This window comes from Nostoc sp. DedQUE07 (genome assembly GCF_034530975.2).
In the GTDB taxonomy this organism is placed as follows: Bacteria; Cyanobacteriota; Cyanobacteriia; order Cyanobacteriales; family Nostocaceae; genus Nostoc.
This window is the reverse complement of record NZ_JAVRCC020000061.1, coordinates 1-42,766: the sequence shown is the minus strand read 5'-3', so window position 1 is coordinate 42,766 and position 42,766 is coordinate 1. Positions and strand designations below refer to the sequence as shown.

At 41.5% G+C, this 42,766-nt stretch carries 44 protein-coding genes, 3 tRNA genes and 3 pseudogenes; 27 read left to right on the top strand and 23 right to left on the bottom strand.

Annotation, left to right across the window (positions count from 1 at the left end):
- A partial coding sequence (locus RMZ95_RS29655; RefSeq protein WP_409884099.1) for a hypothetical protein occupies positions 1 to 617 on the top strand: 617 nt, incomplete at its 5' end.
- A 44-nt stretch (positions 618 to 661) separates the two neighbouring features.
- On the opposite strand, the gene RMZ95_RS29650 is transcribed toward RMZ95_RS29655, so the two are convergent.
- On the bottom strand, positions 662 to 1,231 hold the full coding sequence (locus RMZ95_RS29650; RefSeq protein ID WP_322683239.1) for a Uma2 family endonuclease: 570 nt from the start codon (positions 1,229 to 1,231) through the stop codon (positions 662 to 664).
- A gap of 226 nt (positions 1,232 to 1,457) precedes the next feature.
- Here RMZ95_RS29650 and RMZ95_RS29645 point away from each other — a divergent pair, with 226 nt between their 5' ends.
- Both RMZ95_RS29645 and RMZ95_RS29640 read left to right on the top strand, forming a co-directional pair.
- Positions 1,458 to 1,874 carry a XisH family protein gene (locus RMZ95_RS29645; protein ID WP_322683240.1) on the top strand — a complete coding sequence of 139 codons (417 nt, stop codon included), beginning with the start codon at positions 1,458 to 1,460 and terminating at the stop codon, positions 1,872 to 1,874.
- Entirely contained in the window at positions 1,862 to 2,200 is a 339-nt protein-coding gene (locus RMZ95_RS29640; protein WP_322683241.1) for a XisI protein, read from the top strand. Before RMZ95_RS29645 ends, RMZ95_RS29640 begins: the two co-directional genes overlap by 13 nt.
- Positions 2,201 to 2,266: 66 nt before the next feature.
- Here RMZ95_RS29640 and RMZ95_RS29635 read toward each other — a convergent pair whose 3' ends face one another.
- A complete protein-coding gene (locus RMZ95_RS29635; RefSeq protein WP_322674569.1) occupies positions 2,267 to 2,806 on the bottom strand; it encodes a DUF2267 domain-containing protein in 540 nt (179 codons plus the stop codon).
- A 448-nt stretch (positions 2,807 to 3,254) separates the two neighbouring features.
- On the opposite strand from RMZ95_RS29635, the gene RMZ95_RS29630 reads away from it, so the two are divergent.
- Complete coding sequence (locus RMZ95_RS29630; RefSeq protein ID WP_322683242.1) at positions 3,255 to 4,052, top strand: dienelactone hydrolase family protein; 798 nt, start codon at positions 3,255 to 3,257, stop codon at positions 4,050 to 4,052.
- A gap of 54 nt (positions 4,053 to 4,106) precedes the next feature.
- Here the strand turns inward: RMZ95_RS29630 and RMZ95_RS29625 are convergent, their stop codons facing one another.
- Positions 4,107 to 4,754: a class I SAM-dependent methyltransferase gene (locus tag RMZ95_RS29625; RefSeq protein ID WP_322683243.1), complete on the bottom strand. Its 648-nt coding sequence runs from the start codon at positions 4,752 to 4,754 to the stop codon at positions 4,107 to 4,109.
- 173 nt (positions 4,755 to 4,927) lie between these two features.
- Here RMZ95_RS29625 and RMZ95_RS29620 point away from each other — a divergent pair, with 173 nt between their 5' ends.
- Entirely contained in the window at positions 4,928 to 5,140 is a 213-nt protein-coding gene (locus RMZ95_RS29620) for a hypothetical protein (RefSeq protein WP_322683244.1), read from the top strand.
- Here the strand turns inward: RMZ95_RS29620 and RMZ95_RS29615 are convergent.
- A complete protein-coding gene (locus tag RMZ95_RS29615; protein ID WP_322683245.1) occupies positions 5,126 to 7,312 on the bottom strand; it encodes an ATP-binding protein in 2,187 nt (728 codons plus the stop codon). The two genes, RMZ95_RS29620 and RMZ95_RS29615, sit on opposite strands and share 15 nt — an antisense overlap.
- 419 nt (positions 7,313 to 7,731) lie before the next feature.
- Here RMZ95_RS29615 and RMZ95_RS29610 point away from each other — a divergent pair, with 419 nt between their 5' ends.
- The 3 genes from RMZ95_RS29610 to RMZ95_RS29600 all read left to right on the top strand — a co-directional run bounded on the left by RMZ95_RS29610 (position 7,732) and on the right by RMZ95_RS29600 (position 11,411).
- On the top strand, positions 7,732 to 8,616 hold the full coding sequence (locus tag RMZ95_RS29610; protein WP_322683246.1) for a glycoside hydrolase family 75 protein: 885 nt from the start codon (positions 7,732 to 7,734) through the stop codon (positions 8,614 to 8,616).
- A gap of 268 nt (positions 8,617 to 8,884) precedes the next feature.
- Entirely contained in the window at positions 8,885 to 9,598 is a 714-nt protein-coding gene (locus RMZ95_RS29605) for a PEP-CTERM sorting domain-containing protein (protein ID WP_322683247.1), read from the top strand.
- Between the two features lie 223 nt (positions 9,599 to 9,821).
- Positions 9,822 to 11,411, top strand: a complete 1,590-nt coding sequence (locus tag RMZ95_RS29600; RefSeq protein WP_322683248.1) for an alkaline phosphatase — start codon at positions 9,822 to 9,824, stop codon at positions 11,409 to 11,411.
- Between the two features lie 234 nt (positions 11,412 to 11,645).
- Here the strand turns inward: RMZ95_RS29600 and RMZ95_RS29595 are convergent, their stop codons facing one another.
- Positions 11,646 to 12,068 carry a hypothetical protein gene (locus RMZ95_RS29595; RefSeq protein WP_322674561.1) on the bottom strand — a complete coding sequence of 141 codons (423 nt, stop codon included), beginning with the start codon at positions 12,066 to 12,068 and terminating at the stop codon, positions 11,646 to 11,648.
- A 559-nt stretch (positions 12,069 to 12,627) separates the two neighbouring features.
- On the opposite strand from RMZ95_RS29595, the gene RMZ95_RS29590 reads away from it, so the two are divergent.
- Both RMZ95_RS29590 and RMZ95_RS29585 read left to right on the top strand, forming a co-directional pair.
- Entirely contained in the window at positions 12,628 to 13,044 is a 417-nt protein-coding gene (locus tag RMZ95_RS29590) for a XisH family protein (RefSeq protein WP_322683249.1), read from the top strand.
- A complete protein-coding gene (locus tag RMZ95_RS29585; RefSeq protein WP_322674556.1) occupies positions 13,032 to 13,367 on the top strand; it encodes a XisI protein in 336 nt (111 codons plus the stop codon). Before RMZ95_RS29590 ends, RMZ95_RS29585 begins: the two co-directional genes overlap by 13 nt.
- A 470-nt stretch (positions 13,368 to 13,837) precedes the next feature.
- On the opposite strand, the gene RMZ95_RS29580 is transcribed toward RMZ95_RS29585, so the two are convergent.
- Entirely contained in the window at positions 13,838 to 14,488 is a 651-nt protein-coding gene (locus RMZ95_RS29580; RefSeq protein ID WP_322683250.1) for a TraX family protein, read from the bottom strand.
- A 253-nt stretch (positions 14,489 to 14,741) separates the two neighbouring features.
- On the opposite strand from RMZ95_RS29580, the gene RMZ95_RS29575 reads away from it, so the two are divergent.
- From RMZ95_RS29575 to RMZ95_RS29540, 8 genes are all read left to right on the top strand, one after another.
- Positions 14,742 to 15,320 carry a hypothetical protein gene (locus RMZ95_RS29575; RefSeq protein ID WP_322683251.1) on the top strand — a complete coding sequence of 193 codons (579 nt, stop codon included), beginning with the start codon at positions 14,742 to 14,744 and terminating at the stop codon, positions 15,318 to 15,320.
- Between the two features lie 266 nt (positions 15,321 to 15,586).
- Positions 15,587 to 15,662 (top strand) — tRNA-Met (locus RMZ95_RS29570).
- Positions 15,662 to 15,736: transfer RNA gene (locus RMZ95_RS29565), tRNA-Met, on the top strand. The genes RMZ95_RS29570 and RMZ95_RS29565 overlap by 1 nt, the downstream gene beginning before the upstream one ends.
- Before the next feature lie 395 nt (positions 15,737 to 16,131).
- Entirely contained in the window at positions 16,132 to 17,238 is a 1,107-nt protein-coding gene (locus RMZ95_RS29560) for a reverse transcriptase family protein (protein ID WP_322683252.1), read from the top strand.
- 215 nt (positions 17,239 to 17,453) lie between these two features.
- Positions 17,454 to 17,526: transfer RNA gene (locus RMZ95_RS29555), tRNA-Ile, on the top strand.
- 624 nt (positions 17,527 to 18,150) lie between these two features.
- Entirely contained in the window at positions 18,151 to 19,677 is a 1,527-nt protein-coding gene (locus RMZ95_RS29550) for a slipin family protein (RefSeq protein ID WP_322683305.1), read from the top strand.
- A gap of 393 nt (positions 19,678 to 20,070) precedes the next feature.
- The gene (locus tag RMZ95_RS29545) at positions 20,071 to 20,493 is read left to right on the top strand and encodes a hypothetical protein (RefSeq protein ID WP_322683253.1); all 423 of its coding nucleotides are present in this window, start codon (positions 20,071 to 20,073) and stop codon (positions 20,491 to 20,493) included.
- Positions 20,494 to 20,599: 106 nt separating this feature from the next.
- Positions 20,600 to 21,382 carry an Rpn family recombination-promoting nuclease/putative transposase gene (locus RMZ95_RS29540; protein WP_322683254.1) on the top strand — a complete coding sequence of 261 codons (783 nt, stop codon included), beginning with the start codon at positions 20,600 to 20,602 and terminating at the stop codon, positions 21,380 to 21,382.
- A 263-nt stretch (positions 21,383 to 21,645) separates the two neighbouring features.
- On the opposite strand, the gene RMZ95_RS29535 is transcribed toward RMZ95_RS29540, so the two are convergent.
- The 3 genes and pseudogenes from RMZ95_RS29535 to RMZ95_RS29525 form a co-directional block, all read right to left on the bottom strand.
- Positions 21,646 to 22,419: a hypothetical protein gene (locus tag RMZ95_RS29535; RefSeq protein ID WP_322683255.1), complete on the bottom strand. Its 774-nt coding sequence runs from the start codon at positions 22,417 to 22,419 to the stop codon at positions 21,646 to 21,648.
- A gap of 241 nt (positions 22,420 to 22,660) precedes the next feature.
- On the bottom strand, positions 22,661 to 23,044 hold the full coding sequence (locus tag RMZ95_RS29530; RefSeq protein WP_322683256.1) for a hypothetical protein: 384 nt from the start codon (positions 23,042 to 23,044) through the stop codon (positions 22,661 to 22,663).
- A gap of 404 nt (positions 23,045 to 23,448) precedes the next feature.
- Positions 23,449 to 23,949, bottom strand: a pseudogene (locus tag RMZ95_RS29525) (nitrogenase component 1); the annotation flags it as partial.
- A 330-nt stretch (positions 23,950 to 24,279) separates the two neighbouring features.
- Between RMZ95_RS29525 and RMZ95_RS29520 the strand changes: the two are divergent.
- Positions 24,280 to 24,501 (top strand): hypothetical protein, encoded by a 222-nt coding sequence (locus tag RMZ95_RS29520; RefSeq protein ID WP_322683257.1) that lies wholly within the window; start codon positions 24,280 to 24,282, stop codon positions 24,499 to 24,501.
- Between the two features lie 619 nt (positions 24,502 to 25,120).
- Positions 25,121 to 25,306 carry a hypothetical protein gene (locus RMZ95_RS29515; protein ID WP_322683258.1) on the top strand — a complete coding sequence of 62 codons (186 nt, stop codon included), beginning with the start codon at positions 25,121 to 25,123 and terminating at the stop codon, positions 25,304 to 25,306.
- Between the two features lie 725 nt (positions 25,307 to 26,031).
- Here the strand turns inward: RMZ95_RS29515 and RMZ95_RS29510 are convergent.
- From RMZ95_RS29510 to RMZ95_RS29500, 3 genes are all read right to left on the bottom strand, one after another.
- A complete protein-coding gene (locus RMZ95_RS29510) occupies positions 26,032 to 26,760 on the bottom strand; it encodes a KilA-N domain-containing protein (protein ID WP_322683259.1) in 729 nt (242 codons plus the stop codon).
- 59 nt (positions 26,761 to 26,819) lie between these two features.
- Positions 26,820 to 27,224, bottom strand: a complete 405-nt coding sequence (locus RMZ95_RS29505) for a KilA-N domain-containing protein (protein WP_322683260.1) — start codon at positions 27,222 to 27,224, stop codon at positions 26,820 to 26,822.
- Between the two features lie 93 nt (positions 27,225 to 27,317).
- Entirely contained in the window at positions 27,318 to 27,608 is a 291-nt protein-coding gene (locus RMZ95_RS29500; RefSeq protein WP_322683261.1) for a hypothetical protein, read from the bottom strand.
- 16 nt (positions 27,609 to 27,624) lie between these two features.
- Between RMZ95_RS29500 and RMZ95_RS29495 the strand changes: the two genes are divergently transcribed.
- The 4 genes from RMZ95_RS29495 to RMZ95_RS29480 all read left to right on the top strand — a co-directional run bounded on the left by RMZ95_RS29495 (position 27,625) and on the right by RMZ95_RS29480 (position 29,440).
- Positions 27,625 to 27,819: a hypothetical protein gene (locus RMZ95_RS29495; RefSeq protein WP_322683262.1), complete on the top strand. Its 195-nt coding sequence runs from the start codon at positions 27,625 to 27,627 to the stop codon at positions 27,817 to 27,819.
- Between the two features lie 202 nt (positions 27,820 to 28,021).
- Positions 28,022 to 28,279 (top strand): hypothetical protein, encoded by a 258-nt coding sequence (locus RMZ95_RS29490; RefSeq protein ID WP_322683263.1) that lies wholly within the window; start codon positions 28,022 to 28,024, stop codon positions 28,277 to 28,279.
- A 50-nt stretch (positions 28,280 to 28,329) separates the two neighbouring features.
- Positions 28,330 to 28,560, top strand: a complete 231-nt coding sequence (locus RMZ95_RS29485; RefSeq protein WP_322683264.1) for a hypothetical protein — start codon at positions 28,330 to 28,332, stop codon at positions 28,558 to 28,560.
- A 493-nt stretch (positions 28,561 to 29,053) separates the two neighbouring features.
- A complete protein-coding gene (locus RMZ95_RS29480) occupies positions 29,054 to 29,440 on the top strand; it encodes a hypothetical protein (protein ID WP_322683265.1) in 387 nt (128 codons plus the stop codon).
- A 111-nt stretch (positions 29,441 to 29,551) separates the two neighbouring features.
- Here the strand turns inward: RMZ95_RS29480 and RMZ95_RS29475 are convergent, their stop codons facing one another.
- The 8 genes and pseudogenes from RMZ95_RS29475 to nifB form a co-directional block, all read right to left on the bottom strand.
- A complete protein-coding gene (locus tag RMZ95_RS29475; protein ID WP_322683266.1) occupies positions 29,552 to 30,958 on the bottom strand; it encodes a site-specific integrase in 1,407 nt (468 codons plus the stop codon).
- Positions 30,959 to 31,056: 98 nt separating this feature from the next.
- Positions 31,057 to 31,971: pseudogene (locus RMZ95_RS29470) on the bottom strand (nitrogenase component 1); the annotation flags it as partial.
- A gap of 150 nt (positions 31,972 to 32,121) precedes the next feature.
- Complete coding sequence (gene nifH / locus RMZ95_RS29465; RefSeq protein ID WP_322674540.1) at positions 32,122 to 33,015, bottom strand: nitrogenase iron protein; 894 nt, start codon at positions 33,013 to 33,015, stop codon at positions 32,122 to 32,124.
- 348 nt (positions 33,016 to 33,363) lie between these two features.
- Complete coding sequence (locus RMZ95_RS29460; RefSeq protein WP_322683267.1) at positions 33,364 to 33,720, bottom strand: group 1 truncated hemoglobin; 357 nt, start codon at positions 33,718 to 33,720, stop codon at positions 33,364 to 33,366.
- A 222-nt stretch (positions 33,721 to 33,942) separates the two neighbouring features.
- Positions 33,943 to 34,842: a Fe-S cluster assembly protein NifU gene (gene nifU, locus RMZ95_RS29455; RefSeq protein ID WP_069073113.1), complete on the bottom strand. Its 900-nt coding sequence runs from the start codon at positions 34,840 to 34,842 to the stop codon at positions 33,943 to 33,945.
- Positions 34,843 to 34,990: 148 nt separating this feature from the next.
- On the bottom strand, positions 34,991 to 36,196 hold the full coding sequence (gene nifS, locus RMZ95_RS29450) for a cysteine desulfurase NifS (RefSeq protein WP_322683268.1): 1,206 nt from the start codon (positions 36,194 to 36,196) through the stop codon (positions 34,991 to 34,993).
- Between the two features lie 27 nt (positions 36,197 to 36,223).
- On the bottom strand, positions 36,224 to 36,577 hold the full coding sequence (locus RMZ95_RS29445) for a 4Fe-4S binding protein (RefSeq protein WP_322674536.1): 354 nt from the start codon (positions 36,575 to 36,577) through the stop codon (positions 36,224 to 36,226).
- A 119-nt stretch (positions 36,578 to 36,696) separates the two neighbouring features.
- Positions 36,697 to 38,148 carry a nitrogenase cofactor biosynthesis protein NifB gene (gene nifB, locus RMZ95_RS29440; RefSeq protein ID WP_322683306.1) on the bottom strand — a complete coding sequence of 484 codons (1,452 nt, stop codon included), beginning with the start codon at positions 38,146 to 38,148 and terminating at the stop codon, positions 36,697 to 36,699.
- Between the two features lie 1,128 nt (positions 38,149 to 39,276).
- Here nifB and RMZ95_RS29435 point away from each other — a divergent pair.
- Entirely contained in the window at positions 39,277 to 39,855 is a 579-nt protein-coding gene (locus RMZ95_RS29435; protein ID WP_322683269.1) for a Uma2 family endonuclease, read from the top strand.
- 68 nt (positions 39,856 to 39,923) lie between these two features.
- Here RMZ95_RS29435 and RMZ95_RS29430 read toward each other — a convergent pair whose 3' ends face one another.
- Positions 39,924 to 40,265, bottom strand: a complete 342-nt coding sequence (locus RMZ95_RS29430; protein WP_322683270.1) for a XisI protein — start codon at positions 40,263 to 40,265, stop codon at positions 39,924 to 39,926.
- On the bottom strand, positions 40,247 to 40,537 hold the full coding sequence (locus RMZ95_RS29425; protein WP_409884101.1) for an element excision factor XisH family protein: 291 nt from the start codon (positions 40,535 to 40,537) through the stop codon (positions 40,247 to 40,249). Before RMZ95_RS29425 ends, RMZ95_RS29430 begins: the two co-directional genes overlap by 19 nt.
- 9 nt (positions 40,538 to 40,546) lie before the next feature.
- Between RMZ95_RS29425 and RMZ95_RS29420 the strand changes: the two are divergent.
- Positions 40,547 to 40,879: pseudogene (locus RMZ95_RS29420) on the top strand (zinc-binding dehydrogenase); the annotation flags it as partial.
- A 90-nt stretch (positions 40,880 to 40,969) separates the two neighbouring features.
- On the opposite strand, the gene RMZ95_RS29415 reads toward RMZ95_RS29420, so the two are convergent.
- Complete coding sequence (locus RMZ95_RS29415) at positions 40,970 to 42,310, bottom strand: PQQ-dependent sugar dehydrogenase (RefSeq protein ID WP_322674533.1); 1,341 nt, start codon at positions 42,308 to 42,310, stop codon at positions 40,970 to 40,972.
- Between the two features lie 158 nt (positions 42,311 to 42,468).
- Here RMZ95_RS29415 and RMZ95_RS29410 point away from each other — a divergent pair, with 158 nt between their 5' ends.
- On the top strand, positions 42,469 to 42,642 hold the full coding sequence (locus RMZ95_RS29410) for a hypothetical protein (RefSeq protein ID WP_322683271.1): 174 nt from the start codon (positions 42,469 to 42,471) through the stop codon (positions 42,640 to 42,642).
- The last annotated feature ends 124 nt before the right edge of the window (positions 42,643 to 42,766 follow it).

Below are 42,766 nucleotides of genomic sequence, written 5' to 3'. Positions count from 1 at the left end.
CTTGCTACTATCCATATCTGGGTTCAAAGGATTTTATTAGTGGGATAGGTTCATATAAACCTCCAAGATTTCTAGGCCATGATAGTAAGAATCTATCGTTAAAAGCCGATGGAGCAGCATCTATCAAGGTTCTTAATTTGGTACGTTTTCTTCAAATAACGCGACAGATTAAAGCTGTTATCTTTATCCGTGATTTAGACAATCAACCAGAGCGTAGAGAAGGGCTTGAGCAAGCACGCTCAGAACATATTAATCGACAGCCCCAACTAAAAATTGTTATTGGTGCAGCTAACCCAAAGCGTGAAGCATGGGTTCTCAATGGGTTTATTCCGTCTAATCAAGAAGAACGAATTCTAGAACAAATCAAAGCTCGATTGAATTTCGACCCTTGCATAGAATCACACAGATTACGCTCTACCTCACATGAAGAACCCGATAGAATTAGAAATCCAAAAGTAGTAGTTGAGCGGCTAACAGGCAAAGATATGGAACGCGAACAACAGTGTTGGGAAGATACAAATTTGAACCTTCTACGTGAAAGAGGTGTTCATACAGGTTTGACAGCCTACATTCAAGAAATTGAGCAACACTTGATTCCAATTATTTTGTCTAAGTAAAAAATTCGCACCCCTGCCAAAGCATACATCGTCACAAACCTGATTTAGTCAAAAACAACGCCGCGATAAATTTCTGCCATCGGCAATTCAATATTAACTGAATCTAAAGAAATAGATAGCTCTAAGCCACTAAAATCACTGAGCAACCAACCTTTGGCTTGTTTACTATAGCGTTCAACAAAAGGTTCATTCTGTTCTAATAATAAATATTCGCTAAAACTCTCAATTGAGCGATACATCCGAAATTTACTGAGTCGATCGCAATCTGCGGTGGAAGGAGATAGAACTTCAACAATCAGTGTGGGATTCAAGACTTCATCTGAGCGATCGCCATTTAGTTGCGGTTCGCCGTCAAAAACCATTACATCTGGATATACTCCGCGTCGATGTTCGGGAATCCACAGCCGTAAATCGCTGTTAATTGGCTCGAATTGAGTATCGCGCAGCAAAAACTTGAAAAAGGCAAAAATATTGCCACCGATGCGGCTGTGTTTAAGGGTTCCTCCAGGCATGGGTACAATTTCTCCATCTCGATATTCGCTGCGTCCTTCGGCTTTTTCTTCGATCGCGCGATATTCATCCAAGCTGTAGCGGCGCGAGATGGTAGAAATCATAGGTCGTAAGCGATCGCATTAGCTATAAAACAACAATATTATTTTGTCACAGATTTACTAGTGAGGTGATATAGTCTTGCGGTCTATATATTCTTTTTTCTACAAAAGACTGTGCGATATTTTTCGGGTTATGCAAAGCCGAATGTATTTAGACCTGGTGCTGCTTTAGTGGGATGCACGATAGAATTTAGGCAAAAGACTTTATCTTTCTGGTTAGCTGTCTACGATGTCTGCAAGAGATAGGTTTCATGAACTGGTTAGAACTGCCCTTGAGAAGGAAGAGTGGATAATTACTCACGATCCTTACCACATTGATTTGGGGTTTGTTGATTTCTACATCGACTTGGGTGCAGAACTTTTGCTGGCAGCGACAAAGGATGAGGAAAAGATTGCAGTTGAAATCAAAACGTTTTTGGCACCCTCAACGATTTCTGAGTTCCATACTGCAATTGGACAATTTATTAACTACCGTATTGCTCTGGAAGATAACGATCCAGAGCGGAGGTTGTATTTGGCAGTTCCGCTCGACGTTTATAAGCGATTTTTCAGATATCCATTTATTCAAACGGTCATTGTCCGTAATAAAATTCCCCTTTTGGTGTACGACACAGAAAAACAGGAGATTGCAGAATGGATAAGCTAATTTTATATCGTGAACTAATTCAGAGATTATTGAGAGCGCGGGCAAACTTGCGTTCTAAGAGCGATCCAATAGAAAGTCAAACCATTTTTGATACTACAAAAGACCATTATCAGCTTGTGCATGTGGGATGGAAGGATAGTAGTACCCGGATTTATGGCTGTGTGCTGCATGTAGATATCAAGGATGAGAAGATTTGGGTGCAGCATGACGGAACGGAGGATGCCCTAGCAGATCAACTTGTGACCGAGGGAGTGCCTAAGCAAGATATTGTGATAGCATATCATGCACCTCATGTAAGGCAGTATACAGAGTTTGCTGTAGGCTAAACCTATTGAAAAAGCCTGTTTGCGATCGCTACTCACAAACAGACTTTACTTTTTTTATACTTCTAATTAAGCCTGTTCCCAAAGCTGACGTACATAATCAGGTAGCCAGCTAGCAATTTCCTGAATTCGTTCTTCGGAAAGTTCGTCTTTAGTAGCAGAAAATACTGCTTTAACCGCTTCTTCTCGGTCTACTGTTCCCGGTTTTCCACCTTCGTTAGCAACTCGGAACAGGAAGCGATCGGAATCGATCTTAAAGATACCAGGGCCTTGCCAAGGTGGACGAACCCGGCTTAAAAATCTCACAAGTGGATTGCTGTCTCTCCAGAGATCGGATACTTCAAACTGGAGTGCTTTTTCATCTGTAGGCACTGCCTCTGTATGCAGTTCTGCTTCGACGCGATCGCTAGCTTCTGTGGTCATTAAGTCGCGCATGACGCGAAACACAATTTCGGTAAAGTCTCTGGCATCATAGGGGTCTGCAAACCCGGCTCTGACCTGCACTTTTTCCAGGAACGAACGATGTTCGTCGGCGATCGCAGTTCGATTATCTTCAATCTCCGTTGGGTCAACTTCTGGAATATCTGTTCTAAAACTTTGATCTGGCATTGTTTTTTTCTTGTGGTTATTAATTTTGAGTCTTTATGCTTACTTTATGTAAGGTCGCACAAATCAAAAACCCTTGGAATCTTCCAGAAGTTTGAGATGCCATTTATTCAAAAGTTAGAAATTCATCTGATTTGCATGGATACAGGTAGCAGGACTACGCCCCTACAAAGGTTTTGGATCGCACATATTTAATTTCTGAAAATATCATATCTATTAGATATCTTGCAAAAGTAACTTTTGCCTTGACGTTGGGGTGCATGTGAAAGGTTACTGGGTTTGGGAAAATTTCATCCTTTCCCCTTTACCCCTTCTCCTTTACCCCACAAATGCCAAGAAGTCTATTGAGTAGAGCAATACTCTTAGTGTTTTTGCTCGTTGTAGACATCACTCATTGGTATCAAAAAACAGTCAAAATAGATGAGTTAGTATAAAAGCAGCCGAAACAAAGATGCTAGAAACAAAAAACATCGAAATTCACACTTCCTATGTCAAAGTACCCAACGATGACTTAGAAATTGATGCTTACTTAGCTCAACCAGCACAAAACGGAACCTTTGGTGCAGTTATAGTTTTTCCAGAAATTTTTGGAATCAATAGTAATATTAGGGATATTACGGAATTAATCGCTAAACAAGGTTATGTAGCGATCGCCCCAGCGATGTATCAACGTATTGCTCCCGGTTTTGAAGCTGATTTTAGCGCTGAAGATGTTGGGTTCAGTCCAGAAAGCTATAGGCTGGGGTTGGAATATTATCAACAAGTAAAATATCAAGAGATATTGAGCGATATTCAAGCTACCATTACTTATCTCAAAACTTTACCCAATGTCAAAGATGATGCAATCGGTGTGATTGGTTTTTGTTTTGGCGGTCATGTTGCTTATATGGCTGCAACTTTCTCTGATATCAAAGCAACAGCTTTGTTTTACGGTGGTGGAATTACCACTTCTAGTTATGGCGAAGAGACTCCAACTATTAATCGCACCTCGGAAATCAAAGGTACTATTTATGCATTTTATGGTACAAGAGATACATTAGTTTCACAGGAGGAAACCGAGCAAATTGAGGCAGAATTAAAGAAACATCAAATCAATCATCGTGTATTTCGATACGATGCAGGACATGGATTCTTTGCCGGATTTTTCAAAGACAAGTACCCATTTATGGAACAACACCCAAGTTATAATCCTGAAGCTGCTCCTGATGCTTGGCAACATGTTTTAGAACTGTTTCAAAATCACTTGTGATTCGACTTGTCGTAAATATCGCACTCATTGAACAAGAGTGCGATCCTATTGCCTTTAAGCTTTGGAATTTTTCAGCAGGAATTGACAACCACATAAAAACGGGTTTGGATTTTCTATGCGATCGTCTGCAAGCACTTCAATGGTCAGCTTACTGTTGTAAATCAATTCGTCATAATCCATCAATGCATCCCACTTGATCTTGTCAGTCGGGAAGCCTAGCTGTGAAGCTGCATCAGATATTAATTCTTGCCATTTCTGAATCTCTGGATCTTGCGATTTGCAGTAATCGAGAATGGCAATCAAGCCACCAGGCTTAGTAACTCGCAGGATCTCTGCAAGGGCGCGGACTGGATCGCTAACGACACAGAAGGTAAATCCCGATCCTGCTGCATCAAAAGTATTATCAGGAAAATCAAGATTGCAGAGATCCGATACTTTGAAGGTGATGTCTGCGGATACGTGTTTTTTACGTGCTTCATCCATCATCTTCTCAGAGAGATCGACACCGACCACACGTACACCTTCAGGATAGGCTGGAAGATTAAGACCAGTTCCTACCGCAGCATCCAATACGGTTTGTCCTGGTTTGAGCTGCAAGGAGGCAATTAAGGGTTCGCGCTCGATGTGCCAGTAACGCTTCATAATTGCGTCATAATCTACCGATCCCCGATCGTAGGTTTCAATCACCTGATGTATTTGCATAGATTTTTTAACAAACAGAACTACTGACTTTAACTATCTGTTCAACTGTATAATCTGTTTGCGCCCAAAACTTGTATATTCTCTAACCAACAAAAAAACTTCATTGTATACTCTTTTACCAACAAAATAACTTTATAATTGTCTTTTGACCGAACAATATCTATAACAGCGAAGTGACAAGAGCAGTTGGTGTATTATCAAAAATCGCGAGCGATCGCCATAAACGGCAAATCATTGTTCAAGCTTCGGAAATTAGCAAAGGTATTGTTACTAACAGCACTTTGCAAGTCAATGAAGTACACTCTTCCCCAACTTGCAATCTGCTGTATAATTCAAAACTCTCTACATCTTCCTGTTCCCCGATCGCAGCCTCAACCATTCCTTAACCGCAGAGGAATCTGAATGATAAACTCGGTTCCTTTTTCAGGAGTTGAGAAACACTCTAGTTTACCGCCATGTTTTTCTGTGATGATTTGGTAGCTGATGGACATACCCATTCCGGTTCCTTTGCCAACGGGTTTAGTGGTGAAAAAGGGATCGAATATTCGTTGCAGAAATTCTTGAGAAATACCAACTCCGTTATCAGCGATCGCCACTTCTAACCACGTTGAATTAACTACCGATGTACGAATCTTAATTTGACTGGGATTTTCCTTAATTTCCTGATATGTAAGCTTAGTATTATTTTCTTCTAACGCATCAATCGCATTTACTAAAATATTCATAAATACCTGATTGAGTTGTCCGGCATAGCATTCTACTAAGGGTACAGTGCCGTAGTCTTTAATCACCTCAATTTCAGGTTGTTCTGGTTTACCTTTGAGGCGATGCTGCAAAATCATCAAAGTGCTGTCGATGCCTTCATGAACATTGACCCGTTTGAATTCCGCTTCATCGATGCGAGAGAAATTTCGCAACGACAGTACAATTTGGCGAATGCGATCGGTGCCTACTCTCATCGAAGACAACATTTTTGGCAAGTCTTCCTGCAAAAACTCTAAATCGATGTCTTCAGAAACGGTTTGAATTTCAGCAGCAGGATAGGGATTATATTGCTGATACAACTGCATTAGTGCTAATAAATCCTGAGTATATTCTTGCACATGGGCAAGGTTGCCATGAATAAAGTTGACTGGATTATTAATTTCGTGTGCAACTCCAGCAACTAGTTGTCCCAAACTAGACATTTTTTCACTTTGAATAACTTGAGATTGAGTGCGCTGCAATTCTCCTAATGCATTTTTAAGTTCAGTAGTGCGTTCTTCTACTCGTTCTTCTAGTTCTTCTTTGCTTTTCTCTAAAGCACTAAAGGATTCGTGTAATTGCCCTGCCATCTGGTTGAAAGAGTTAGATAGGCTATTAAGTTCTTGAATGGGGCTAGTTTCTAATGTCTGATTGAAATTACCAGATGCCATTGCTTCACTTGCCCAATTCAAGCGCAAAATCGGGCGGACAATCCAATAAGAGGTAAACACGCCCATCACTGAGGCAATGACTAATGCGCCAAAACAAAGAGCGATGGTGATGCGCGTGTTGGCGTTAATTTGGGTCATGAATGTGTTTTCTGGCACACTCACCACCATCAGCCAATTCAAACCATATTTTTCACGCCAAGGTAAAACATGGACATAATGCCGTTTTCCTTCCATCTCAAGTTGAAAATCTGTGTCTTGGGTGATAGACCCAAACCCAGAGGTTTGGAAGTGTCTGCCAACATTCTGAATGATTGGATCGGAACTATCGATCGAGTGCAATCGCCGGATCTTTTGATTGACCACAACAAAAGGCTTCTCTGTACCGGAACTGGCAATTAATGTGCCATCCCGCTCCAAAAGGAACACTCGCCCAGACTGACTAATATTCAAATTGCGTAAAAAATCGCTGAGTTTTAATAGGTGAATGTCTGTTGCAATCATTCCTAGTAAGCGATTTTGCGAATCATAAATCGGACGACTAGCAGAGGCGCTGATGTAAGGCCCCGTTGGCAAATTTGCAGTCACAATCTTTGCCCAAATAGGTTTACCAGCAGCGATGGGCTGGGTATACCAAGATTCAGTAAAATTGTTCCAAGTCCATCGAGTATTTATTTGAGTTCGATTACCTCGATCGTCTGTGGCATAAGTGGAAGTATTATTGGAAAGCTTGGCAGTCCAATCATCAATGGTAATAGTTTTGCCATCATAACGAGCTACTCCTAGCCCTTCACCTGTTGTTAGTCCAATACCAATATAAGTTAGGTCATAAGCCTGCATCTGATCCCAGAAATACTTGCCAAGGGTTTTGCGATCGCCCACATCCAATAGTCCCCTGTGAATAGCATCTGCGTTGATCTGATTAAGGGTTTGTGGAATGGAAAGATAAGACTTTAGGTGTTCATCCACGACATCGCTAGTACGCTCTATCAACTGTTCGGCTAGGTCGTTAACTGCTCTTTGTCCATTTTTAAAAGACAAATAACCTACTAAGCTGACTGCTGCAAAAATTTGGATCAGGAAGGGAACAATAAGAACAATCTGTAATGGGAACGCCTTAGCTTTGCTGAGATAGGGAGTCTTCATTGCTGGAAGCTGAAAGTTGTGCTGATTTGATTTGCTTCTATAGTTCCCAAGATGTTCGCATACTCACATTTGTTGAAATTTTTTTCTCAAGTCAAAGGCGGCTTTAGGGTGGAATGGTACTTTCTTAGGCAAAAATTGCTGCCCAGATCCCCAACTTCCACCCTCTGGGTGTCTGCAAGCAGTTGGAGATCGAAATCCAGCGATTTAGTAAGTGACATTTAGATTTAGGCTGCGTTGCGGGGGTTCTTTCTCGTGTATTTGCCTTGCTTCAAAGCAGGAAAATCAGGTATTGCCACCCAGCTGGCGCGACACAAAAAATCAGAGTTTAAGACGTTCTAGATATTAGCGATCGCATCAGCACAAAATTTGGTTTTTTCAATGTATTTTGATGAGTTCAACTTTTAAATTTGGAGTAGGTTATGCAGCAATTTCAAGTAATCTCAGATAGTTTGAATATACGTTCAGCACCGATTGTTGAAGAAGCTAATCAATTAGCATCTCTTCCCAAAGGATATATTGTATCTAAAATTCAAAATTCGGATAATGAAAAGTGGTGGAAAGTTGCAACTATTATTGAAGGAAAAACTTTAGAAGGTTTTGTCGCTCAAAAATTCCTGAGTCCAGTCACAAAGTTTTCGCTTAAGACTGTGATTAAAATTGGTGAAATTCCCATTCTTCAGGCAAATGGAGAATCTGCATTTTTCTATGAAGCAGGGATGAGCATTAATGCTGATGGTGCACCTAATGCTTATCATCCCGCAGATAAAGGGATTGATTTTTTGGCAAATGCTGGGAATCCAGATAACTGGTGGGCACTAGCTGTAGATAAAAACGGCAATCCATTTATTCAAGGCAGTACCGATCCATATCCTGGATACTATATTTCTACAACTGCATTATGCGACTCTGGATTTGCTAAACAAGATCCACGCCGCTATGTTGATTCAACAAAGATTCCGTATATTGTTCTTCCAGGAAATGATGGTTTTAGAAAAGCTACAGGCGTTAAATTAGGAGATTTTGCAGTTGTTTATAACACTAGCAATGAAAAACTCGCTTTTGCAATTTATGCTGATGTTGGCCCTAAAAACCAGATTGGAGAGGGTTCAATCGCTTTGTCTCAGGCTGTTGGAAACGAGCCATTAGTACAATCAAGAGTCAAGCGAGGAATTCCCAAGGATATCGTTTATATTGTTTTTCCGGGTTCTGGAAATGGACAGCCAAGAACAATTTCAGAAATAGAAGCTGAAACTCAACGGTTTTTTGAAATATGGGGTGGCGTAGAACGGATCAAGTCTTTATAATCCACATTCTGCATTTCAATCAGTAGTATAATTACACAACATTTAGGGTGAGATATGAATATATACTCATCCTCCCAATTTCCAGTACAACCAGTCCCCATTACCCCTTATCCCCAGAGAACGCCACCTGTTCGCCAGTCTCCAGTTGAATATAAATGTTTTAGTTAACTGCTAACTCTTTTATTCGCTAACTTAAATTTTATTTTATTTTACCTTTAATTAAAGTCTGCTTAAACTCACAATTTTAAAATAGGGCGACTTCAATTATTTGAAGACTAGTTTCTTTTTCTCAAAAAGGGAAAAAGCATTGATTTTCATCACTGTTCTACTCAGTGATGAATACCCATTTGGGAAATCAGCAAGTTGTAAACAAACTGCTTTTATACCTTGCAGTGTGTATTGCTTACAGAAGTTTATGGTGAGGAAAACTGAAATGAAATTTGTTCCACAATTAGTGCTTGCTGCTACTTCGATTTTAGGTTTTGCTACTGTAGATGCCAAATCTGTATCTGCTGCAATTATTAATTACGCTTTCACAGTTGATAGTCCCGTAACTAAGGGAAATGGCTTTTTTAGCTTTGATGACTCAACTTTTAGTAATGAAGAGAATCCCGTAGCCGCCATTAAGTCACTTTCTTTCCAATTTGACGGTGACTCTACCGTTTACACTGAAAAAGATGATACCAAATATCCAGAATTTCCCCTAGTATTTCCAACTACGTTTTCAACTGGACAAACATCTTTAGCATTAGACTATCTGTTCAACGATAAATCTAATCCTTCCAGTTCTATAAGTTATGAAATCATTGGTGAAGATTTGACAATTTTCTCTAGAACTTATCCAGATGCTAAACCCATATTAGGTAGAGTTTCGTATACACAAGTACCTGAACCTACACCTTTAGTTGGCGCTCTTTTTGCTTGTAGTCTTGGCTGGATAATGAAGAAAAAAGTAGCATCAATGAAAAAGATTAAAATCTAATCTTGGTTAAGTTGATATTAACGCTTTCTTTGCCAAGGATTAATCTCTTAGTAATATGCTTTTATCTGGAAAAACAACATCTAATACATTGATGCCAGAAAAATTAGGAATTAAAACCTGATTTTGGTAAGGGAGTTAGTTACGAAGTTTGCCTAAGACCACCCTGCCTTCTTCGTGTTAGCTGTTGCTGCGTTTTAACTTACCTGTTAGTCAGGAGTAGAAAATGGTAGATTACCGGAATTTTGAGCAGTTCCTACACAGTCGAATCAAACGACGCAACTTAATTATCGGAGCAGGAGCATTGTCTGGTTTGGCGATCGCTAACCAATTTTCCGATCGACGAGCGATCGCTAGAAGCAGATTTTCTAATTATCCTTTCACTTTGGGTATAGCGTCAGGCGATCCCTATCCTACCAGCGTAGTGATTTGGACTCGTCTAGCTCCCGAACCCTTAAATGGAGGTGGAATGCCACCTGCTAATGTGCCAATTCGCTGGGAAATGGCTACCGATCCCGATATGAAACGTATTGTCTCCAGAGGTACGGTACTTGCAACTCCACAACTAGCTCACTCAGTTCGAGTTGTGGTAGAGGGACTGCAACCTGATAGTTGGTACTGGTATCGGTTTATTGTCGGTCAAGATGCTAGCCCCATTGGCCGCACTCGTACAGCTCCTCTAGCAGGTGGCTACTTAAATAAATTAAACTTTGCCCTTGTCTCTTGTCAAAACTATGAGCAAGGCTACTATACTGCTTACAAATATCTTGCCCAGGACGATCTCAGCTTAGTTGTGCATGTTGGCGACTACATCTATGAAGGAGGAATTTCAAAGAATCGCCCCAGACAGCATAACAGTGCAGAAATTGTGACTTTGGAAGATTACCGCAACCGTCACGCCCTTTATAAAACTGATTCCAATCTGCAAGCAGCTCATGCAGCGTTTCCCTGGATTGTTACCTGGGATGACCATGAAGTGGAAAACAACTATGCCAACGACATCTCGGAAGTCGATACTGAACCAGACCAGAATCCGGCAATCTTCCGCCAACGGCGGGCTGCTGCCTATCAGGCTTACTACGAACATATGCCACTGCGCCCCTTCTCGCGTCCTGTTGGCGCCGATATGCAACTTTTCCGTCGGCTTTCCTTTGGTAACTTAGCCACCTTCCATGTCTTAGATACCCGCCAATATCGCACCGATCAGCCATGTGGTGATGGTACTAAAGAACGCTGCCCAGAAAATTTAGATCCGAATGCAACGATTACTGGCAAGCGTCAGGAAAATTGGCTATATGATGGTTTGGCTCGCTCACAGGCTAAGTGGAACGTTTTAGCCCAGCAAGTTGTAGTTGCTCAGATAGACACAAAACCAGGGAAAGGCGGAACTTATAGCATGGATAAGTGGGATGGTTATATGGCTTCCCGCGATCGCCTCATGCGTTTTTTAGAACAGCGCAAACCATCTAATCCAATCGTCTTATCAGGCGATATTCATTCCAACTGGGCAATGAATTTAAAGGCTGACTTTAATAATCCAGAATCTGCTACAGTCGGGAGTGAATTCGTCTGTACTTCAATAACCTCTGGTGGAGATGGGGCAGATACCACCCCAAATGTTGAAGCTTACTTACCCGATAACCCACACATTAAGTTCTTCAACGGTCAACGCGGGTATGTTCGCTGTGCGCTGACTGCTACAACCTGCAAAACAGACTATCTAGTTTTATCAAACGTCACAACTCCATTTGGCACAATTAGTAAGCGGGCTTCATTTGTGGTTGAAGATGGTCGTCCAGAAATACAACAAGTCTAATCGTTTAATTCCCAGGTATCACAAGCAGACAATCATAGATGGATATAAATAAATCATCAGTGTTTATCTATATCCACCTCTGGTTTCATTTTCAGAAAATTGACTTTTGCAAGTCGATAGAGACGTAGCAGTGCTACGTCTCTTTCTTACGGAGAGCGATATCTACCAGACGCTTTGCGAATGCGTTTATGCAATTATTTTTGCTTGAAAAAATTTTGTGTAGAATAGCATATATTAAGTTGTCGCTACTGGTTTGTTTCCATTTTTGCTCTCCATACTGGCAACAAATGAGGGTTGCTCATCATTGATTGGCGACTTTTCTCGCTGTCCCTTACGACGCTGATTTTTAGGAACTCCTCCCGCCATACCGTACTCTATACTGCTTTTGCCATATCGAGTTCCAACTGCCATTAGCATTTGTTCTGTCATATCTCCCAACTCGCTTTCTGTTTCTAGCATTTCCCGATACAACTTATCCAAGCTGGAAAGGGCGCTATTGTAAGCATTTTCTTTAGATCGCATCGTCTCGATCAGAGTTGAGAAAGCAGGTAAGGTAAGTCCATTGCCTAAATCTAACCTGGGATCAATTGAGTTTATGCTAGCCGCACGGCGCACTGCTTTTTCTAATACTACAGAAGTTCTTTTTCTACGAGCCATAATCTACACCTAAGAATATAGTACGGTTAATATTCTTTACCTTAAAAAATTTCCGTATAGATCAGCTTGGGAGAATTCCGGCAAATCTGCAATAGTTTTTGCTACATAGCGATCGCTATCATGAATGCGCTAACTACTGAAATGAGAAAGCAAACTGGGGTTTGAGAAAGTCAAAGCTGATTTTACTTGCGGAAAACACCAAAATGAATAAGTCATAAGGCATTTTGAGAAAGTCAAAGCTGATTTTACTTGCGGAAAACACCAAAATGAATAAGTCATAAGGCATTTTGAGAAAGTCAAAGTTGATTTTACTTGCGGAAAACACCAAAATGAATAAGTCAAATGGCATTTTGAGTAAGTCAAAGCTCATTTTGTTAACTAAATTCGACTTGATGCATATTTTTGCGCTGCAATAGCTAGCTTTGATGGTTGTGATGGTGGTGCGATCGCTTAGTCTTTTGAGCAGACTGGCGAAAACTTATAGGTCAAAATAGTAGAGGCGTTTACTTTTTCAGCAAAAAGAGTACCATCATGAGTGTAGAAGTATCTAATTTTATCTGTGTCAGCAAAGGACGTTTTTCACGAAGCAGTTAAGCAAGCTCTACAAAAAGAGCAATGGATAATTACAGACGATCCACTCAAATTTAAATTTGGTAACGTCAACTTTCAGATTGATTTGGGTGCAGAAAGACTGGTTGCAGCCGAGAGAGCAGGTGAGAAAATAGCAGTCGAGATTAAAAGCTTTCTGAATCCTTCTGCAATTACAGATTTCTACGGGGCTTTAGGTCAATTCCTCAGTTATCGCTTGGCACTGAAAGCGACTGAGCCTGAGCGAGTATTATATTTGGCAGTTCCAGTAGATGCCTATCGAACTTTCTTTCAACTTGAGTTCACGCAAACAGCAGTACAAATATATCAAGTTTTGTTAGTTGTCTACGATCCAGTGAATGAGGTGATTGTGCAATGGATAAAATAGCTAAGTATCGAGAGTATATTCAGACTTTGCTTACTCGTTATGCCAGTGACGATGTTTCAGATGATGAGGTCGAGGCTCAACTCATCTTCGATACAGAGCGAGATCATTATCAGTGGATGAATGTGGGTTGGCAAGAATTCGATCGCATTTATCGATGTATCATCCATTTTGACATTAAAAATGGAAAAATATGGCTTCAGCAGAACTTAACAGATCAGAATCCTGCTGAGGAGTTAGTTAAGATGGGTGTTCTCAAAGATGACATCGTTTTGGGATTGCAGCCTCCCTATAAAAGGCAGTACACAGATTACGGCATTGCTTAAGAGTTAGCCATATATGCAGTGGTGCATTGCGCGATCGCTGATAATAATCTGGGCGATGTCAACAACAGGCTACGCCCACGTACTCTTGGGCAGAGAAAGCAAAAACACTATAGCAAAGTCTAAAAAAACAATCTAGCAAAATTATTGTCTGCCTCACTGCCAGCCCTTATTGATTTTAAAGGATTGGATACCAGCTTTCTTATGCGATCGCTGTTTAGTTATATCATGTCCGGTTAATTAGTTATAATTCCCGTAATCTATGCAGAAACCAGAAAACCCTCTTTCCCTCTGCCTCCTGCCCCTCGGTCACTGAGCGTAGCCGTTGGCGCAGCCTCTCGTAGAGAAGTGCTGCTCCCCTGCGGTCTTAATGATAAGTCTTTAATTGGACACGATATTAGAGGATTACTTTGCCTCAATCCGTGAAGCCAATTGTATTAAGGTTATCTGTAGAGCAATACAGATAGTTAATCCTATCTAGACTGGATTAAATAATTGATTATACCTAAAATAATTAAATGAGTTGGGTAAAACACATAAAACCATCTAGCTCGTGAACCTTGTTTTCCATTGAATTGAAAAACAATGAATCCTGCAATAATTGCCCAATATTGCACTATATCACTTATAAATAGAGTTACTAAAATAAAGTGAAAGAAGCACCAGTAGAGCAACCATACATTAGGCTTTAGTTTGTCTATTAGGGACATCAATAAAATTACTGCAATCCCATATACTCTATATTCAACGCCCAAGCCCTCAGCAACTACCGCACACAAGCCGATAATTATTAATTGCTGCCATAATTGCGAATAACGCTTTATTAAGCGCAACATCACAAGTCCAAGAAAAAGCGTAAACAGAATATTAAGTGCTAAACTCTGGAAAACAATACTATAAATAGGCTGAGATATTATTGCTGTAATTAATAGTCTCCTCCCATAGCGGTATACATTTTGGGTGTGTTTTTCGCCTTCAGCCAAAAGCCATGCAAACAGGGGAAAACTGAATCGCCCAACTAAGTGCAAGATTCTTAACTCTGGAATTAGCAAATAGCACACATGATCCATAACCATGAACACTGCGGCTAAGATTTTAATGTTAAAAGCTGAAACTTTAATCACAACGTTACAGTTACCTTGGATTCTTTGATATAGAATCCTAAAAATTTTATTTAATTTTATTTATTTAATATAAGAGTTATTCAAAATACTAGCAATTTGATAACATTAACAAAAAGGGCAATGTCTACAATGGGCTGTTACCCTCCTGTGTCGCTCTAAGCATTAGCGATAGCGTCTCGTAGAGAAGCTATGCCAAACGGCTTTACGCTACGCTATCGGTGACACCCTCTTCAGCAGAAAATGCAGAAACACTATGGCAAAGCGTAAAAAAAGCAATCTCCAGTGGATAAAAGAAACGCTTGAACTCAAACCCGATCATCGTTGGGAATCTCCATCAGGTTACAAAATTTTTGTAGCAGATCGAGGCGCTGTTCGTTTCAATGTTCCTCAAAATTGGGTGTTTGAGCCACAAGAGAAATCCTTCAAGTTCATGGATAAAAAACCGCCCAACGATGATTGCTGTCTAGAAGTATCTTTTAATCGCCTCCCACCCAACGACTGGAGCCAGTTTCCGCTAAAATCCACGTTGAAGAAAGTCCTGGAAGACGACAGCCGCAACATCATTGAGAGGGGAGAAATTATTACCGTCAAGCGTCAAACTGCCAAAATTGTCTGGACAGAGATGAAGTTCATTGACACTCAAGAAGAACCACGGGAAGCTTTTTCGCGGACTTGCATTGGTTTGGGGTCGAATGTTCAATGCTTGATTACATTCGATTATTGGGCAGATCAAGCAGAGCAACTAATACCCGTTTGGGATGAAGCAATCCGTAGTCTCACGCTAGGGTTGTATATTCGTGACCCCATGACTGGTCTAGCTTTCCCAGACTAAAGCTCAAGAATAATTGCTCAAACTTCTTTGGAAGATAGAAAACACTATGCTTTTTTGGAGCGGACTGTCGAGATATCTTGGTGTGTATGCACAGGTTGTTTGGGCGTTGCATATTTGGGGCAGCCCTCCCAATGCCCAATTCTTTTATGCTAAATTTGGAGCGGGATAGTAACAAAGTTACAAAGCTATAGTTTAGGTTCTATATGCCTAACTGGTGCGCCAAGCTTTTGCATAAGCGTATACCGCCGAGTACTTTAAACTATATTGCTTGATTAGCTCAGTTGGCAGAGCGATCGACTCATAATCGATTGGTCACAGGTTCGAGTCCTGTATCAAACCCCAGGAAGTTAGCTCACTGGTAGAGCAATCGACTCATAATCGATGTGTTGTAGGTTCGATTCCTATACTTTCACCCAACCCTGTCCGGGTCAAAAGACAATACCCTTCCAAGGTAGCCAATATGGTACGGATCTTAACAGATTCGAGACCCCTCATTTTCTCAACTCTGCGGTGTAAGTGTTTTGCTGTCGGTCATCACTCGTAAGAGTAATGTTCGGTAGCCACAGTCAAGGAGTAAGCGCAACTGCATTTTTCCCTAACTTGAGTATGTCCCTTCGTTTTCTACATCTAGTTTTCCTTTAGGATTCTAGATTAGTAAATTGAACGGTATATTTGAGCGCGGTTCTTTTTCTAGATTGTCATTGAGCAGTCTGGTAAAAGTAACAGCAATCTTAATCCAGTTTTGGAGAAGCTTTTGCCCACCCTAAACTGTAAACACTTGCACTTGCAGAGTAAAAAAATCTTTTGTATTATGTACAGCAAAAATCTAACCACTAACCCATTAGCGGCTGAAAGTAATCTAGAAAAGTTGCAAACAGATAATTTAGCACTTTTGCGATGGCTACGCCCGCCGCAGGCATCGCATGGTTTAGCTAAATATAATACTGCCGAAGAAATAGCCTTTGCAATGGGAATAAGCTTAGAAAAACTGCGCTTCTTAACGACTAGTACATCCCTAACTAGACATTACCTCCCTTTCAAAATTTCAAAAAAGACAGGTGGAGAAAGAATTATTTCTGCACCAAAGCCCGATCTGAAAGCTGCTCAAAGGTGGATTCTAGAGAATATTTTAGAGAAATTAGAAATTCACAATGCAGCGCACGGTTTTTGTAAAAATCGTTCGATAGTCACCAATGCTAAACCCCATGTTGGTGCAAATGTAATAGTCAATCTTGATTTACAGAATTTTTTTCAGTCAATTTCTTACAAACGTGTCAAAGAATTATTTTCTGGGTTTGGTTATTCGGAATCTACGGCGAAAATTTTCAGTTTGATTTGTACAACTGCTGAAATAGCAATAGATGGACGAATTAACTATATAGCTTCAGAAAACCGCCACTTACCACAAGGTTCGCCTGCAAGTCCTGCTATTTCTAATCTAGTTTGCCGTAATCTCGATAGTCGTCTTGCTGCGATCGCTGAAAATCTTGGGTTTTGCTATACGCGGTACGCTGACGATTTAACATTTTCTGCTTCTAGGAATGCATCGCCCAAAACATCTGATTTGATTAAAAACATTAGATATATTATTTCTAGTGAAAATTTTACTGTTAATGAGAATAAAACCAAGATTTCTGGCAAAGCAGTGCAGCAAGAAGTAACAGGTCTAATTGTAAATACGCAATTAAATATATCTAAAAAGACATTAAAAGCTTTTCGCGCAACTCTATATCAAATAGAACAAGAAGGTTTATCAGGAAAAACTTGGGGAAAATCAACTAATTTAATTGCCGCAATTACCGGGTTTGCAAATTATGTAGCAATGATTAACCCGACCAAAGGCGCAGAATTTAAATCAAGTATAGAACGCATCAAGCAGAAATATGGTGACTCTCAAACTGATGAAGTACGTTTTTAAAGCTGCTTATTTTGCTAGAAAAGGTTTATTTAGGTGTACCTGAGCAAAGAAAAGCCAGAGCGGATATAATTCGCCTTTTTACTTTTTTCCTGTGCTAAATTTGAACCGGGATAGTAACAAAGTCACAAAGCTGTAGTTTGGGTTCTGTATACCCGACTGGTACGCTAACCTCTGGTAATAGCGTATACCGCCCAGTACTTTCAACTATTTCACCATGAAAGTTAGCTCATTTGGTAGAGCGATCGGTGTATCGCCGATTAGTTGTAGGTTCGATTCCTATACTTTCGGGCAAAAACCCTCGCCCTGGGTACGGGCACCTTGTTAGGGACAAGGCCGCAGAATTATTGGGTATTCAAAAAGACCCAATCAAAAAAACTTTTTGTTTTTTCTACTCTGTCATGCAGGTATTTATAACAGTAAAAGAGCTAGCGCAACTGTATCTCTCCCTAACTTGAGTATGTCCCTTCCTTTTCTTACATCTGGTTTCCTTTAGGATTCTGGATTGGCAAAGCGAACGGCATATTTGAGCGCGGTTCTCTTTTTTTAGATTGCCATTGAGCAATTTGGGAAAAGTTACAGCAATCTTAATCCAGCTTAGGAGAAGCTTTTGCCCGCACCGTAACTGTAAAAACCTGCACTGGCAGAGTAAACATTTTTTTTGTAGTATAGAGTAGTACAAGCTGCTAAAACTAATCTTTTAGCCTTTGTTTAAAGGGTTGTAAAGCCTAAATAACCTCCTGATAAATTCTGTATACTCCAGTAGTTAAGCCGTGAGACATCGGTGGTATTTGAGTTCAAGCAAGGTTATAAATGTGTTGTTCTAATCTTCTTAGCTAGTTGCGATGGCTACGCCCGCCGCAGGCATCGTCTAGTTTACTTCAGCTATCACACAAATTATTTATGCAAATCACTATGTGGGAAACGTTTTATATTAAACCTAACGAAATCGGCATCTTATATCACCGCAGTGACTTTAAGAAAATTTTGCAACCCGGTACACATACATATTTTGGTCGGCATTGGCAAGTAAAAATTTATGACCTCAATCAGCCATTAGCTCAAATTGAAAACCTAGAACTGTTGTTGCGAAATCACGAAGCCGAACTACAAGAACACTTATTGATTATCAGAACCGCATTCAATCAAGTTGCATTAGTCCGCTACGGTCAGAATTGGGTAAGCGTTGCACCAAATAAATTGATTGCTTTTTGGCGTGGTTTTATTGAAGTAGAGTCTCATATATTCAACTTGGAAGAAAGCTTAGAATTACCTAGTTCTTTTGTGCAGCAATTGCGCTCAGTTACCTTGAATGGAGTGAAGAAGTTCCAAATCTCAGAGTCAGAGATTGGTCTACTATATCTGCAAAATAATTTTGTGCGACCTCTAGAACCAGGAGAGTATGCTTTTTGGTCGGTAGATAGAGATGTTACCGTCAGGACTCTCAGCCGAATTATCCCTAACCCAGACTTTCCCCTCGAAGATGTACTCATTGAAAAACATCCCGACTTTATAACTGCTTACTGTGAAGTCGTGCAATTACAGACTTCGCAAGTTGCAATTGTGCGATATAGAGGGAAAGTGATTTCTATTTTGCCACCCACCAGCCGCAAGCTATTTTGGCAGGGTGTTACAGTGGAAATTATCGATATTAGCGTTGATGCTCAGTTACAGCCTAACTTAGTGGCTGAGTTGGTTGAGGGTTCAACAGAAGTGAAATTGCTCAGTCGTAACTGTTTGCATATTTGCCAAGTTCCCGCGCAGCACGTTGGATTAGTATACATTAATCAAGAGTTTCAAGGACTGCGATCGCCAGGAGTACACGCTTGGTGGTTATTTGGCCGCTCTTTTCAAACCGAAACGATTGACTTGCGACTCCAAAATATGGAAGTATCCGGTCAAGACATCCTCTCTAAAGATAAAGTACCTCTGCGGTTGAACTTGACGGCTGGCTTCCGCATACTCGACCCATTGAGGTCAAAAAACGGGTTATCAGATATTTCTGGTTATTTGTACAAAGAATTACAGTTTGCTTTGCGTGGTGCAGTCGGCGAACGCAACTTAGATGCTTTATTAGAGGATAAAGGTGCAATAGATAGAAGCATCTCTGAATATATTCGTCAAAAAGCCGCAGACTATGGAATTGAAGTAGATTCTGTCGGTGTCAAAGATATTATTTTACCTGGTGAAATTAAGACTATCTTAAGCAAGGTAGTTGAGGCAGAAAAAGCTGCTCAAGCCAACGTAGTCAGACGTAGAGAAGAAACTGCTGCTACCCGTAGTATGTTAAACACTGCCAAAGTGATGGAGGATAACCCCGTTGCGTTGCGTTTAAAGGAACTCGAAGTGTTAGAGCGGATTGCAGAAAAGATCGATCGCATCCAAGTTAACGGCAGTTTGGATAGTATTTTAACAGACTTGATTCGGATGAATACGCAATGATTTAGTTATTAAAAATTAAGAGTTGGGTTAGGTCGCGTATTAATAAATTTAATTATAAAAAATGTTTGCGATCGCGCCTAATCTAACCTGTAAAAATTGCTTGTCTCTGGTTAGCTGAAACTTGCGAAACTTTAAGTACATCGCTAGAACGTATTACTTCATAAGCATTTCAAACAAAAATCTTAGACAACTCTACAACAGAGGTAAATGGGATAATGTCGGCGCTATTTTGGCAATTGTACAGACAATTATTCAGCAATTCAGTAGTTAAATTGTGTAATCCTTGGAAGGAATAATGCAAAGCTTAAACCTAGATAAAACCATCATTGAAAATTCCATGATTCATAATGTATTTTTTGGAACAATGATAACCACAATTTAACGTACTGAAAGATGAGCCATTTTTTAACACTTGTGATTGTTGATCGCACAGAACCAAACCCAAGCAAAAAAGCTAAAGAATTGATGCTGCTATATTTTGAAGCAGATGAAGATAATCCATCTTTGCAAGCAAAATGTGACGGATTTGCTATTGGTGGTCAGTATGATGGCATAATTTGGGGTAAGGAACAGCATTACAATCTCAACCCAGAAGAATTTCAACGTCGATACGGGCTAGATATTGTGCAATCAGAAGACAATATTCGTCCTATCTCTGCCCTAATGTCTGACTTAGTTTCATACGCTATCGTTACGCCTGATGGAAAGTGGCACGATCGTGAAGGAAAATCCAATGAAGAATGGCTAGAAAAGTTCCGAAGTCTTTTACGCCAATATCAAGACAATGTAGTGGTTGCGATTGATTGTCATTGTTGATTAAAGAGATTTTGGCAAAGTACCCGGATTGTTAATAGAAGATTGGACGATTTAATGCGATGGCATCCCCCATCCCATGTTCGCATAGCTGTCGTACAATCTATCCATGTATGACGATACCTGTCGATTTCTTGCTGAAAACTTCTCAGCCGACTTTGCCAGTTGGTTGCTGGGAGAGTCGATAACACTGACGGAGTTAAAACCCTCCGAACTCTCCCTCGAACCCATTCGAGCAGATGCTCTTATTCTGCTTCAGTCCGATGATTCTGTCTTGCACTTAGAGTTTCAAACTCGCCCCAAGTCAGACATTCCTTTTCGGATGTTGGATTATCGTGTGCGAGTGTATCGACGCTACCCCGATAAAACGATGCGGCAAGTTGTGATATACCTTCAGCCAACTCGCTCCGATGTTGTTCGGCAAACGAGCTTTTCAATGGAACGCACTCGCCATGAATTCGACACCCTTTGTCTGTGGGAGCAACCCGCAGCAATTTTCTTGCAATATCCCGGACTCCTCCCCTTTGCTGTCCTGAGTCAAACCGATGATTCAGAAGCAACTTTGCGCCAAGTTGCCCAAATTGTCAACGAAATTCCAGACCCAATAACTCAAGCCAATTTGACTGCTGCCTTAGCGATTTTAGCTGGGATAAGATTAGAGGAAGAGATTATTTATTGTCTATTGCGGAGGGACATTATGCAGGAATCTGTGATTTATCGTTCTATCCAAGAAGAGGCAGAAACTAAGGCAAAGGCGAGTATGCAACGAGAGATCGCTGTCAATCTTTTACATGCAGGTGTGGCAATTAATATTATTGCTTCTACAACAGGATTAGCCATTGAGGACGTACAACAACTTCAGCAGCAGATTACTGAACCTCCACAAGCTTAAGCTAATAATTGAAATATTAGAGGCGATCGCACTATCTCGTAAATTAGTTTTATTAACGCACAATCATCGGGATTTGGGCAAAGTAACCGGATTGTTAATAGAGGATTGGATAGTTTAATGCGATCGCCTAGTTTCTTGTCGAGTGGGGGCGATCACTACAACACTCTACTTCTTGTGCATTTCACACAAAATATCTAAATATGCAGTGGTGTGTTGTTGAGTTGGAGCTTTGGAGATGTGCGTCTCTTAAAGTTAGCACCAGCTTATTCACTCCTAATAATCCTTTTGCAACTTCCACATAAATCTAGATTTTCTGCTTTGGCTTCTTCAATAGTTTTGAAAAATAGAATTGTTTTTTGATGTTCAGGCTTTTCTACACGAGGGTAATGACTGCAACCATTAGGTAGATGATAACAGTATCTTCCCCGTTTAGCTCTAACTGGATAATCTCTGTAAATGGGGTCTTCGTTAATATTCGTATTCAAGTTTCCAATATATGAGTAAATCCAATTGAGTAGACGTGATGTTTGGTATAAAGTTTTCAGCCTTGGATTTTTTGCAATTTTTTCGTCCAAGACTTCCAGCATTTCCTGTATATTTTCCTTGGAAGATTCTTGATTTATATAAGAAATGATCAAATTTGTTAAAATTTTCTCAATTTTTTTGAAACTCTTTTCTCGTCTAATTGCTTCAAAAGTAAAAATTGCATAACATGACTGCCAAGTATCTTGAATTTTACTTAACAAGCCATAATATTTTCTCTTAAGAGGATCTAACCTATCAAGAATAAAATCTTTTTGTTCATCTAATTCACTTAATTTCCAATCAATTAAATCCCTGTCAGAGCTATTAACGCCTATTGTAAGTAACTCAATAGCTCTCAGTAGTAGCCAATACTCTGAGTCAAGTCTGTTTAGTTTATTAGCTTCTCTCTTATCTGCTGTAGCAATTACTGACTCAGGAGTAGCAATATGATGAAGTTTTGCTCTAACTTCCTGCCATATTGAGTTAAGAGACTGATCTACTGCCTTATTCAACTGCCATTTATATGTCTTAAACCCACTAAATAGGTAGTTAGTGAGAGATTGAACAAGGTTTATAGGAAAAGCATAGCTTGCAGTGAGTCCAAGAAAAAACCATGCAAAAAATACTACAAAAAAGAATAATAAAGTTGTTATATAGTTACAGAGCCTCCTCCAAAATGACTTTAATCTTAAGTGTTTAGGAAGCTCTGTTGCTAATGATTCAGAATTTGAAGATAAATGTAAGTGAAGTTCTTCAGCCCCGAAAGTACTGATTTCCTCCTGCTATATTTCCTGTATTTTGTGGAGCATTAATATTTGATCCAGAACCAGTAGAAACCTGATTCACAGTTCCACTATTTTCATTTCCCTCAATCTCGATCAGCTTGCTAACTACACTTTCCAGTTCCTCACGAAAAGCGACATTGTTCGGAGCCTCTTTAAGGATTGCTGCTTTCAAAGCTGCTGGATTTTGTGTAGCTTCCTGAATTTCTTGTCTACCAGCGAAGTGAGTATATATTACACCGACTAACTTTTGAAGGTAGTCTTTTGCATCCGCTCCCAACTTTTGCAAAGCACCACCTGAAACTTGCAGTGCAAAATACTCTACAGCCTTGGTTGCTAAAGTCTCTAAAAGCATAGTTTGGGTAGATGTCTCAGATCATAGGTGAACAGAGTATTGGTTTTGGTTATGCCTTACTCTTTACGTGTAATATCGTTATTTTTATCACAGACACAGAAATATGGCAAGATAGAATTCTTTAACCTTACGCGGTTTTAACAGATTTATTAGTTGCATCTCAAGCTAGTTAACAACTCTGCTCCAAGCAACGGCCATTTAATCTAAAAAATCGTCATTAAAAATAGTCTTTTATTTTACAGTTTTTCTTAAAGCAAAATGCAAGCAAAATCTAAAAACCAGACTCCATAAGAGTTATACTATCTAAAGTATCAAAACAGATTGTTCTTAGATAACGCTGCAACTGGCATTTAGGCTAGAAGTAGGCTCTTTTTTCTACCGCCGCCGAAAAACCTTGCATTATATTATGTTGAGGAGCGATCGCTAGGTTCGGAGTAATCCCAAGAGTGCATTTGACGGAAAGGTAGACCCATCTTTTGGAAGACGTACTTCTCTTTCACACCAGAAGCTACCAAATCAGGCTTCAGCGCTTTGATAAATTCCTCGAATTCGTAAGCGGTAACGTCGTCATAAACGATGGTGCCGTTTTCGATGTAGTGAGTAGTACGTTTGTAGTCGTCATTATGAGCGAACTCATAACCTGTACCAATCATCTTCATGCCCAAGTCTAAGAAAGCTGGGACAACGTGGCGAGGACGTAGACCACCAACCATGATGGCAACGGTCTTACCATCCAAACGGGGGCGATACTTAGCAATTACCGCATCCATTGTGGGCTGATATTTGGCGATAACTTTCTCAGCGTTTGCTTGGATTGTTTCGTCAAACTTAGAAGCGATTTCCCGTAAAGATTCAGCAATCTTGGTGGGGCCGAAGAAATTATACTCAAGCCAGGGTATACGGTAGATTAAACCCTACAATGCTTATATATCAATAGTTCTACAAATCTGCGTTTCGTGTGGCTTGTTTTTGTCTTAAAGCTTGCGATTTAAACATCCAAAACTCTAGTGAAATGGTAATTTGATTCGCAAATTGTGGCTTAAGGGTGTGAAGTTTTAGCTGTATACTCAACAGAATTAGCAATCGAACCTTAACCCTCGACTGGAGATGCAACAGCGGTGCATAAGTCAAAATTCGCAGCCGGATAACACTATGTTGTCCAGCAAATTTTTGCAACAACTTGCAGGTTATTTGTCAAACTTTATACACTAGGCTAAAACGCGAGTGTATTTGGCATGGAAGTACTGGGAAGGCAGATTAGCGAAAATGGAGTGCTGCATCTAATGGACGGCGAAAAAACTGATCAGGAAACTGGGTTGACTCTGTGCGGTCGCCAAAATCACACAACTAACGCTCTACCGTTGCAAAAATTTGATGGTGGCAAGAACTGCTGTACAGTCTGCGTCAGGATGCAACGCGGTAATGAGTTGCTGCACTCTCGGCTAAATGCAGCATGAATGCGTGGCAAGTGGGGTCTAGTTAGACTGCCTTTAAAATCCTTAGAATTCTCTGGCGAAACCTATTAGGTTTTTATCGTTATTCTTCACCAGAGTTTTTCTGGGTGATGAGCAGTGGACTTGTGGCACTGCAATTTTTGCAAATATTAAACCAGTGACAAGTTAACTTGCCGAAAAAGGATTAACTTGTTTTAGCGTGGTTTGCTTTTCGGGAACATTAGATGTTTCCTCTAAGTTTCGCGTGGTTTATTTTCGCGGAAGCCTTAAGGTTTCGCGTATTTTTCAACGTAATTTGAAGTTGTCGCTGTTTTTAGTGACTGACCGCTGACACTCCCTATCGGCCCTTAACCCTTGATAGATTTCTCGTTAATTAAAACCGAATGATTTCACATGAGATTTCCCCGAACCCTATAGGGGTGTGGAGAATATTAGCGCATGAGTTTTGAGTAACTTCAGTGATTCAAGCTTTAGTTACGTAAAGGAAGCCTTAAGGGTTCCGGTTTAACTTACACGAATGCAGAGTGTAGGCTTTGCAGATGTTTGCCGACGGGATGGGTTAAGGCTCCGCCAGGGTGATCGCGTTACGGACAATCTACAGCGTGTTCTTTTTTAGAACCCTATGGGTGCTAATCAACTTTTTGGTGTTTTATCAGCAGTGCCCATTGCCGCACAACAACGGCTAAACTTTAGGGTTTGTATGAATTTCTTTTACCGAGAGCCTACCGCGATCGCCCGACGTTTTTGTACGCAATCGGCGGCGGCTGGTCTTGGTGCTGCACGTTGCAATAACTTCCAACTTCATTAACTAGCTGTTGGAAGTTGGAAGTCAGAAGTCGGAAGTCGGGGAGCGTTGTAACGAGCGGTGAGCGATCGCGCACGCGGGGATGCTGTGTCCTGTCGATTGTGTTTACACAAAATTATTTTCAGAAAAGTTTGGCAAAACTAATGGATCATCTGGATCATCTGGATCAAGCCAGTCATAGCAAGGCTTTGAATATGATCCATTAGATTTTTTTTCTAATGGATCATAATGGATCATCTGGATCACTGACAGAAAAATGTAACTCTGTACACCCGTTAATCTTTGGTTTACTCGTGTTAGCAACACTTGGATGTGCTGTTTTAAACTGATATCTGTCTAAGTGAGCCAGATGATCAGATTTTGACACACCTCCACAGGGTGCGTCACATTTCTCAGTTGGTAAGAAAATTTGACAAAATCCGTGGTTTATCTGGATCACTGATAAAAAAATGTATTTATATACACCTGTTAATCTTTTACTCACTCGTGTTAGCAACAGGTGGGCGTGCTGCTTTAGACTGATTAAGGTCTGGGTGATCCAGATGATCCATTAGATTTTTTTCTAATGGATCATATTCAAAGCCTTACTGTGCCTGGGTTGATCCAGATGATCCAGATGATCCATTAGATTTCCAAAAGTTTCCAATTTTTATTTTTTAGGTAAGTCAACTTTATCGCTAAAGAATACCCCCCAGTCACGAACAGGGGGGTGTGCTAAAAACCAAGTCTCAACTTAATTTTGATCGTCTCGGACACTCTTTTGTTGGTACAAAGTTTCTTGTATCGATAAACCTCCGAAACGTCGGTTCAAATCTCTGCTGATTCGCAGCATCCATTAAAGGATAGGTATTGACTACAGCTAGAGCCGTAACGATTTGTTTTGCATCCTCACGTTCGACCTTGATATCAAGCTCTAGATGAAGCTTGACTTTGAGAGACTGTAATTCTAAAGGACTCCCACTTAATTGAATTTCTTCAGTAAGAGTGTTGTAACGTAACTTATCTCCCCAAGCGTCTCTGATCGTGTAAAAGGCTCTCATTAACTTAGAGTTGAGAAACTCGTAACGCTCCTGAACTGCCTTGTTGATGATGTCCAGCCCCTCAGTCGTTTCCTGCCTTGAGGCAATGTCAGCAGCAAGCGTTGGGTCAGCCTTGGCATACCTGATAAAAGTCTTGGCTACATAGTTGGCGAAGGTTGGATCGAGGTAGCTGGCTAGGTGAACTGCCATGATTGGGTGAACCCAAGTTACCCAAGTTTTACCTACGCGCTCAACAATCCAGGGTTCAGCATTTGACTCTGTAATTCTCAAGTCCTCTGATCTAGCCTTGGTTTCTGGCAACTGCTTCCACTTATCAAGTCTAGATTCAAAATGCTTACACCACTTGGTAGCATTGATGTATTCGTCATCTCGTTGTGCATCTTGCACCAAATTGCTAAACTGCTCTATTTGTGACATATAAATTTCTCATTGTTTTTAAAATGTTAGGCAATCCCCGCTCAGGCGTGGATTGCTTTTTATGCCTCGTAGCGCTCATAGACTACCTTGTTAATGATGTTCAGCCCCTCGGTCGTTTCCTGTCTTGAGGCAATATCAGCAGCGAGGGTTGGGTCATTTGCGGTATACCTGACAAAAATTTCAGCTATGTGGTCGTTGAAGGCTGGATCAAAGTAGCTCGTTAGGTGAACTGCCATGATTGGGTGAACCCAAGTTACCCAAGTTTTGCCTACGCGCTCAACAATCAAAGGTTCAGCAATTGACTCTGCAATTTTCAAATGCTTTAATCTAGCTTTTGTTTCTGGCAACTGCTTCCAGCTATCAAGTCGATACCCAAAAGACTTACACCATTCGGTAGCATTGATGTAGCCGTCATCTCGCCGTGCGCCTTGCAGCATTTTGTCAAAATGTTCTATTTGTGACATACAATTCTCCTCATTTTTAAAATGTTAAGCAACCCTTGATTAGGCAGGGGTTAGTTTTTAGTTCAAAGGATCGCCCCTGCCAAGGCATTTTAATTACATCGGCTCTAGCAAATAGCCTTCTAGTTCATCCCATCCATGATCCTCTGGCTCAAACTGTGGATGCTCTTCTGGAAATTCGACAGCATACATCCAATCAAACCCAGACCATCTCAAGCCTATTACCGTGACCGGATGCAAAATTTCACCCTGCTTCACTTTCATCTTGTGCAGCACGGTTTGACCAATGTAATATTCGGGCTTGCTGAATTCTTTACTCACTCGCAAACGCCAAAACTTTGACGCTTGACGAAAATTGCCCAAAGTGGGCGCGTCTAACGCTATCATTCTTATTGCCTCCTTAATGGGACTGAACAACTGGCAAGGGGGAAGTCGTGCCAGTCAGAGGACTTCGACCTCCTCTGCACTGGGGCGCATTCAAGCGCTGACTTCATTTGTAGTATCAGGTACTGGAATCATTGAACCAGACTTCGTTTCAAAAAGCGATCGCTTACGCCATCGCGCTATTTTTGGGACAGATGATCATTTATCTATCTAATGTGGGTAGGAGAGAACTAGGGGGGCGATACGACACTACGATTTACTCGCTGCAACCAAAGTTTACTACTGTTTACTTTTTTGTCTACGACTAGCTTAAGCTAATTACTGAAGATTGTCAACGATACTGTATACAAAGCTGTGGACAAATCATTATAGTTGACCTAATATGTCAACCATAGGTGTTTACAGGCAGTCTACAAATGCGTGGTAATATAATTTCATTTCGCTTCGACGATGCTGAGTTAGAAGCACTGCAAGCTTTACAGACTCCAGAGGACAAATCCCCAAGTCAGACAGCTGCAAGATTAGTAAGGGGTTCATTTAGTCGGTCTATAGCTGTATCTACAAAAACTCCAGATGTAGACGTACTGGAAGCGTTTAAGCAAGAGGTGGCAGCGAGTTTTAGTGAAGTGCGATCGCAACTGGAGGAACTGCGGGGAAAATTGAAAGCCCGGTAGTAGAGGAGAATAGCACTACCGGGCAGCCAAGCAACGTTGAGTCAACTGTAGTGAACAGTGAAAACATCGACCAGTTACAGTCCCAAGTCAAAAGCCTGGAGAGGGAAAACCAGCAACTCAGGCAACAGTTACAGACAACAGGTAATTTCGCGCAGCCGGACTATGAAGCAACCCGCGATCGCACACTCAACAAGCTAAAAGTTGGCAAGCAATCAACGGCAGGAAAGGCGATTGAAACCTTTATTAAAGAGCTTACGCGTGGGTCAATCGGCTCTCTATAACCTGACTTAAGTAGCTCAGGTGTGCGTCTACAGTGCGCCTACACCTTGTCTACAGTTGACCTAAGTAGCCCATGTGTGGCACACGTCTAGCTTATATATGCCACATGTCATGCTCATGTGTGGCACTATTGAAGCTCAATACCTCATCTCTCATCTGTCTACACTGTCTACAGAAAAATTGCCCTAAATTTAGGGCTGTAGACGGCTAAAAACCGCTCTGGATAACGTTTTTAGCCACTGTAGATAAATTTTTTAGTGTAGTCTTTAACAGAAATTCACCGAAGATAGGTTTTTTTTTTCTAATACATTGCCCAAAAACGTAGCAGTGCTAATTTAACAGCTTATATCTGGCACAATATTAAACTTAATTTGCTAAAAGCTAAACTGTTCACAGAAACTTTAAAGTAAGATCAGTACCCTTGCTGTATCTGTCTTTAGGAGCGACAAAGTAGAAATGAAGTAACAAATTTTATTCTCCTAACCAGTATTTTTTATGAAATTTTCGTCTAAAGTCTTGGCAGTTTTCACTTCTTCTTTAGGCTTATTTTCAATCAATTTTGCTGTTTCTCTACCTGCTCAAGCGTCAGTTACATGTGAAGGTGGGACAATTAGTAATTATTCAAATGGTTCGTTGGCAAGTTGTATTCTTGGACAAGATACGACCGTGCAGGTTTACAGCCCCAGTTCTGGATCATCTAATTTTGAGTGCCAAGCCCAAAAATTTATATCTTTTGATGACAAAGCACAGTTTACGAGTTGCCAACTTTCACAGGAAATCCAACTTAGAAAAAGTAACTCAACTGAAACATGTCCGGCAGGATATAAAGTATACGTTTCGGTTTCAACTAACGGTATTCAGTCCATTACTTGTAGTCCCTAAGAGGATGTTTTAACTGGGGGCATCGCAGGCTAGTCAAGTCTAGCTTGACTAGTCAGAGTTAGACTGAGCGTTGAGCTTGGCTTTGAAGTATTGCCGCTTGAGTTTAGAAAGTTAAGTAGATAGCACCTCACTAATTTGATGCCGTGCCAGAGCTTGCCTGAGATATTTCACCTCAGCCCTTAACCGTGCATTTTCTTCAATCAACGCATCGACACCATCTTTTTTATCTACCGCCTGTTTAATTACTTTCTTCCGGTTCTCCAAGCTGAACCACTTCTGATAAATCTCAGTGTGAATCTCTACAGAATGCCCCAAGTTATCAGCAGCAGCTTTAATTGGAATGCCCATCATGTGCGCTCGAATCGCCCAAGCATGGCGTAAGTCATAGGGCGTAAACGGAATATTTACGCGCCTAAACCAGGATGAACAATTAACCCGAATAGTGTTGATATCTGTAAAACTAGTTCTGTTATCAGTTTGAGCTTTTAACAGTTCCAGACACTCTACGTTTTTTAAATCAAACAAGTAAACCCATTCAGGATGTAGCGGTAAGGCTTCTCTGTAACCAGTCTTAGTGTCTGGATGAACTTTCCATGTATTATCTTTATTTTCAGGACTCAACCACCAATCAATTTCAGGATTTACAAACAGTTCTCTTGGGCGTAGTCCATAAGTAGCAAGCATCCCATATACCCATTCCCACATCTTCCAACTGTCTAAACAATTCTTTTTAATTGTCAAGCTCCTAGTCAATGAATACCGATGAAAAGATTCATGACATTTGATGATATCCTGATCGCTGGGGATATCCCTAGCCTGACTTTTGGGTTGTGTGGCTTTTAAATGTTCAAGAGTGAAGCTAGTTAAATTAAGAGTTGATTTTAAAACTTTCAACGATTTAACGGCGCTGTATCTGGCAGTATCTCTCGTCAACTCTGCAATTTTTTTGTCAATCTCCGATTGAGTCAATAAAGTATCTACCCCAATCAACCGCCGTAAATAATCCTTGTAATAGAAAAAGGTGTGTTTACTTTTTTCTGTTAATTTGTGTGTTTTGAAATACTCAGTTTCAAATTCTTCTAAAACTTCACCAAGGGTTTGATGTTTGTTGCTGACCCTAGCTGTTTTGCCCAGATATTTATCAGTCCATTCAAACTGTTTACGGGCCATCAGCTTGCCTAGCTCGTTTGCCTCTTCCTCTGCTGTTTTTAACCCGTCCAAGCTTGCAGGGATATTTAGCGAAATCTTGTACTGCTTAAAACCAAGTCCTTTTGTGTCGCGATCACCCGGTTTGATTGGTAGGGATGCTTGCAACTGAATAGTTTCCCGTGCCACGACCAAGCCCACTTTCACCTTGGCGGCTTTTAGCCGAGCCTTAGTGTCTGCCAAACCTTTCTCAAATTTGCGTTCCAGATGCTGCCGAGTAGCCTTCATGTATTTCTGCGTTCCTAGATAGCTGCCATCGGTAGATGCTGGCGGAGTGAAATCTTCAAAAACGTCCTGTGCCTTGCTTTTCATTGTGTCTTAAATGTGTCTTAAAATTTAGTCCATTTAGAACAATGTTTAAACTAAGCAAAGTTAGACGTGGACTAAATCCTGGTATCACAAAGTATTAAATCATATTTCGCACAGGGTATACCGTAAGCTTCTTCCATGTGACGGCTGATGTAGTTCATCGACCGATAACAGTGGATGAGGTTCATCTTCACATTGGGGGTCATCAACATTTCGTTGATGGTGCCATCACCTGACCACTGAGCGACTACGCGCAAGCCGATTTCTTCTAACAGGATGCGGCTAGCCCAAGCATCTCCACCGATGTTGTAGTCACCAATGATGGCTACATCATAAGGAGTACCTTCAAACTGAAGTGTACCGTCTTTTTTCGCTTGGTCTGCTCTGGTGAAAACCCAGTCACGAACCATGTCGTTAGCAATGTGGTGTCCCAAAGATTGGGAAACACCCCGGAAGCCTTCGCAACGAACAGGTACAACTGGCTTGCCAATTTCTTTCGATGTCTTCCGAGCAACTGCTTCGATGTCATCCCCAATTAGACCGATGGGGCATTCTGATTGAATGGAAACACCACGGTTGAGGGGGAAAAGTACATCAAGTTCTTGGATGAGCTTGGTAAGTTTCTTGTCACCACCAAAAACGATATCTCGTTCTTGGAAGTCAGAAGTGAAGTGCATGGTACCAAAGGTGTCAATACCTGTGGTGCCGATGTAGTAGTTACGACGACCAGACCAAGACCAGTAACCGCAACCTACAGGCCCGTGGCTGATGTGGATCATGTCCTTAATAGGGCCCCAAACCACACCTTTAGAACCGGCGTAAGCACAACCACGAGCGGTCATTACCCCAGGAAGGGATTTGATGTTAGACTTAACGCCGCAATCGGACTTACCTTCTTCGTATACGCCTAAGTGCTTTTCCCGTTTTTTCTTAGCTTTATCGGGGTAAGCGTTTAGAACTTCTTTAATTAGTTCTTTTCTTTCTTCGATGATGTTTTGATTTTCTGGAGGTGTCATATTTAGCCTCTGTGACTTGTAAGGATCGGGGCATAGGGGGACTAGGAGTCCCCTCTAAGGTTAGGGGGGAGATGCAAGTGAGAGGGGAAAAGGTAAGATATGGAACTCTTCCTTTTTCCTTGTGCTAAAGCGTTATTTATTAGCAGCGATTTATACTACAGGAGCTTCAGCAGCACTCTTACCAACCAACATTGCGGTATTTTCGTCGCTTTCGAGGATACCGAATTCAATCAACAATTCTTCTAGTTCTTCCATTTCGATGGGTGTAGGAATAGCTAGATTCTTGTTGTCGATAATTTTTTGAGCCAATGTCCGGTATTCGTTAGCTTGGTTGCTTTCTGGTGCGTACTCGTTAACAGTCATCCGGCGCAATTCTGCGTGTTGAACGATGTTGTCACGGGGTACGAAGTGAATCATTTGGGTGTTTAACCGTTTTGCCAAGGTTTCGATTAGTTCGATTTCTCGGTCAGTGTTACGGCTGTTACAAATCAAACCACCCAAACGCACGCCACCTGTGTGTGCATACTTAAGAACACCACGAGCGATGTTGTTAGCAGCATACATCGCCATCATTTCACCTGATGTCACGATGTAGATTTCTTGTGCCTTGCCTTCACGGATAGGCATTGCGAAACCACCGCACACAACGTCACCTAATACGTCGTAAGATACGAAGTCTAGGTCTTGGTAAGCACCATTTTCTTCTAAGAAGTTGATGGCGGTGATGATACCACGACCGGCGCAACCTACACCGGGTTCTGGACCACCAGATTCTACGCAACGAACGTCACGGAAACCGGTTAACATTACTTCTTCGAGTTCGATATCTTCTACTGCACCACGTTCTGCGGCGAGGTGAAGAACGGTTGTTTGAGCTTTGCTGTGCAGCATCAAACGGGTGGAGTCAGCTTTAGGGTCGCAACCGACGATGAGGATGCGTTGACCCATTTCTGCCATAGCTGCCAAAGTGTTTTGGGAAGTGGTAGATTTACCGATACCGCCCTTACCGTAGAAAGCTATCTGTCTAATGTTTTCGTCTGTCATGACTCGTATTTCCCTGCAATTGGTTGGTTAGTGGGTCTTTGCTTTTGTCAGTTGCGTTCACGCCAGTTGAGCGACAGTAGTGAGCGCGTGTAGAGCATCGTTGGTAGCGTTGGCATAAATGCCTGCTGGGGGCGATCGCTCCACAGCCAAAATTATTGACAGTAAGTTCATCGATCTTCCTCGTTAAAATTTTTTTCTTTTGGTTTTTTGTCCTTTGTCCTTTGTCATTTGTTCTGACAAAGAACAAAGAAAAATACGCGATTTACAAATACGTCATAATGTGTTTCAGCTTGCAAGATTCAATAGGACTTGATGTTGTTATTTGTCAACAATCAATGCTTAGTCCTATTACTTGTTCAAAATAGCGCCCTTCATATTTGTGACGCGATCTAGTGCAGCTTTGGTGTCATCTGCTGATACACCACGCACAGCCATTGCTTCACCGAGATGCTTGGCGATCGCATCGAAGTGTGGTTGCTGTAGGTTCATTCCAGCGTGGGTTTTGTCCAATGGACGACCGCCGTATTGCTTTGGCCCTTCAAATATTTGAGCTAAGAAAGCAACTAGATGATTGCGTTGCTTGGCCATGTCTGTACCAGCAAAAACGGGAGCGAGGAGGCTGTCAGTAGCGATGCGTTTGTGGAGTTCATCTACTACTTGTTCAATAGCTGGTTGTCCACCAATGTTGTCGTACAATGTGCTCATATCCTGTTCCTTTGAAGCGAGTTGGATGATGAAATTTGCAAGTAGGCGCTTAATCTTTTTGCCTATATGCTGTTAGCCGTCATAGCTAATTTAGCTATCGGTTGCTGGTAGGATTGAAGCATTGATGTGGAGACAATTATATGGTTCAAATCCTACTTTCTGTTCCTGGCTGAATGCATATTAGAGCGTATTTGTAGAATACGTTAAGTCCTACAGCAATTCCTAAACTGCTTCGACTACAAGGCTCTTGCTGACACGATCTTGTAATCTGGCTTCGATCGCAATTTTTAGAGTTGCTGTACTACTAGAACAGGAACCGCAAGCACCTTGCAGTACAACTTTAACGCGATCGCCTTCTACATCATAGAGTTCTACATCTCCCCCGTCTGCAATGAGTACGGGTCTGACTTCTTCATCAAGAACCTTTTGAATTAGAGCAATCTTTTGGACGTTGGTTAGCGCTCGTTCCTTAGATGTAACAATTTCTGTGGCAACTTGTACGCCGTAATTGTTGAGAGCAGGTGAGGCGTATTCCTGTTGAACTGATCTTATTATATCATCGATGTTCGCCAGACAGGAACCGCATCCGCCACCAGCTTTCACATAATTTGTTACTTGCTCGGCATCCGTGAGATGATTTTCTAGAATCACGCGGCGAATCTTAGACTCGCTGATGCCAAAGCAACTGCAAACTAATGCACCTTCATCATCATCATCGTGGGTAGCTAGAGGTATGCCACGATAATTATAGATAGCGGCTTCTAGCGCTTCTTGTCCCATCACAGAGCAATGCATCTTTGCTTCTGGCAAACCACCAAGGTAATCTGCAATGTCTTTATTGGACACTTTCAAGGCTTCATCTAAAGTTAAACCTTTGACCATTTCGGTTAATGCACTAGAAGATGCGATCGCACTAGTACAACCAAAGGTTTGAAAGCGAGCATCTAGAATCTTATCAGATTCCACTTCCACTTTCAGGTGCAATCTCAGAGCATCACCGCAAGCAATGCTGCCAATTTCACCCGTTGCAACCTTAACTCCAGCTTCGCCCGTTTCTTCAATTTCTCCCTGATTCTTGGGATCGTAAAACAGTTCTAATACTTTATCGGTGTAGTCCCACATAACTTTTGTCCTTTGTCCTTTGTCATTTGTCCTATGTCATTTGTCCTTTGTCATTTGTCCTTTGTCCTTTGTCACTTGTCCTTTGTCACTTGTCACTTTTCTAAAACTAATGACTAATGACCCATGACTAATGACCAATGACCAATGACTAATGACTAATGACTAATGACTGTCCTTGCAACCAACCTGCTTCATCATTTTTGAAGGGTGAGAGGGCGCGTAAACGTTCTACAATACTGGGCATTACCTCTATCACTCGATCGATTTCGGCTTCTGTGGTGTAGCGACAAAGACTGAAGCGGATAGAACCGTGCAAAGTTGTATAGGGTAAGCCCATTGCCCGCAGGACGTGGGAGGGTTCGAGAGAACCGGAGGTACAAGCAGAACCGGATGATGCACAGATACCGTATTTGTTCAATAACAGTAGAATTGCTTCACCTTCGATGTACTTGAAGCCGATATTGGTTGTGTTTGGCAATCTCTGCGTAACGTCACCGTTAACGACACAATCGGGAATTGTAGCAAGTAAAGTTTGTTCCAAGCGATCGCGCAGCTTTCTTTCTCTTGCGATCGCATCTTCTAAGTGTAACAGTTCTAGTTCCGCAGCTTTGCCCAAGGCGATAATTGCTGGAACATTCTCTGTTCCCGCCCTACGTCCGCGTTCTTGGTGTCCCCCAAGAATGAAGGGACGGAACCGAACTCCGCGCCGGATATATAAAGCACCAATTCCTTTAGGCCCGTGCAACTTGTGACCAGACAGGGTTAACATATCTACAGTGCTAGTCTTCATATTCAACGGGATTTTTCCCACTGCTTGCACCGCATCTACATGGAAGATAGCGCCATATTCTTTTACACGCAACCCAATTTGTTCAATCGGGAAAATCGTTCCGGTTTCGTTATTAGCATACATAATTGTCACCAAGGCGGTGTTACCCGTCAAGGAAGCTTCTAGTTCATCTAGATCCAGCTGCCCTTGATGATTTACTGATAAATAGGTAACACTATAACCTTGGGTTTCTAATTGTTTGCAGACATTGAGTACTGCTGGATGTTCTACTTGAGTAGTGACAATATGTCGCTTTTCTGGTTGCGCTAACAATGCGGCTCGAATCGCCGCGTTATCTCCCTCAGTTCCACAACTTGTGTAGACAATTTCTGACTCATCGGCTCCGAGGATGGCTGCAAGTTGTTCTCTTGCTGTTCTCACTGCTTTACCGACTTGCCCACCAAAGGTATGCATACTGGAGGGATTGCCGTAATAATCCGTCAGGTAAGGTAGCATTACCTCTATAACTTCTGGGTCTACCCTAGTGGTGGCATTATTATCGAGATAGATGCAGTTATTTTGCATTGTTGTCTTCTAATTACGAATTACGAATTACGAATTACGAATTATTTGGGGTTGGCGCTTTTGCAACTGTTCGGAGTATTTCTGGGAATAACAGTTAAACCAACGTTCCCAGTAATCTTGTTTATTTGTTAATTTAGCAACTACGCGGTTGTAATTGGTAAACCAGCCTTCCCAATAATCGCTAGGCTGCTTAACGCAACCGTCGCATGTGGGACAACCAGCTTTACACTGAGGCACGGTATGAATGCTACCAATACAGTTTGTACAAAGTTCAGGGTCAATCCAGTGCTGTCCGTCAACCACTTTAACTGCATTTGTGGGACATACCGTTAGACAGAGATTGCAGGAAATACACTGGCTAGTAAGAATTTTGTAAGCCATGATTTATTCTCCTTTTTGGGAATGAATGGGGCATTGGGCATTGGGCATTGAGGATTGGGTTTAGGGGAGGGCATTGAGGATAATTCTTATCCCATGCCCCATGCCCTATGCCCCATGCCCTATTCGTTATTCCCTAATTGCTTAACGTATTGCTCGTAGAACTCCAAAGCAACCTTTTCAATTACGTCGTAAGCTTCAATAGTCTTGATTCCAGCTTCTTGCAATTTTTCTTGAGGACAGTTACCAATCTTGGAAACTAAAACTGCTTTGCAATCTGCGATCGCTTTCATAATATGCTCAAAAGAAGCTTCTTCGCCGTATCCACCTTGGCAGTATTGGTCAATTTTGCGATGACCGACAAAGCGAACTTCGTTTCCACCCACTTCGTAAATTTGGAATTCTTTCGCATGACCAAAGTGTTGGTTAACTAATCCGCCGCCTTTGGTTGCTACTGCAACTAAAACTTTCGGACTATTGGCAACTTTCTTACCAGCTAGCGCCTTATCTTTGGCTACTTTAAGTTCTTCTTTGAACTTCTCAATTCCTTCGTGAACAGTAGCGCGTTGTTCCATGTCATATTCGGGAGCCATTTCCAAGAATTTCTCTTTGGAAAACTCCTGACTGCGGTCTTCTCCCAATAATCCGACTGCATCGGCACGACACTGGCGACAGTGACGCATCATTTTCATGTTACCTGAGCAATTGTCTTGAACTTCTTTGAGTTCTTTGGGTGTAGGGCCGCGTTGACCGGTTAAACCGAAGTGTGTGCCATGTTCTGGTGCAGAAATCAATGGCATGATGTTGTGCAAGAATGCACCTTTCTCACGAATGACTCGATTCACTTCGACTAAGTGATGGTCATTAATTCCGGGAATCATTACGGAGTTGACTTTGCACAAGATATCAGCATCTTTCAAAGCTTGCAATCCTTCCATCTGTCTTTCGTGGAGGATTTTTGCACCTTCAAGACCTCTATAACGCTTGCGTTTGTAGTGAACCCAAGGATAAATCAATGCACCGATCTCTGGATCTACCATGTTAATGGTGATCGTAACGTGATCTATATTTAATTGTTTAATGCGATCGATGTAGTCTGGCAGCATTAAACCATTGGTTGATAAGCACAGCTTGATATCTGGTGCTTGTGCTGCAATCAACTCAAATGTGCGGAAGGTTTTTTCTGGGTTCGCCAATGGGTCGCCAGGGCCGGCAATTCCCACAACTGTCATTTGAGGAATCTTACCACCAATGACCAAAGCTTTGTGTGATGCTTCTTCTGGTGTTAGCAATTCGCTAACTACTCCAGGACGGCTTTCGTTAGCGCAATCATATTTGCGGTTGCAATAGTTGCATTGAATGTTGCAAGCTGGTGCAACTGCAACGTGCATCCGCGCATAGTGGTGATGAGCGTCTTCGCTGTAGCAGGGATGTTTAGCAATGCGTTCTTGGAGCTTTTCGTCCCTTTCCACGGTGGCGCTGCTGGGGCTGTCGCAGCCGCAACCACCTGATTTTGCTTGGGTTGGCGATTCCGTAGCGTCGGAGTTGAGGAGTCGTGTAGACGGTGATGTCATTGAGTTTCGCAAAAGGTCGGTGGACTTGGCTGCCACTGTGGGAGATGCTGTTGCTACTCTTTCATGCCCAGAATTGAAGTCGCGTCTTCCACACTGCCTGCAAACCCTTGGGTGAGGGCGACTTGTTTTCAAGTAAAGCAGGCGATAGATATCTGATGTTCGGCTGGTGTGTGTCAACGTTCGGTTCTTGGGTAGAATTTGTGCTTACAGCCGCGACTTCTCTTCACTTCAGGCATGGTGCTATGTCATCCCTCCACTCACTCTTCGCTTTGTTTTGTTTCAGAGCGTTAGGTGATTGGCGATATAAGATTTATAGCAGCCGTCTCCCAGCCAGATGTTGCGTCTCTCTAGGATAGAATTTATTGGATTTATTACTTTTGTACTCAAATACTAAAAACTCTAATTCTTCAAGGATTACAAGAATTAAAAAAGTTTTTTTTAGGTAGGGGTTCTAGTATTTTTTGGTTGGGGTTCTAGTGTTTATAGATGGGGGTTCAGGATTTCTTTGTACTCAGCTAAAACCCAATCCCAGCAATAACTTTAACTAACTTGAAACTAGGTTTGGGTTATTTAAATGTGTACTCAGATTTCCCTCCACTTTCGTCAAAAGCAATAAATGACAAGGGTTTGAGGGTGAAAAACTGGAGTAGTCTATATCGTTCTACTCCAGAAACGTGCGAAATTCAATTCTGTATCTAACATATCATTTTTTTGAGGGTAAAAATGCAATTCATATTTTTTTAATTTTTGCTTTGACAATCATATTCAATTGTGGTTCTAAGTCTTGTCTGGTAAGCCATATAAGCTGTTGCAAATAGGTGTGTTGCTGCACATAATTTTCAAAAAACTTAACTTTTAACTCCTTTTTTTCATTCCCACAATGAGGAGATGGGCAGGAAACTCTCAGGTTTTGTGTTTGAGAGAAACAACAAACTATAATCTAACATGATTGAGCGATCGCAATGATTTTTCTGAATTGCTCATTACAAACCTTAGCAAAAACCTCACCCCCTAACCCCCTTCCCGACGCTCTAAGGGGAAAATTTTAAAGTCTCTCTCCTTTTAGGAGAGAGATTTAGAGAGAGGTTTAAAAGCTACAATCAAACCAAACGTGAAAAAATCTTAGTTATGATAGCCATCCCTCAAGAATCGTCAAAAATGACCGTTGAGGAATATCTCGAATGGGAACCTCAGCAAGATGTTCGCTACGAATATGCAAATGGCGAAGTGTTTGCTATGACAGGCGGTACAATTCCCCATAACGACATTGCACTCAATCTCTACAGACCTTTGTACTCCCATTTGCGTTCCAGGGGTTGTCGAGTGAATGTGTTAGACGTGAAAATGCAACTCACTCCCCAGAGTCGCTACTATTATCCTGATGTTATTGTCAGTTGCGACCCTGAAGACCTCAATGCCCGCAAATTTATTCAACATCCCAAGCTGATTGTCGAAGTTCTTTCCCCAGGTACAAGCGCTAAAGATCGGGGTGAAAAATTTACTTACTATTTGACAATCCCCAGTTTGCAAGAATATATCTTGATTGATTCGGAACAAATCTCTGTCGAACGTTACTGTCGGAGTGAGGGTAGGATGTGGCTTTACTATCCCTACACAGCTGGAGATATGGTCACTCTATCGAGCATTGAGTTTGAATGTCCAATTGAATTGCTGTATGAAGGTGTTGTATTTACCACCGAAGAATGAAGAATAAAGAGAATGTTCTTTATTATCTTGTAAAAAGCGATGTCTACGACGGGCTGCGCCTACGCACCTTAAGCAACTGCATAGCCTGTGTAGGGTCTTAACTCCGGTGGACGAAAGCCAAGGACGATGTGTTCTTTAGGAATTCCAGCCCGTTCTAAATCGGCGGCAATGCCTTCTTCAGTGCCATCCCGTTGAATCCAGATTTTGCCATCAATCAGGTCAATATGAACCAGACAGCCATGAATGCGGCGATCGCCATTCCAACCTAGATCCATCCATAAATAGCGATCGCGGTTTCGATCGAACACCACTTCTGATTGAATATCCGCATAGGAATAACTCAGTGAAGCATATTCACTGAGGATAGTTTCAATCACCTGGCGATAGTGGTCTAATTGGGTACAATCCATTGTTTGATGACCTCCTGTTTTGGATCGAATGTAATCAGTTTTAAACGATGATTTCTTAATAAAAGCTTGCCAATGGGTTCTTCAAACAAATCATCAAAAACTCTGTTAGGCACTGCAAGATATAACATTCGCTCTGGCTCCAACTCAATTAAGATATCCTGATATAAAATATACTGGCCTAACGCTTTTTCTAAATCATCAACATCCGATCTGCCGCTAAAACTTTTAATCTCAACTGCAATTTTGTATTCTGCCTTTTGCGCCGCTAACAGTTATCTAGCAAGCGATCGCTCTCTCAAACTAAAAGAGTCCTCAAACCCAATGGAATTTATATCACCACACTACCCAGCCCCGAAGTCTTTTTAGAGAGCGTCTTAACAGCGTTTCTTCCCGGTCAAAAAGCCAAATTTATTTTGCAAAAACCCAACACTCAAGATTTGATTTATTTGAAAGACTTGATTGAAGCGGGTAAAATTCGTGTGGTAATCGATCGCACATATCCCTTACAAGAACTAGCAGCGGCTCATGCTTATAGCGAAACGGGCCGTGCAGTGGGAAAAATTACCTTGGTGCAGCCCGTCGTAGACATCGCAGTTATTACCAACAACATTTAAGTTATCTCGGTTGCCTTTGTATACTCCTGGAGTCGTAAGAAAAGACTAGGAAATTCCGCCATTAGGGTCTTTGTAGACCTTAATCAGTTATCACGGCGTGTAGGAAAGCTTATAGATAGCGCCGCTATAGTCATCCGAAATTAACAAATTACCTTGCTGGTCTACTGCCATATCCACGGGTCGCCCCCAGGTTTCTTGCGTTGCTGGAACTACCCAACCGGTGACTAAATCTATCTCTTGTCCTGGGGTTTTTGTTGTACTGTTCCAGGGAAAGTAAATTATTTTGTAGCCCGTTTTCTTCTGCCGATTCCATGAACCATGCAGCCCTGCCACTACCCCATTTGAGTATAGGCTGGGAAAGTTGGTATTTTGTAAGAATGTTAGTCCCAAGGGAGCGGAATGGGCTTGGATACCTTTGCTAATCCTGTCCAGTGTATTGCAATTAACACTTCCATTAGCATTGAACTGATAGTCGCGGTCAAATGGCATATTGTCAAGGCCATTTGGGGTATAAGGATTGGGATTGCAGAATGGCCAACCGTAGTTACCGCCATCTCGAACTTTCGTGAACTCCTCTGGTGGGTGGTTGTCTACGTAGGAGGGGATAATCTTACCGTAATTGCCACTGCTATCGTTGAAAGGATAGGCGATGTTATCTCGATTATTAACGACTACCCAAAGATCGTTTGTGCCAGGTAAGAATGCTAACCCTTCAGCGTTACGTAAACCTTGAGCAAAAAGCCGCTGATTGGTTCCATTAGCGTTGTACTGGTAAATTGCACCACGCTTTGGATTACTGACAGTATCTTCTTTACAGGCATTGCATGTAGAGGCGATCGACACGTACAGTTTGTGGTTGGCATCAAGTGCGATATTTTTCAGTTCGTGACCATAAGCACCTTTGAGTTCCCGCGTGCTGCCGTCTGGTAAACCAGTTACAACGATTTGACGATTTTTCGCTACTTTATCTCCAGAGTTGTAAATGAAGCGGTTAATTTGATGAGTCTCAGAGATATAAATGTATGTGGTGTTGTCAATTTTATGAAACACAATGTCGTGTGGTTTGCGTAGACCCGTTACGAAGTCAGAAATAATCGGGTCTTTGCTGCCATTTGGCCGGACAATTAACACTTTACCGGAACTGGGCTGTGATACTAGAAGATCCCCATTGGGAGCAACTGCCAGAAAGCGAGCTTTGTTAATGCGAGCATAAACAGAGATAGAGAATTTGGGCGGCACTTTCAAGTAACGGGTAGTATTAAAGGGCCAAGAGGTCATTGTACTAGGCACTTTCAGCTTGGTTTCAACAGACGCAGGGGGCGGTTGACCGATCGCTGCGGTGTTAAGAACCTCTAAGGACATCAAACTAATTAGCGATGCAGATAGTATGCGTCCAAGTATCTGTGTTGGTTTTAAAGTAAATGCAACCATTTTGAACTTCCCTCTAGCTTAATAGCGATCTGTGTTACATATAATTCTCGGCTAGCCGATTTTACCGAGAGTCTGAACAAAACTAACTCAGAGGTATTATTTTTTGGAAATATTTAAAATATCTTTATCTACTGCTATATTTTCTAACTTATCAAAAAATGGGTGAACCGATAAAAAAGGCAGAGCGATCGCTCTTGTCAACTAAAATATTTCTCAAGCTACTTAGCCTCGAAATCATTATGCAGAGAGTCTTAACAGCCTTCCTTTCCAGTCAAAAAGCCAAGCTTGTGTTTGACGAACCCAAGGCTGAGGACTTGGTTTTTCTCAAATAGTGGTAATTGATTGCACGTATCCCTTGGTATAACTAGCGGCGGCTCATGGTTGTAGCGAGGTAGTTTACGAATCTGGTTTTTACCCCACCCTAACCCTCCCCTTGGAAAGGGGAGGGAACTAGAT

Excerpts from the sequence above, each read along its gene's own strand:
- RMZ95_RS29650 (WP_322683239.1), bottom strand. The coding sequence starts at position 1,231 with ATGATTTCTACCATCTCGCGCCGCTACAGCTTGGATGAATATCGCGCG.
- RMZ95_RS29645 (WP_322683240.1), top strand. The coding sequence starts at position 1,458 with ATGTCTGCAAGAGATAGGTTTCATGAACTGGTTAGAACTGCCCTTGAG.
- RMZ95_RS29640 (WP_322683241.1), top strand. The coding sequence starts at position 1,862 with ATGGATAAGCTAATTTTATATCGTGAACTAATTCAGAGATTATTGAGA.
- RMZ95_RS29635 (WP_322674569.1), bottom strand. The coding sequence starts at position 2,806 with ATGCCAGATCAAAGTTTTAGAACAGATATTCCAGAAGTTGACCCAACG.
- RMZ95_RS29630 (WP_322683242.1), top strand. The coding sequence starts at position 3,255 with ATGCTAGAAACAAAAAACATCGAAATTCACACTTCCTATGTCAAAGTA.
- RMZ95_RS29625 (WP_322683243.1), bottom strand. The coding sequence starts at position 4,754 with ATGCAAATACATCAGGTGATTGAAACCTACGATCGGGGATCGGTAGAT.
- RMZ95_RS29615 (WP_322683245.1), bottom strand. The coding sequence starts at position 7,312 with ATGAAGACTCCCTATCTCAGCAAAGCTAAGGCGTTCCCATTACAGATT.
- RMZ95_RS29610 (WP_322683246.1), top strand. The coding sequence starts at position 7,732 with ATGCAGCAATTTCAAGTAATCTCAGATAGTTTGAATATACGTTCAGCA.
- RMZ95_RS29600 (WP_322683248.1), top strand. The coding sequence starts at position 9,822 with ATGGTAGATTACCGGAATTTTGAGCAGTTCCTACACAGTCGAATCAAA.
- RMZ95_RS29595 (WP_322674561.1), bottom strand. The coding sequence starts at position 12,068 with ATGGCTCGTAGAAAAAGAACTTCTGTAGTATTAGAAAAAGCAGTGCGC.
- RMZ95_RS29585 (WP_322674556.1), top strand. The coding sequence starts at position 13,032 with ATGGATAAAATAGCTAAGTATCGAGAGTATATTCAGACTTTGCTTACT.
- RMZ95_RS29575 (WP_322683251.1), top strand. The coding sequence starts at position 14,742 with ATGGCAAAGCGTAAAAAAAGCAATCTCCAGTGGATAAAAGAAACGCTT.
- RMZ95_RS29560 (WP_322683252.1), top strand. The coding sequence starts at position 16,132 with ATGTACAGCAAAAATCTAACCACTAACCCATTAGCGGCTGAAAGTAAT.
- RMZ95_RS29550 (WP_322683305.1), top strand. The coding sequence starts at position 18,151 with ATGTGGGAAACGTTTTATATTAAACCTAACGAAATCGGCATCTTATAT.
- RMZ95_RS29545 (WP_322683253.1), top strand. The coding sequence starts at position 20,071 with ATGAGCCATTTTTTAACACTTGTGATTGTTGATCGCACAGAACCAAAC.
- RMZ95_RS29540 (WP_322683254.1), top strand. The coding sequence starts at position 20,600 with ATGTATGACGATACCTGTCGATTTCTTGCTGAAAACTTCTCAGCCGAC.
- RMZ95_RS29530 (WP_322683256.1), bottom strand. The coding sequence starts at position 23,044 with ATGCTTTTAGAGACTTTAGCAACCAAGGCTGTAGAGTATTTTGCACTG.
- RMZ95_RS29520 (WP_322683257.1), top strand. The coding sequence starts at position 24,280 with ATGGAAGTACTGGGAAGGCAGATTAGCGAAAATGGAGTGCTGCATCTA.
- RMZ95_RS29515 (WP_322683258.1), top strand. The coding sequence starts at position 25,121 with ATGGGTGCTAATCAACTTTTTGGTGTTTTATCAGCAGTGCCCATTGCC.
- RMZ95_RS29510 (WP_322683259.1), bottom strand. The coding sequence starts at position 26,760 with ATGTCACAAATAGAGCAGTTTAGCAATTTGGTGCAAGATGCACAACGA.
- RMZ95_RS29505 (WP_322683260.1), bottom strand. The coding sequence starts at position 27,224 with ATGTCACAAATAGAACATTTTGACAAAATGCTGCAAGGCGCACGGCGA.
- RMZ95_RS29500 (WP_322683261.1), bottom strand. The coding sequence starts at position 27,608 with ATGATAGCGTTAGACGCGCCCACTTTGGGCAATTTTCGTCAAGCGTCA.
- RMZ95_RS29495 (WP_322683262.1), top strand. The coding sequence starts at position 27,625 with ATGGGACTGAACAACTGGCAAGGGGGAAGTCGTGCCAGTCAGAGGACT.
- RMZ95_RS29490 (WP_322683263.1), top strand. The coding sequence starts at position 28,022 with ATGCGTGGTAATATAATTTCATTTCGCTTCGACGATGCTGAGTTAGAA.
- RMZ95_RS29480 (WP_322683265.1), top strand. The coding sequence starts at position 29,054 with ATGAAATTTTCGTCTAAAGTCTTGGCAGTTTTCACTTCTTCTTTAGGC.
- RMZ95_RS29475 (WP_322683266.1), bottom strand. The coding sequence starts at position 30,958 with ATGAAAAGCAAGGCACAGGACGTTTTTGAAGATTTCACTCCGCCAGCA.
- nifH (WP_322674540.1), bottom strand. The coding sequence starts at position 33,015 with ATGACAGACGAAAACATTAGACAGATAGCTTTCTACGGTAAGGGCGGT.
- RMZ95_RS29460 (WP_322683267.1), bottom strand. The coding sequence starts at position 33,720 with ATGAGCACATTGTACGACAACATTGGTGGACAACCAGCTATTGAACAA.
- nifU (WP_069073113.1), bottom strand. The coding sequence starts at position 34,842 with ATGTGGGACTACACCGATAAAGTATTAGAACTGTTTTACGATCCCAAG.
- nifS (WP_322683268.1), bottom strand. The coding sequence starts at position 36,196 with ATGCAAAATAACTGCATCTATCTCGATAATAATGCCACCACTAGGGTA.
- RMZ95_RS29445 (WP_322674536.1), bottom strand. The coding sequence starts at position 36,577 with ATGGCTTACAAAATTCTTACTAGCCAGTGTATTTCCTGCAATCTCTGT.
- nifB (WP_322683306.1), bottom strand. The coding sequence starts at position 38,148 with ATGACATCACCGTCTACACGACTCCTCAACTCCGACGCTACGGAATCG.
- RMZ95_RS29435 (WP_322683269.1), top strand. The coding sequence starts at position 39,277 with ATGATAGCCATCCCTCAAGAATCGTCAAAAATGACCGTTGAGGAATAT.
- RMZ95_RS29430 (WP_322683270.1), bottom strand. The coding sequence starts at position 40,265 with ATGGATTGTACCCAATTAGACCACTATCGCCAGGTGATTGAAACTATC.
- RMZ95_RS29415 (WP_322674533.1), bottom strand. The coding sequence starts at position 42,310 with ATGGTTGCATTTACTTTAAAACCAACACAGATACTTGGACGCATACTA.
- RMZ95_RS29410 (WP_322683271.1), top strand. The coding sequence starts at position 42,469 with ATGGGTGAACCGATAAAAAAGGCAGAGCGATCGCTCTTGTCAACTAAA.